The sequence below is a fragment of the Arthrobacter sp. NPDC056493 genome, from assembly GCF_042795115.1.
Taxonomy (GTDB): domain Bacteria; phylum Actinomycetota; class Actinomycetes; order Actinomycetales; family Micrococcaceae; genus Arthrobacter.
The window spans coordinates 1-57,671 of the sequence record NZ_JBHTSL010000025.1; the positions used below are offsets into that span (position 1 = coordinate 1).

Genomic DNA, 57,671 nt, shown 5'->3' on the forward strand with positions numbered 1-57,671 from the left:
CTGGGCAAACTCACGCCCATCGAATATGAAACAATCAACCGGACCGCGCTCACAGCGGCCTAAGACCCCGAGTCAACAAAAGCCGGGGCAGTCCCGAAGCACTCAACGAGGACACAGGGCGTTTCATGGACTGGCCATCCGTGCTGACGATCCCGCTGGCTGAGCTGGGTACCTACCAACGGTCGCAGTAAAGGATGCCGACGGGAGACGACATGGTCTCCCGTCGGCATCCGAGCCCATGGGCGATCCAGGGCACCTGCGCCACCTTCCCGCTCGGCAAGCTGGTTACGGCTAACCTACACCCCAAACTGACGGCCGGTCCGTGCCCGCCGGCAAGGGATGAGGCCGTCTTCAGCGAGAACGGACAAAGCTATTCCGGTGGCTACGCGCTGAGCGTCGTCCACGAAGGATGCTCCCTGCTTTCATGATGTTGGGGAAGCTGAGGGAAGGCCGTCTCCCAGAGGTCACGGCACCGGCCGGGCAGCCGCATCGAGGGCCACAGGGCAAGCAGCCGGTCGGCGTTACCGATCCCGCCCATCTCATCGACCGACCTCGAGTTCTGCAGCGTCAATTGGAACAGCGCGACGCAGCTTCCATCATCGCCCACGTCATAAACCCTGTCCGGTCCCCAGTCCAAGTGGATCGGCAGCTGCATAGTGCCCGACGCCGGCCCTTTCAGCTCCTCAAAGGCACCCGGGACCAGGTAGACGAGGGAATCAGCAATGGTGTGCCGGGCCCCCGGCCCGTACACATACTCCCGCAGGCCCGCACGCACCCGTTCGGAAACGGTCGTGCCCTCGCTGGCAGCCTTAGCCTGGGCCCGGTCCCACAAGTCATCCTCGATACGGATCGTATGCCTCGTTGTACCGGCTGACATGGCGCCTTCCCCTCAGTACCTTCCTGTTCCTTCCGCTCCCGACGTTACAGGTGTCATGACACCGTGGAAATGCTTTGCCAGCCAGAGTCGTCTGCCAGCGGCAACCGGGTTTTAGGCCCCCAAAATCCTGAACGCTTCGGCCTGCGGAGACGAAGCCCCACTTGGCATCCCTCATAGAGCCCTGACAGTCATGCAGTCAGCCGGAAGCCCTGCCATGAACAGTCGTGGAGGCAGAAACAGGCAAGGCCATCGCACAGATGGCTCCGCAACTTTTGAAGGTCATGCAGTTCCACCCCAGGCCGACCATGAATGAGCAGAACAGACCACCACAACCGAAAAGGAGGAGCGAGATGAACAACCAACATCGAGCAGAAAAGAAATTTTCCGCCGAACGTTCTCAGATCATGTTGGCCAACCCAACAACGTCCATGAACAGGTACCAAAGAGCAAACACTCCAGCACAAGAACCAGGCAAGGAGGCAACCGGCCACACCACCAGCCACCAATGAAAAAGGCCCCCGAAGGGGCCCTTCACAACACAACATGTGCACCAGTCAGAGGCTAAAGCCCCTGAACAGGGAAAACACGTGCCCAAGATGGGACTCGAACCAGCCTCTCCCGCTGTAAATCCGCCACTCCCCCGAAAACATCCCCAATCCGGCCCAGTCCGATACCGATACAACCGAATCCGAAGCCCAGGGTGTGGACACTGTCCACACCCTATTTTTGAGCCTTTGGGCTCCACCCGACCCGAGTGTGACGGACTTTTTGAGCATTGGAAATCGCGCTCCACCACGCAGCGCTGTAAAACCCACCGTAACGACGCTCCGGCGTCTCAGCCGGAGTCGGACGCGCGACATCGGCTGAGTTGAGATGTGAGGAGCAAGCCGAGGGCTGGGCTCAAAGAATGTCATAGGGCTGCAGCCTCCTTTAGACATCTCATAGCTGAGACAATTGACGAGGACATGACACCTTGCCGCACTACTTCAGCCGATCAACGAACTGACGAATAGCCTTCACAAGTCTTCGCGAATCGGCTGCAGAAACCACGGCCGTTGTGTGAAGCGTCTGATTTCGCCGATTTACAGCTTCTTCGATCGTTTGCTTCTCATCACGTGAGGCAAATAGCCCCTGCCGGTCGGCCTCTTTGAGCATTGATCGCAGCGGAGTAGGTCGCGGAGAGTCACGCGAATCGGCGGCAAACCGCTCGGACAAAGTCACTTCTAACAGAGAGACGGCGGAGATCAGAGCAGCTCCGAATTCGCGATGGGATATCAAGCGCTCAGGATCCGCATTGTCCGGGCCACTTTTTAGCGACACGGATGAGATCCATTCTCGGAACTGTCGAACAAATTCGTCAGGATCGGCCTCAAATCGAGCCGGGCGCGTCAACACGAACCTGCTGCGCAATTCAAGTGGCACCGCCTGCAACTCTGACGTGACTAGCAGCACATTATTCTCGGACTTCTGAGCAGTGGCCAGCGCGACCTCATACTCGTTCGTTCGGTCTCCAATCTCTGCCACAACGTATGCCGCACGGCTAATTAATGTGTCGAGCTTGGCTGAGATCGTTCCGGGCGGGCTGAAAACATCGCGCGCGGTGACAGGGACTAAGCCGCTTGCCTCAACTTCCGGGAAAATAAAGTCCCTATACCAGCCAATAAGTGTGGCCGGAATCGCAAAATAGCACATACGGCTTGACTCCTGAGGCACACGGAAGTCGGCGGTGACTCGGTCGTCTGTACTGACACTTCTTTCAGGCAATTGGTCGCGCCAGTATTGGGCTAGTTCGGTGAAGAACTTCTCCAGCACATCCCCAATGCTGAGTCCGCTGCCGACAGGAAGGTTTATGACCTTCACCCCACGACGTTCATACCTGTGAATCATGTGGTTAGGAGCACCGACCTGGATTGTCCACAGAGGACGATACATCCGCCCGAGCCTCCGCTTGATCAACCCGAGTAGTTGTCGCGAATCGGGATCATCCAAGCTGTATCCGACCAGCACTCCTGTGCGTTCCACGAGCATCGCGGTAACACTCGTCGCGAGCAGCGGGAACGCTTGAAGGAACTGATCGTAGTCATCCTCGGTGATAACCATACTGGCGGGGTGGTTAACGTCACCGTGAAACTTGACCAGCCGCGGCCCAGCATACCTGTTGGGCGTCGAGAGCTGCGTCTCGTCCACAACAGGAAGGCATCCTTTGCCAATCTGTTCGTAGGCCCGTTCAAGGAGGAAGTCAAAGTTAGTTGTAATGACGTTGGTGAATCCGACCCGCGCGAATGCGAGATGCGCAGCGCCCGGCTTGGCGTCATGGGCTCTGATCAGTCCTGCAGTCCTATCTACCAGGGCGACACGTCCGAAAGCATGTTCAAAGGCAGAGATAACCTCGAGAGTCCCGCTCGTTGAGTCCGTTCCATCAACGTCGCGGCCCAAGGCGGTTCCCAGCTCTGGCCAGGAAACGGGCGCGTCTCCTCTTTCGATAGTCGCGTTGCGCGAGAATCCTGCCCCAACTATGGGCAACCAGGATCCCTCGACAAGTTCATCGAGGAGGTGCCGGGGGACGCGATCTATAAGTGAAGCCATAAAAACCCTGTTAGCTTTACTCCACCGTTCATTTATCCTCGTTCCTAACGACTGTAAGACCACGTCTAAACATTGCGTGTCAACGATTGATCATAACGGCGAGTTCCGTGGACATCGTTCATCCTCAATTCTCAATCGGTGGGCTAGTGAAAACTTTGACCCCGATGTGCGAACTTTAGACTCCCAAGGTGGAGCTTGCAGAGTGTTCGCGGGCGGGCAGCGCATTGTGGAGTCGGGACCGCTATGAGTGCCGCTTACTGACCTCGAATACATGCTTCTTCGCGTTCTCCTCGAACTTGCTGACGACGCCGGCCTCCTTTAGGCGAGCCAGGATGGCTCCGACACCCTCGAAGACGTCGATTTCGGGGCGCTCCCACCCAGGAGTAGTCAACTTGCTGTAAGGCTTCCCCAGAGCGTTCAGCGCACTCTGCAAGAGACTGAGGTCGATCGTGGCGGCCTGAGCACCAAGCAGCTTGAGTATCGGTTCAGTGCTTGGCCAGCCTCCCTTGGTTGCTAAGGTGACGATGGCATCAGGGGTCGGCCGTCGACCTTCAGCAGCGGCCCAGATGGCGAGAGCGGTCGCTCCCTTCTGACCAAGCTTTGGAGCAAAGGCTTCGAGCCTTGTGAGTAGGACGTCCCTTACAGCGCTGGGCACCTGCTCCGAGGCGATCCAGAACAGTTCCTTCGTGCTTAGCGGCAGCTCCGTCATGTAACTCGGGAAATTGTGAGAGACCGCGATCAGCTGCTTTTTGATCCCCCACTCATCATCTTCCAAACTTGCATAGGCGTCGGCATCGTCCCGAATCAAGCCCTTCTGAACGAGCGCGGGCAAGACGGTATGTGCGTCTGTGTGGAGGCTTGCCGCAGAGATGGACTCCGGCTCAAGCTCTAGCTCGTCAACGAGCTGGAGCGTGACTTCGTCGCCGAGCGCCGCGGCGTTCAAAAGGTTCAGTGCCAGTGGTCCGAGCGGTGTGGTGTCATCTGCCGTCACTGAGATGGATCCAGCCGTCCTGAGCCAACTAGCCAAGTCGGCGTCGACGTCATGCTCGGCGATGTAGGTCACGACGTTGAATGCAGTTAGGGCGAGACGGTGCGCGCCGGCGATAGCGGGCCAGAAAGGCGCCTCGAGCTGGTCAAGATCGCTTAGCATGCAGTCAGAACTAGCTCCACGCGCCACCTCTTCAAGAGCGTCAACGTCTGCTACGGCAACGTCCGAGAGCACGTCTACGAATCGATTAGGGTCCGCAACCGTTGGGACGCTCGTGGCCTGGTCGAGCGCGCTAAGGTAGTCCCGCAGGTGAGCAAGAATATGCCCGTAGACATCCGACTCCCGAGCGTTCTTGAGGCAGTCCAGCGAGAGCTGGGCCTCGTCTCCGAGGACCGCCACCAAATTTGCCAGGGTGACCGGGTAAACACTTCGCTTTGAAAGTTCAGTGCGTAGCGGTTCAGCAACCCGGTTCAGGTCGCCGATGCTAAGCCCCATGCCCTGAATAGTCTCCGCTATCGCGACCGCCTTTTCAGCGCTCTGGGGTGCGCTGACTGTCGGAAGGTCAGGGAGGGCCGTGGCGAGCGCGCTGCGCTGCTCAGCGCTTATCGGATAGGTCAACTCTGGCGAGACACCTCTCAAGGCGGCGTCGAGCAACTCCTGATTGTGGGCTTCCGGGTCCTGCGCGATAAGGAAGTCGAAGATGTCTGGCCATGTACCGCTCAGGCGCTCGATGAACGTTAAAGCGCCGGTGCCAGAAGTGAGGTAGGCATCGATGAAGTCGCGGTCGTTGGCGGCGTTGGTAGCGAGCCGCCGGATCGGTTCATCGAGCTTGCTTGGGTCTTCCGCCATGAGGTAGTCGAAGACCTCGATGTTGTATACACTCTGCCCACCGAGCAGGCGCTGCGCTTCGGCCTTGAGCACCGCTTTGATGTCTTCGGTGTTGACCTCGTCACCGGCGCCGAAGTGGTATTCGATGTCCATCACGTCTGGTTGAACGGCCTTGATAATGAAGTTCATTGCAGAGGCGCTAATCGCCTGGCCCGGGAACTGAGTGATGTAGAGCGTGAAGTTTTCGTCAATAAGCCCGGCCCGCAGCAGCTCCAACACGAGCTCAGCCCCGCCGAACAGTTCCTCCGCTACATCAGCCATCGAGCGGTCGGCTCTTCCATACGAAAAAAGCCTTCGAGAATCCGCAATTGCGTCAGTCATCGAAGCGTGCTGTGCAACCCGGTGATCACTAACCGCCTGCCTGATCTCGTTGTTGATTTTCTCCGTGGCCTCGTCAGTCCACCCGTCCTGCGACAGCGGGTAGCCCATGAGAGTCTGAACCTTGTCGAACGAAACCGTTTCCCCTGAATACCCCGCCCGGTAGTAGACCCCCAGATTTCCCCGGTCATGAAGATATGCCCGCCAGAAGCCCGCCGTTAAGATGTCGCTCCACGAGTAGGTGGTCCCAGCCGCAACCACCTGGGCATTGTCTGTGCTTACGTTTTGCCCATGTCGGGCCAGCAGGACATTCTGCAGCCTCGTCCCGAGTGTCGCACTACGTAATTCGACAGCATCTAACCGGCGCAACCGAGTTCTCGCACCGCGCTCAGCATTCCGGGCTGCGGCTGTCTGCTGCGCAACCCACTCGCGGTATGCATGGTAGAGCGTGTCGAGGAGGCTCGTGCCGTCGCGGATTTTCTCGTAGTCGGCGAGATAGATGTTCTTATAAACAATCGAAGCAAACAGTCTTTCGGCAGTCAGTTCTTTGAGCCCACCGTCGGTCAGAATGCGACGCCGGAACACCTCGTACTCGTTACAGATGTTCTTGATGAGGCGCATGTCTGTGAGAAAAGAGCCCACAATATCTACTACTGCATTGTTGGGTCGCTGCTCCGGGACGATCCCTGCCAGCTCTCGGCGGATCAAATCCCGTGACGTTCGATGGGAGATGAACGGCACCATCGGCACGACCAGATCAAAAAACTTGGTGCGGTTGGTGGACATCAATCTCCGCGTCTCACCCTGGTCAGCCAGTGTAGCGTCTCCATTGTCTTCTCGTTCGTCTTCGCCGTCACCGGCCTCGACGTCGAGCTGTTCAAACACGCTGTCCCGGATAGCGTAAACAAACCGGATCGGCGCCGTGCCAGTCTGCTCCGCGTTGTTAAGCAGCATGTTGAGCTCGCGAAGGGTCTCGAAGATGTGCGGATCCTTGAAACGGTCGAGATCCTCAAAGATCACGACCGCCGTCTTAGACGTCTGAAAGAAGTAGACGATCTCATCGAGGTATTCGTCGAAGTAGGACGAGGACGAGTCAGAGAGCGTCACCTTGGTCGGTCCGGCGGTCAGCTCAGTGACTCGAATGCGTTGCTGGAAAAGTCGTTGGACCCACAGCGCGGCCCCCACGGTGAGCACGAAAACGATAAACAAGCTCAGCCACTGGATCGTACCTGCAAGGTTGCTCCACAAGGTACTGTTGAGCCAGGCCCAAGCCTCCGATGGCAAGGCATCCCTGACCTTATCCGGAACCTTGGCGAGCAGAGCGAAACCGGTTGCCGCCGCACCGACTCCGACGGCGCCTTGCATGGCGCGGCCGACACGAAACGTGTCGAGTCGGCTGTAGCGGGAAGCTGGCATAGCAGACGGACTTCGCCTGTATAGGAGCTGTTTGACGATCTCTTTCTGGATTAAGTTCGTCTTATCGAGCGGTTTGTCGCCATCCTTCCGAACACGGCCGTCGCCGATGCCCAGACTCGGAATCGACAGGTTGATGACGTTTACGTCATCAACCTCAAGCACCCGTTGCGTTTCCTCGAGCACGCTGCTCTTGCCGCTGCCGTAGTGACCTGTAAGTGCGATGTTGCGCGGCGCTTCCCGGCCTGACTTGGTAAGTTCCGCCGTCAAGATTTCGACATAGTCGCGGTGCTGGTCGGGGACATAGACCGGCCGCAGGGATCGAAGTTTTGCCGCGGCCTTAGTCATCCGGGTGCCCCGAGGCTAGCTGCGCACCGGCGAATGCACTGCCATACTTGCGCAAATCTTCCGGGACTAAGCCCCTGGAAGGTGCAGCAGTCTTTCGCAGTTCCTTTTGACCTGTGGCGGTCGCCATCGAGCATCCCTGTTCTCAGGCGACGGACCAAAGGGCTGCGCCAGCTTAGTACCTACAATGCCTTCCTATGCTCCTGCATTTTCCTGCACATTGCCGCTGCGACACGGTCTCTCCCCGGCAGCCAGGGTTGGGTAGGCACCGACCAGCCTGCAGGGATGGCACAGCTTGGATGGCGAGCCCATTTTTGCACGTCATCTCGTACAGAAAGGACGCTGTCGCGCGGGTAGAGCTAAGGAGTCGACGGACGCGGTCCCCGAATTTCCACTCAACCGCTTGCGGCAGGCCCTTCCCGGGGAATCATGTCACGATGCCCGCCTGGGTTGATTCGTGGAATCATTTGGCGATGCCCTTAATGAACAGCGAACACCGGGACGCGCCATCGTGCATTGCTCGGAGCCGGGACGGTCCGACACGGTAAACCCGGCCGCTGAAAGGCCAGTATTGGCAGTCGAACCCTATAGATTTGACGGGGCCTTCTTCAGCATCGGGCTTGATATAAAAAGGGGACAGGACTGTGCGTATACACGACGTTCGGATCGAAAACTTCCGAGGCATCAAACTTCTCGAGTGGCGGCCCCAAGTGGGCATCACGGCTCTGATCGGTCCAGGTGACTCTGGCAAGACGACCATTCTGGACGCCTTGGGCCTGCTTTTTTCGCCCCGCTGGAGCCACTCATTCACGGACAACGACTTTCATAAGCCCGAAAACGAAGTGGACGGCTTCCTGATCCGGGCCACGATCGCTGAACCACCTGCTGAGCTACTCGGCCTCGACGCATTCATGCCCTATATTCGTGGGGTGGATCCGGTCACCGGCGGCATCGTCGATGAACCGGACACCGAGAAACCGGCACTGACTATCGAACTCCGGGTTGATCGTTTTCTTGAACCCGTTTGGCAGGTGGTCGCCGATCGGCAAGAGAGCCCCGGAGTCCTGCGGGCTTCGCACAGGGCCGCTTTTGGCGTGGTCAGAGTTACAAGCCACAACGTCGCAGATCTCAGGTGGTCGCGAAATTCGGCTCTGCTGCGCCTCACTGACAGTGCCGTTCAGCGGCCCACGGGCCAGGCCCTCATCGAAGCGTCACGAGCCGCAAAGCGCGCTACTGCCAGCGCTTTCCACGAACTAAGCGGCGTCACATCCAAGGTACAGTCACAGGCTCAGCTGCTACGCGGCTTACCGGCAGACGCGACACTGGTCGCCGCCCTGAATGCAGACTCTTTGCAGCTCAACGAGGGGGCCGTATCCCTTCACAGTGGCGAAGTACCTTTGGAGCGCCACGGGCTGGGATCGCGCCGACTGACCGGAGTGGCGGTTCAGTTGACAGGCGCGGAAAACGCACGTGTCCTCCTTGTGGACGAACTGGAGGCTGGTCTGGAGCCCTTCAGAATTCGGCACCTTCTTCGCGCACTTGAGGCCCGGGTGACAGACACATCTGTTCTCAGCCAAGTCTTCGTCACCACTCACTCGCCTGTGGTCCTTCGCGAACTCAATTACTCGAATTTGAGTGTCATTCGAAGCGATCCGGCAACCCAAACCCGTGCCATTGTTCCAGGTCCGACTTTCCAAGGCGCTCTGAGGAAGAACGCCGAATCTTTCCTTGCGCCCAATGTTCTGATCTGCGAGGGCGTCACTGAGGCCGGGTTTGCGCGGGGGGTTTATGCACATGCTGAAGAAAGCAACCCGCAACTAATTACGGCAGTGGCCACCGCGGATGCTGGAGGAGAAGGAAACTTGGTGGCTTACGCGAAGGCATTTGCAGACCTTGGATACCGCACCGCAGTTTTTTGTGACAACGATACGAAGACCGACCTATCTGGTCTTCCCCTGTCAACAAGGCTGATCCGGTGTGATGAATCGAAATGTACGGAACAACAGGTAATCGCGTCCCTTTCCAAGGAAGGGTTGCGCAGGGTTCTTGAGCACGGCCTGGCAAACTCAGCACAACAGGCGATGACGGATGCTCTCGCAGCCCGGGGGTGTGACAGATCAGTCACAGAGAGCATCCTTTCCGGCGGGGTGGTTTCCGAGGAATCCACGGCCATAGCCGGGCAAGCCCTCTGGCACCTCGCCAAGAAGGAAGGGACGAAGTGGTTCAAGTCCACAACCGGTGGCGAGGTTCTGGCAGCCATTGCGCTTTCAGATGACCAAGCCACACGGGAACCATCGCCGGCGGCCCGAGTGGTGCGCGAGCTCCTTGCCTGGGGCACAGGTGTCTGAAACTCTTGACCTCGCCACTCTCGGAACGGGCGCTGTCGTTGCTCCCGCCGGCCATGGAAAGACCTACTCAATCGCCCGCACCGTCGCAAGCCACCCCGACCTCCGAATTCTGGTCCTGACACACACGAATGCCGCCGTCGCAGCACTGAAACGTCACATCGGAAGCCAAGGCGGTGGACGCGTCCGCATCGACACAATAGCGGCATTCTGCCTAAAGCTCGTAAGGTCCTTCCCAGGACGAGCAGAATGGCATGAGAGCGAACAACTTGACCTTTCAAGTCTCCAGCCAGCCGCATTAAGGGCGCTGAGTTGCGCCACCATTCTTGAAGTAGTGGCCATGGGGTTTGATCTACTTATCGTCGATGAGTACCAGGACTGCAGTGCCGACCAGGCCCGTGCTGTTGATCTCTTGTCTGATGTCATGCCGACCATTGTGCTCGGCGATCCCTTGCAAGCAATCTTCGACTTCGGCTCTGCCCCTGCTGATCCATGGAGTGGATCCTCGAACGCGCTGCCCCATCTTGGTACCCTGAGCGTTCCGCACCGCTGGAAGCGAACAAATCCAAGCCTTGGTGAATGGATTTTGCACGCCCGTCAGGAATTGCTCGCCGGACGACGACCCAGTTCAACCGGGCCGCACCCGGTTGAACTGGAATCGCTGGACCGTGATGCAGCCCAGGGAGGCCTGTCAAGGCTCATACCCCGAAATGGAACGACGGCCATAATCTCGCCCGACCCTTCCAATCCCAACGCCCTTTCCAGTATTGCTCGTTCGTACAAGGGCAGGGTCAGAGTGGCCGAAAAATCGGACCTCGCCGAGGTCAGGGTGATCGCCCGCACTCTTGACCAAACCTCAGATCGTGCTGCAGTACTTGTCGCACTCATAGGTTTTGCTTCGAAAATACGGACAAAAGTAGCCAGTTCCGTCGTGCAGACCCTAAGTAAGAATCTCAAGGCAAAGGGTGCTGCCAGCACATCGAAGCATCCCGTAGTTCTGGCCGCAAGAAAGTACCTTACCGACGGAAGCACCGATGCCCTCCTCGAGTACTTTCGTCACCTTACAAGTGCGCCAGACGGCCACACATACAGGCCACAGCTCCATCAACTCTGGATCAGGATCCTGTCAATGAGTCTGGCTGACTCTGGACCGTCCTTTGAAGAGCACGCCATTGCATTGATAGAGCGCAGTAACCACCGCACGTCATGGGAACCCTTCGGGACCGTCGTAGGTACAACGCTAAGGCTGAAGGGGCTCGAGTTCGACAACGTCATCATCCTCGACCCACACACGATTAGAGCCAGAAACCATCTCTACGTTGCCCTGAGCCGGCCCACAAAAAGACTGATCATAGCCAGAACACAGTAGGCTCGGGGATCTAAGAGGTAATCGATCTACGTGCGCCCGACGTTTGTCTGACTCTATGGACGAGGGATCCTCTTCTTTAGATGCAGGCCACCGCAGGGGATGACTGCAGAAGCAAGGTCCTGGCTGTGCTGACTTCCGTCAACAGGGTGTCGCGAAGCTGAAGCCTCGAAAGAAGCCGCGCGCCGCGAACCACCGGTTCGTTTACCCCGCCCCCAATTGCCTTTGGCAACTGGATGCAACCGAGTACGTCCTCACCGCCTGGAGTCAGGACGCGGACAGCCGATTGGTGGCGACAAGGCTTTCGGCCGCGCTGACGATGGCTTCCTCAGCGGGGCGGGGCTCCCAGCCGAGCATACTGCGGGCCTTGGCGTTAGAGGTTCGCCGTGCGAAGCCAAGGTCCGCTGCGACGGGGCGGAACTGTGCGGAGAAGACAGCAGCTGCCCGCACTATGAAGTCAGGGATCGTCCTCGTCGGGACGCGGTTTGCTGATGCGCCAAGACGCGCCCTGAGTAAGGCGCCGATATCTTTCGTGGCGATGGCCGTGCCATTGGAGAGAAGGAAGCGCTGACCGGCTGCTGTCGGGGTGGTCATGGCCAGGAAGTGCCCAACAGCGACGTCGCGGACGTCCACGATCGGGACAAACATCCGCGGGTAGCCGGGCATTGCCCCGGTGAGCATCATTTGCAAAAGGTGGTTGGCGCCCGAAATATCAGTTCCCAGAACGTGCCCCATCACCGCGACAGGGAGGACAGTGGTCAGTTCAGGCGCTTCCGGTTCAGAGGCCACAAAGTCCCATGCGGCCTGTTCGGCGAGGGTTTTGCTCTTGGCATAGGCGTCGACGCCTGGACCGTCGAGCCGGCTCCAGTCTGCCTCGGTGAACACATGGTCACTCCGCGGGTATCCCCAGGCAACGGCATGGAACGCGGACGTCAGGACAACCCGTTTGACTCCAGCATTGGTCGCGGCGCGGAGCACCCGGCGCGTACCCTCACGCGCTGGCTCAACTACTTCGTCTTCATTCGCGACATTCCCCGGCACAACAGGGGACGCCACATGAAGCACGTAATCGACTCCGTCCATGGCCTCTGGCCACCGGTCATCCCCCGTAAGGTCAGCCTCGGTGAAGCTCAGGTTCCCGCCGTTGACCATTCCCGCGTCCGTGAGGACGGAACGGATGGCCGCCTCACGGCTGAGGGACCGCACTGTTGTTCTAACCTTGTAGCCCTCCTCAAGGAGCTTGAGGAGGCAATGGCCCGCAATGAAACCGGAACCGCCCGTAACCAGAACCCGTTCATGGCCCATGAACTGCCGCTCCTGTCGCTCGTCGTTTATTTCGCGAAGCATATGCCGCACGGCAGCGCGCAGCCACCCGGGAATGACGAATGGTCCACTTCGGCCATAGCCGGCAACAACATGCCGGGTCTGGTGCTGCAGCGGGCTTAAGCGTGCAGCGTGTTCCCGTCCGCTGTGTCTGGCCCGTCGGTCAAGGCAGTGCCATGTATTCAGACCCGGCAATCACCTCCACGACGTGCACGTGACAGCAGCCGCCAGCTTGACGGGATCCCCATTATCGGCACCTAAAGTACGGGAGCGGACGAAGCTGCGAGAACTCCCGTTTAATGACGAATCAAGCGTTTCCTCACGTCAAGTCGCCCTTTGCTGGCAAGGCAACGTCGTCGACGACATCCACGTAGGCCCGGGAGTGTCTTCGCTTTCTGTCAGAAGAACGGAGAGTGCATCTGACCAGGAGGGAGTCCTTGGTGCTCGGAAGAGGCGGCATGCAACTACCGACCATGCGGCCGCACATGTCGCCGGCGAGGCGGCCAGGCAATGCCTCCGGTTCACGAACACCCCGCGTGTGCCGGGTAAGTGGGACGAGTAGAAAAGGGTTACTAGTCCCCTGTGCCCGTTGCCATTCCGGAAACAGGTTTCGCAATCAGCGCGTGAGCTGACGGACTCTAAGAGATGCTCATCGTAGTTGTGATGCTGGCTTGTCCGACGACGGAGTATGGAAGTATCCGCAGGCAAAACGCAGCCTGTCGGCAAGAGCGCGCGCTTAAGGACTAAGCCGATCGCCTTGGAAGGAAGCAGGAGACATTCTGTCGATCCGGAAGTAGCTGGTACAGGCCAGAGAGGACTCGGCCGCAGGGAATATGAGATGAAGGCGTCAGCCGTGCGCGAGGAGTTCGAGGCCGACGACCGCCGCGCCCAGCACACATTCGGCCCCTAAAGCAATCAACCTCTGCCACCAGGCCATTTTTACCCGGCGAACCGCGAGGTAACCGATAAGGACCAGCGACACGACCAGTGCGAGAGTCGAGGCGCGCAATGCAGTTTCAATACTCCATCTGCCCAAGGCGGCCACAGCAATAAAGATCAGCGGAAAAACGATCGCTCCAAACGCGCCAAAGCTGACACGTGCCATATGCGACAGTTCAGACCGGGTCGGGGTCTTAGCGTGCACGGCGAGGTGGGAGACAAGATCAGCCACGAATACCGCCAGCAGCGTGCCGACGACCGTGATAGCCAGCGTTGTGGCCGCTGCCCCTGGCGCGAGTGCTTCTGAGTGGGAGGCCAAGGCAAGAACGACAGCCAAACCGGTGAAGGTGACATAGACGCGTTCTTTGAGAGCCTCGGCGCGACGGCTGACGCCTGGTTGAGCTGTGGCATTCACTCCTGGGACCTCCTGTGGCTAGTCGACTTGCAGTGCCCGCAGGCCGCTAATGGTGGTGCGAACGAGGAATTCGAGCTGCCTATCGTCGTAGGTGCTAAACCCGGACGAGTCCAGATGGCGCAATACACTGAGTTCTCCGCTTCCGGAAGCGTCCAGCACCCGGTGGAGTTCGGGCTGCTGGGGGTGGCCGTCGGGGTCGCTGTTGAGGATGACATCGCGGGCGAACCCCATTGCGAGGTTGGTCATCATCGACAAAGCGCGCCCGGCGTCCTCCTCGCGGAAGCCCGCGTCGATCATCCTCTTGAGCACAACCTCGGCCGGCTCGACCATGCCGAAGTCCGTTTCGCCCGCAAGCCGAAAGTACACCGCAACCGAACCGGAGGCAATGAGGCTATTCGCTACTGACGTCGCGAAGGCCACCAGCGCTTCGTCCCAGGTCGCGGTCGGGGCAATCTTCGTGCGCTGGAAGCGGGTCTTGAATGCGTCGACCGCCAGCAAGGAGAGCAGTTGCTCGCGGTCTGCGACGTGGTAAGTGATCGCCTTTCGATCGACACCGAGTTCGGTTGCCACCGCTTGCATGGTCAACGAGGTCGGCCCGATCGCACGGGCCGCGGCGACGATGCGGTCCCGGGTGATTCCTGCGCTGTTACCGGGCCTACGCCGCAGCGGCCCCTGCTCGACTGACATTGCACCTCCGCTTGCTCTTGACATCCTTCCTCAACGTAGCATAGATTTCCCGAAAGGGAATTTAATTCCCGTTCAGGAAATCACTTCAACGCAGAAGGACCCGCCATGGCAAAGACGCATGACATCCCGATCATTCCCCCGACGCCGCCCATCGTGGGCGAGGCCGCCGCGGTACCCGACCAACTCGCTCCAGGCGACGGTCCCACGACGATGCAGCGACGACTGTGGTTCCTGCTCCCGCTGGCGTTGCTGAGCGTCTCGATCATTTGGGGTGGCGTACTCCAGGCCCTTCTTGCCCGGCAGGTGAACGGCTTCGTTCCCGACGCGTCCGCGCAGGCAGCAGTCCTCGGTCTCGTTCTCACGGTCGGCGCGATCTCCTCGGTCGTCTTCACCCCGATCGTCGGCCTGCTGTCCGACCGCACGCGCACCCGGTTCCTCGGCCGCCGCAACATCTGGATCCTCGGTGGCGCGATCGTGAGCGCGTTGACGCTGCTCGCAACCGCCTTCGCGCCCAACACGATCATCCTCACGATCGCATGGGCACTCGCCCTGATCCCGCTGAACGGCTACCAGGCCGCTGCTTCCGCGGTGGTACCGGAGCGGGTGCCCGTGCGGATCCGCGCCCGCCTGACAGCTGTGAACGGAATGGCAGCACTGGTGGGTGTCGGCGTCGGCGCGGTCATCGGCAACCTGGTCGGTGTGGGTGCGGCCTACATCATCTTCGCCGTGCAACTCGTCGTGGTTGGCGCCCTGTTCGCGTTCTTCACCCGGGACTTCACACCTCCGGCGATCGTGAATGGCGTCAAGGCAGAGCGGACCAGGCTGCCCGGATTCCGGTCAGCGCCGGACTTCTGGTGGGTGTTCATCGGCCGCTTCCTCGCCTTTCTGGGCTACGGTCTCGCCACCGGACTCGCACTGTATGCGCTGCGTGACTGGTTCAAGGTAGGCGACGGGACCATCGACGCAGCAACGGCGCTCAATGGAACGGTGATCGTACCAATCAGCACCCTGTTCCTGATCGTCTCCGCGATCACGGGCGGAATCCTGGCCGACAAGTTCCACCGGATGAAGCCGTTCGTTATCGGTTCCTCGCTGCTTTTCATTCCGGCCGCGCTGGTCCTGATGCTCGTCCCGAACGGGACGGGAGCAGTCATCGGCATGTGTCTTCTCGGTTTCGGCTTCGGCTCCTACGTGTCGGTAGACGGTGCGCTCGTGACCCTGGTGATCCCCAAGCTCGAGGACGCCGGGCGCGACCTCGGAATTCTAAACATCGCCAATGCCGGGCCGCAGGTCATCGCGCCGGTCATCGCCGGAAGCATCGTCGCCTTCGCGGGCTTCGGCTGGCTGTACGCGCTGGTAATCGCCGTCAGCATCGCAGCATCCATCGCTGTGATGTTCGTCAAGTCCGTCCGCTAAGACAGAGAGTTCCAAATGCTGCGCACCTCCTTCAACGACGGCTGGACCGTCGACGCCGAGCACGACGCGGGCGCTTCGCCCGTCGGTCCGGTCACCCTTCCATACGACGCGATGCTGCATGAGCCCCGCACCGCCGACACCCCCGCAGGCATGGGCACCGGGTTCCATCCCGGAGGGCGCTACCGCTACACCAAAAGGTTCCAGGCGCCGGAACAATGGCGCGACCGCTCCGTCCTGGCCGAATTCGAGGGTGTCTATCACCGTTCCGAGGTGTACCTGAACGGGGAGCTCATCGGGGGGCGCCGGTCCGGATACGCCGTCTTCCACGTCCCCCTCACCGCGCAGTTGCGGTTCGGTGAAGAGAACACGCTCGAGGTGGTTGCCGACACTACGGATCAACCGAACTCCCGCTGGTACTCGGGCAGCGGGATCTACCGGCCCGTGAATGTGCTGGTCGGTGGCCTCGTGCACGTCCCTCCCTTCGGGGCGCGATTCGCCACTACCCGGGTGGATACGGACGGTACCGCTACTCTTGTCGCCACCGTCGACCTCGTCAACGATGACTCAACCGAGCAGGAGGTGCGGGTAGAAGTGAGTATCTCCGCACCGGGCGGCAGCGAACTGGCCGGCGGCGCTGAAACCGTCACGCTCTCGCCAGGAGCCCGGACGTCCGTTCGGCTTCCGATATCCGTCGGGAACGCTGAACTTTGGTCGCCTGATTCCCCTCAGCTCTACGACGCGGGCGTTCGCATCACCGATGGCGCGGACCTGCTCGATGCGGTGGAGACACAGACCGGGTTGCGGACGATCACCGTCGACTCCACTCATGGGTTCCGCATCAATGGCACTCCGTACAAGCTGCGCGGCGCGTGCATCCACCACGACAATGGCGTGATCGGAGCCGTGGAGCTGGATGCGGCGGCCGACCGTCGTGTGCGCATCCTGAAGGCCGCGGGGTACAACGCGATCCGCTCCTCACACAACCCGACCTCCCCGGCGATCCTGCGCGCCTGCGACCGGCACGGGCTGATGGTCATGGACGAACTCAGCGACGCTTGGTACTTCCCGAAACTCAGCTACGACTACGGGCTCGACTTCGAAACGGAATGGGAAAGGGATCTTGAGGCCATGATTGCCCGCGGGTTCAACCACCCCTCGGTGGTGATGTGGTCGATCGGCAACGAGATCGCTGAAACCAGCCAGCCCAAAGGCATCGCCCTGGGACACCGGATCGCAGGACGTACTCGGGAACTGGACCCCACCCGGCCGGTCACCAACGGTATCAACCTGCTGCTGAACACGGTCGCCCCCGACGACGCGAAGAAGGCCGAATCCGTTGCCAAAGCCCGCGAGAACGGGCACAACGCCAGCAAGAACATGATCACCATCCTGAACTTCGCGATGAGCGCCCTGGAGAAGGTGATGCCGCTGATCGTGGCGGGTAAGCGAACCGACACCCGCACGAAGGACGCGTTTGCTGCCCTCGATGTCGCTGGCTACAACTACGGCACCGGCCGCTACCGCAAAGACCACCAGACTCACCCGGACCGGGTCATCGTGGGGAGCGAGACGGTTCCTCCACAGCTCTTCAAGAACTGGGCCCTGGTGGAAGAGCTGCCCTGGGTGATCGGCGACTTCCAGTGGACGGGGTGGGACTACATCGGCGAGGCCGGCATCTCGGTCATCCGATACGGCGAACCCCGCAGGCTCTTCCTGCCGTACCCGGCACTCCTTGCCGGCACACCGGTCGTCGACATCACCGGCCACCTGCAGACCCAGGCACACCTGAACCAGATCATCTGGGGGCTCCGCGCCGGTCCGGTCATCGCGGTTCAGCCCGTCAACCATGCCGGCCAGAAGCAGAGCAAGACCGGGTGGCGCTCGACCAACTCCATCGCTTCATGGAGTTGGGAAGGGTACGAAGGCAAGAATGCAGTCATCGAAGTGTACGCGAACGCGCACCGCATCGACCTGAACCTGAACGGCCGGACGATCGGATCACGGATCATGACCGTCAAAGACCAATACCTCGCCACGTTCAAGGTCCCGTACGAACCGGGAGAGCTGACGGCGATCACCTACGACCGGTCCGGTCGGGAAATCGCCAGAGACACCCTCCGCAGCGCCGGGACGAGCCTGCGTATCCAGCTATCCCCTGAGGCGGACACCGTCACATCTGGCGGAGAAGATCTGCTCTTCGTTCCCATCGCGTTCACCGATGAAGACGGGATCGTGCGGCCGCTCGCTGATCGCGAAGTCGCGGTTGACGTCGACGGCGACGGGGAACTGCTCGGCAGCGGCAGCGGCAACCCCATCACCGCGGACGAGTTCAGCCGTGGACAATTCACCACCTTTTACGGGCGGGGACTGGCAGTAATCCGCCCCACCGCCGCCAGTGGAACCATCACCGTCACCGTGACCGCCACGGGATGCAGACCGGCATCGGTAACGGTACCTGTCACGAACGGAAACCCGACGCGCACCGAAAACAGCCGCCCGGCACGGGCGTCACGGACATCTAAGAAGGAGCCCATCCATGGCTAACGCGACCCACCAGCCCATTCGATTCCCGTATCAGGACCCGGCACTGTCCACTGACCAACGGGTTGAGGACTTGCTGAGCCGGATGGAACTGGCCGACAAAGCCGGTCTGATGTTCCAGCCCCTGGCCAGCATGGGAGACTTCGACGCGCCTGGCGCGTTCGGATCCCCCTCGACGCGCACCCTGTTCGACAAGCGGATCAATCACTTCAACATCCTGCAGGCACCTACTGCCCGCGCCCTCGCCCAGTGGGTCAACGCCGTTCAGGAGCACGTGCGTGCCCAGCCGCTGGGGATCCCGGTGACGGTGTCCACGGACCCGCGGCACTCGTTCGGCAACAACCCGGGCACCGCGATCATGGCTGGCCCGTTCTCGCAGTGGCCCGAGATGCTTGGCTTCGGCGCGCTCGATGACCCCGAGCTCGTTGAGCGGTTCGCCGATACGGTTCGCCGGGAATACCTGGCCGTGGGAATTCGGCTGGCGCTGCACCCGCAGATCGATCTCGCGACCGACCCGCGGTGGGCACGAGCCAGTGCCACCTTCGGACAAGATGCTGAAATCACCGGCCGCCTCGGCGCGGCCTACGTGAAGGGTCTCCAGGGAGCGACGCTCGGCGCCTCGTCGGTGTCGGCGATGGCCAAGCACTTCCCGGGCGGTGGCCCGCAGAAGGACGGCGAAGACCCGCACTTCGCCTATGGCCGCGAACAGGTCTACCCGGGTGGAAAGTTCGACCTGCACCTGCAGCCCTTCCGTGACGTGATTGCAGCCGGCGTCTCGCAAATGATGCCGTACTACGGCATGCCGATCGGAATCGGCTACGAGGAGGTCGGGTTTTCGTTCAACAAAGAGATCGTCACCACGCTTCTGCGCGAGACCCTCGGATTCGACGGCATTGTCTGCACCGACTGGGGCATCCTGTCCGGCACATTCTGGGGCGTCGAACACCTCACCTATGAGGAGCGGATGCTCAAGGCGCTGGATGCCGGGATCGACCAGTTCGGCGGCGAGTTCGCCCCGGACGTGCTGATGGGCCTCGTCCGCGACGGGTCGATCGCCGAGGCTCGACTCGACCTCTCGGTGCGACGCCTGCTGCGCGAGAAGTTCACTCTGGGCCTGTTCGATGACCCCTTCGTCGACGCCGACGCCGCGGCCAGCCTGATCGGCACCACGGAGGCTCGGGAAGAGGGCCTCGCCGCTCAGTCTGCCGCGACCACGCTGCTCCTAAACCCCGACGGAGCCGCGCACTTGCCGCTGGCGAAGAAGATCAAGGTCTATACCGAGGGCATGAACGTCGAGGCGTTCGCCGGCCGCGCCGACATCGTCGCAACCCCGGCCGAAGCCGATGTCGCGGTGCTCCGTCTTGTCGCACCGTGGGAGAAGCGCGGCGCACCCGGCACGGTCGAATTCTTCATGCATGCCGGACACCTGGACTTCAACGATGCGCAGGTCGCGCACTTCCGCGACATCGCCGCACAGGTCCCAACCGTGATCGACGTGTACCTGGACCGGCCTGCGATCCTCACCCCGTTGAAGGACCTCGGGGCCTCGTTGATCGTCAACTACGGCGCTACCGATGAAGCGTTCGCCCGGGTGTTGTTCGGCGAACTGGAACCGAAAGGGCGGCTGCCGTTCCAGCTTCCGTCCTCGATGGCGGAGGTCGTGAAGAACCGGCCCGACGTACCCGGCGACACCGCGAACCCGGCGTTCGAGTTCGGAGAAGGGCTCCGCTACCAGAACTGGACCGCGTCACCGCCTCCCACCGACCACGACCGCGCGGCCACAACAGTTCAGCGAACCAGCCGGTTCGATTTCACGATTGCCACCCTCGCGGACGTGATGGACGACCCTCAGGCCGGGCCGATCCTCGCCGAGACGATTCCCGGCCTGGACCAGATGCCGATGCTCGACATGGTTCGGAACATGGCATTCACCAATGTCCTCGACATGGCCGCCGACAACCTTGGCGCCGACGCGATCGATGACCTGAAAGGGCGGCTTGCCGCCGTCTGATTCACTGCGGTGACGTCCGAGCGGATCAGCTTCGCCCGGACGTCACCCCTTCCCCCACGTCGTCCATGGTGTTCACGCCGACGCGGAGTGGTACCGCTCCCAGCGCAGAACGTGCAAGCCCCACTGAACAGATGAGACCCTTCCCATGAGCAGAACCCGTCCAGCCAACTCCTCCGCAGCTTCGGCGACGTTCGTGGACCGCCGCGTCGACGGACGTGACGGCGCCATTGCAATCCGTGATTACCTCCCCGCCTCGGTGGATTCCTCTGCCAGGCCCTTTCTCTGGGTGCACGGTGGCGGGTTCCAAAGTGGCGGTCTTGATCAGCCCGAATCGCACGCTACCGCCCTCGCCCTGGCGGCAAAGGGGCGGTGGGTCCGCACTCTCGATTACCGGCTCGCCCCGCGCACATGGCCGTGGTCGAAAGTCGACTTGACCGTGCACCAGGGCCGATACCCCGCGGCCCTGCACGACGTTGTCGACACGGCGCTCGACCTGACCAGGGACGCCGGTGCCATCACTATTGGCGGAGCCAGCGCCGGCGCGTGTCTGGCCGCGGGCGCGGTTCTCTATCTTCGTGACCGTCAGGAACAACTCCCGCTCGGCGCTGTGCTGGCGTATGGCACCTATCACGCCGAACTCCCCGCCAGCCCCCCGCTCGAGCTGGAACTCCACGGGATAGGACGACTGTTCTTTAAGTCGAAGATGGTCCGGGCCATGAACCTCAACTACGTCGGCGACTCTGAGCTCCTCCTCCCTGGCTACGCGTTTCCGGGTGGTGCGGACGTGACCGGATTCCCACCGACGCTGGTCGTCGATGCGATGAACGACCGGCTGCGCGCTTCCGGTCAAGCCTTCGCCGCCGAACTTTCCGACGCCGGAGTGGACACCTCACACCACGTCCTCCCCCGGTCGATGCATGCGTTCCTGAGCTCGCCCCGGTCCGGCCATTTCGCCGCGGCCATCACGATGATCAGTGACTGGCTCGTCGACACCGACTCCCGTAAGCCCGGCCACCCCGCCTGACCGCCCCGTCCCCTCACCGCTCGCTCGGAAAGGAACTCCGTGAACTTCCCCCATTACAAGGACACACCGGACGACACCATCGTGAACGAATTCATCCCGCCCCGCGTCCACATCTTCATCAACGATGCGCGAAACAGAGACGACGAGCTCAGCGACGCCGTCAACCGGCTCATACCACTGGCTCTGGAAACCCGGCATGGCATTTTAGTCACCCAACATAGCCCATCGGTCTACACACTCGAAGTACACCCCCCGACGCCCTTGGGGATGATTCGCGAGAAATGCCTCGAAGGGGCTGAAGAACTCACCGCATCTGTCACGGGTTCAGCCGACTGCGTCCTAGATACGCAAACCCGGGCAAGGCAGCGGTAACAGGCCCTCCAACCCGCAACCGCGCGACGACACCCGCCGGACGGACCATTCAAAACTACTTTTAGGAGAAATGCATGACTCAGACAACTGTCATCACCGGTGGAACCGGAGGAATGGGGCTCGCTACGGCTCGGATTCTTGGCCGGGACCATCGCATCGTCATCGCCGACCTCGATCAAGGCCGCATCGACCAGGCGGTGAGCGATCTGACCGGCCTCGGCATCGACGCCGTCGGCTTCGTCTGTGACATCACCGATGGATCCGCCGCAAACCGGCTCTTCGAGAACGCCGAAGAGGGAGGCCATCACGTCCGCGCGGTCGTGCACACCGCTGGTATCAGCCCGCAGATGGGAACCCCCGACCGGATCGCGCGCATCAACGGCACCGGCACGGTCAACATCGCTCAAGCATTCCTGAAGCGCGCGTCGGAGGGCGACGCACTCGTGAACGTCGCCTCGACCGCCGGCCACGGACTACCCAAAATACTTATCCCGTTCCGAAGCTTCCGGCTCGCACAAACCGACCCCGCATCGTTCGAACGCGTCATCGTCAAACGCGCCCGTGTCTTCGGCAAGAAGCTGCACGCCGGCATCACCTATGGCCTGAGCAAGGCGTTCGTGATCTGGTACACCCGCTCACTCGCGGGCGCGTTCGGCAGCAAGGGTGCCCGCGTCGTCTCGGTGTCCCCAGGAAGCTTCGACACCGCAATGGGAAAACTTGAGAAAGACCACGGCGCTTCCGAATTCCTGAAAGTCTCGGCGATCAAGCGCTTCGGACATCCCGAAGAGATCGCCGCGGTCCTCGCCTTCTGTGCGAGTGAAGCGCCTGGTTACCTTACCGGCACGGACATCCTCGTCGACGGCGGCACACAGGCCGGGCAGGAGTTCAGAACGAAGCACTGAAACCCTGCACGCTGAATGTCCGATGCGTGACCAGGACAGCAGGATAAACGGTTTCCCTTGACAAGCAGCTAAGCCCCTCATGTTCGTGAAGACGGCACACAACTTCGCCGGTTCGCCCGAAGCAGTGCACGACCCGCTTCGCCGGAGGCAAAGACCTGTCCTGATTCCGGCGAACCCTGCTCCAAAACGCCGACCACGCCACCATACGAACGTCAGGAGAACAATTCGACCAGGGGCTCCTGGCTGTAGGCGTCCCCGTCGACTGGTTCACTGTCCAGGGATTGACTTACGGCTTCCTCAACGAACCCCTACTTTCTGCCTTCACTACAGGCCTTCAACGCAGAACTCACTGGTTAGCCGCAAACGTCGTGAGGTCGGCGGCCGGGCTCGGTCAGGTCATTTCAGCCCTCTTGGGCCAACCGCTATCGCCTTGCCAGGCCCCAGACATGAAAGGGCCGCCGGCTTCCTCCGGCCGGTCCCTGATCTCCACACGTCGCCGGCCGACCTGGAGGACCTCCTGGCAATTGATCCGTGGGGTTTCCGCCGGTCCCGGCCCGTGCGAAGGCATCCGGCGGGTGGTTGAAGGCATCATTTACCGGGATGCAGCATCGGTTAGACCCTACCCGCACGTAGCCTTCCATCTCAGATCGTACGTTGGTGCCGCGGCGGTTTCGGGCAACACCAGGACCGAACCGAGGGCCTGCCCCTTTGCGATGGGGCAGGCCCTCCACCATTGAATCCGGAAGCAACCGTCCCCGGTGCCTGGCCGAAAAAACGAAGACCACCAACTCCTGGCCAGCGCTTCCACGTCCATATACCGGGGGCCACGTATCCTCGCATTCCCGCATTCCCGCATAGGACCAGTCTCAACCAAACCCACCAGCCCGGCCGATGCACCAACCACGCAAAGCCGCCTTGGGCACTGCGGCGTTGTCCGCTTCCCGGAGCAAGGACACCTACCCGACAGCAAGATACCGGCGCGTCGCCGCCCGCCGCGGACCGATGAAAGCCCTCGTCGCGGTCGAACACTCCATCCTCACCGCGGCCTGGCACCTGCTCGCCGAAGGCGAATGCCACGCCGACCCAGGCGCTGATCCCTTCACACGACTGGACCCAATCAAGGCCAAAAACGACGCCATCAAGTAACTCAACAGTCTCGGTTTCGACGTCACCAGCACCCCGGTCACCGCAGCCTGACTCACCACACTTTCGCATTAGGTCCGTGAGAGCGGAGTCAGCCTCTTGACCTTCCCTGCCGTGGAAGGTCAAGAGGCTGACTGGGCATAACCATATCCGAGGCACTGATTGCGAGGAGTTCGGGACCTCGCTGCGACGTCGGAGGATCTCATGCCTGATCAACAGCCACGTTTGATCCCGCCGTCGGCGGCGGCCACCAGGGTAAACGCTCCCCTGACGATCGGCGGTTCCACGCCGGCGGCACATGCGTGAAGTCAGGCGTTCAAACCCGTGCCGGGATCCTCAGGACCTTGACTGCTGGACGCCGCGCCCACCCGTCCGGGCGACCTACCTCACGGGGAGGCTCATGGTTGCGTAGTTGAGGCCTGGTGCCGTTGCAGTCATTGTCAGGCTGCCCGTTGATTTCGAAGGGCGAAGAACCGCGAGAGCCTGGCCGTGCCAAGTGTGTCGGCGGGGGCGCTTGAAGCTGTCAACGTTGCGCGGGTTTCCGTTTCCGACGCCGATCAGGTTGCCAGCACCGCTGACGTAGAAGGATATTTTAGTAACAGCGTCGGGTACACGCCGGCCCTCCTTGTCAATGACCTCGACGAGCACGTGAGCGAGGTCGTCACGGCCCGTTGTGAGGTTCTGGACATCCGAAGTGAGACGAAGTCCTGCCGGTGCTCCGGTGGTGGTTAGTGTTTTGCGTGCGATTTCCAGCCCGTTTCGGCTGGCGATTGCGGTCAGCTGGCCGGGGGCGTAGGGGACGCTGAAGTTAGTCATTTGCTTGTCTGAGTCCTGCACTGTGTTACTTGCGATCAGCAGGCCATTGAGAAGCAGCTGCACCGTGTCGCCGCTGGTGTAAACCTGCACGTTCAATGGCAGCAGTTGCGCTTGGTCCCACGTCCAGCTTTCAAGAGCGTCGTACCAGGCGTAGTTCACGGCGACCTGCTGGGTGCCTGGCGGCGTCGGCCGCAGCACGACCATCTCGAGTGGGCTGTGACCGACGAATACTTCCCGATAGAGGTTCTGGGGCTTGCGCTGACCGATCAGGTCAATGTCGCCGCAGAAGCCTTGGAAGTAGGGGTACCCAACTGTCCCGACAAGGCCGCCGGCGGCCAGTGGCCCGGTGGTCGCTGTGGTGGCGCCGATGCCGCCTTCCCCGATGTAGTCCCATCCGGCCCACACCAGACTCCCGACGTACCAAGGGCTTGCCTGGGCGAGCTTTGCGTTGTCGTAGTTGCTGTTGAAGGGAACTTCGCTCTGGGTGATTGCTTTGTCCGGGTGCGCGGCGTGGTCTGTGGCCCCGGGGTTGCCGTGGAAGTCGAACACGTCAAGATAGGTCCATGGGTCTGGCCCGATTTTGAGGAGGTCAGCACCTCCGAGGGAGACGGGTCTGGTGACGTCCAGTGACCGTACGTGGTCCGCGAGACGGGGGCCGTAAGCATTCGGATCAGCCGCGATCTCGTTGCCGATCGACCAGATGATCACACTGGGGTGGTTGCGGTCCCGGCGGATAAATGTGGTGAGGTCACTTTGCCAGTGCGTCGGGAAGTACAGGTGGTAGTCGTTCGCTGCTTTTGCCGGAAGGTCCCATATATCGAAGGGCTCGTTCCAAACGAGCATGCCCAATTTGTCGCAGGTATCCAGGAAATGCGGTGAGAACGGGGTGTGAGCGGGACGGACAGCATTGAAACCGGCCGCTTTGAGAATCTCGAGCTTGCGTTCCTCTGAGCGGTCCAGGGAGATGGCCCCGAGAGGTCCGTGGTCGTGATGGACATTGCCGCCGTTGAGCTTGATTCTCTTGCCGTTCAGCAGGAATCCGTCCGTGCCGTTCCACACCATGGAGCGGATTCCGAACGTTGTCGTGTTCGAGTCGATCACCCTTCCGCCCATTAGCACCTCGGTGCGTGCAGTGTAAAGATTGGGCTGCTCCGGGTCCCACAGACGCGCACCGCTGATCCATTGACCGAACGAATATGTTGTCTGGTCACCCGCGACGATGGAGACACTGCCGGATGTTTGCGTTCCTACTACGTTGTTGCCGGGATCAAGCAGCGTGGTCCGCACCTGCGCATTTGCGGTCTGGCTGCCATCGTTCCTGACTTCCACAGCTGTGTGTATGAGGGAATTCCCCGCGACAACGGGCGTTGTTACCTGGACGCCGAATGTAGGGATGCATACATCGCTCGTGGCCGTCAGCCACGTGTGCCGGTAGATTCCCGACCCGGAATACCAGCGGCTGCTTTCGTTCGGGCTCTGGACCCTTACTGCCAGAACATTCTGGCCAGCGAAATCCAGATGATCGGTCAAATCGAAAATGGCCGGCAGGTAACCATGCGCATTGAAGCCCAGGCGAAAGCCATTGAGCCAGAAATCGGCCGTCTGGAAGACCCCGTCAAAACGCACCTCGACCCGGCGGTTGAGGGCGTCCTTCGGGACGGTGAAATGCTTGCGGTACCAGCCGACGCCGCCGACGGTGTAACCCTGTCCACGTCCACCCAGGGCCGCGGGTCCGTAGCCGCCAGGGAGGTCTGCGTTGGCGTCAAAGGGCCCAATGACGGGAGGAACCCCCTGGATTAGAGAAGGATCGTTGGGGACCATGTACGTCTGAGGGCTCGCAGTTGCCTCACCGTTCTCGGACGTTGCATAGGGTAGATCCTCAATTTGCCAGTCGTGCGGGACGTCGAGCACCCGCCAGTAACTGTCGTTGAAGCCGATGGACTCGGCGCCTGCGGGGTCATCACGCAGGAAGCGCCAGTCAGCATCAAAAGACGTCTGCGATCGGTTTCCTGCACTGGCCGCGGTCGCAGGGGCGGAGTCGAGGAGCACCATGCTGACACCTGCCGCCACGGCAGCGGTTGCCCCAATCCCTAGGACCTGACGCCTGCTGGGCGAGGCTGACGAGGGTGTAACTTCGGACTGCGCCATGATATTGCTCCCTTGCAAGTGGTCCGCTTCCTGATCCACGGGCTCGGTGCCCGCAGCAGAATTGTTAACGCTAACAATCCTGAAACAATTTGGCGCCGGACACAATAGCTGGAGCCAAGCTATGTGAAAAAGCTTTGCGAGATTGGCCCCAGATGGCTCTGAGCGCCTCATGTCAGGTCGGTTAGGAAAGCACGCCTGACGTCGCTTTGGCGGTGAAGGGCCGAATGTCGGCACAGCGTGCCGGTTCAGTGCTTTTCTGATCTCGTGCCCGGCGGGACCACCGGGCTTACGCCACGTTCATCGAGGTGCCGCAGTGGTCGTATGCAGGGTCCAACGCGCAAGAAGGCCGCTCCTTGCGTGCAGTTCCACAGCTGGTGGAGCTTCCAAAATGCTGGCGCGTACTGGAAGCCCGTGGGGCAGCACAGCGCGCCTTGGGGTGCCGGTGGCTCATCCCTGGTCGTGGCCACCGTTCGCCAGGAGGTGTTCCAGTCCCCACAGCAGAACGTCCATGTCGTAGTCGAACCGCCGGTCATCGTAGGACGAAAAGCCGACCGCTTCCAGGTGCCGCAGCGCTCCAAAGCTCGCTGAATCGACACCCTCAAGGGCCCTAACGAGTTCGGGCCCTTGAGGGTGTCCGCCCTCTCTGGCGTTCATGACCAGGTCTTTCGCGCAGCTCATCGCCACGCCGATTGCCAATGTCAGGGCTCTGGCGGCGTCACGTTCGCCGAATCCTGCCTCGATCATTTTCTCGAGCACGATTTCGGCGGGCCTGATCATGCCCTCACTCGCGGGTCCGCGAAGCTTGAAGTACGTGGCGAGGGAACCGGACTCGACCAACGCGTCCTTCGTGCTTGCTGCAATCGTCCGCAAGGCCTGCTTCCAGTCACTCCATGCAGGCAGCCCGGCGATTTCGAAGCGGGAGGAAAACGCATCCACGGCAAGGAGCTCCAACAGGCCGTCCCGATCGGTCACATGATAGGTCACCGCCTTGCGATCGACCCCGAGCTCATCCGCTACCGCCTGGATAGTAAGTGTCTCCGGGTCCAGGTAGCGGGCCGCAGCGACAATGCGCGTCGGGTTGATTCCCGCGTTCTTTCCCCGCGTGCGGCGCACGGTGGGAACCGTTCCTTCTGCGGTCATGACGGCTCCTTGAAGAGATCGGCGGCCGATCAACGACCATTCCCGACCGGGAATTAATTTCGGAAAAAAGCTTGACGCCTTCAAGCCTACGGGATACCGTTCCCGAAAGGGAATTAAATTCCCGAACAGGAATAGCGTAATTCCTTAGCTGAAAGTAGACGACGATGTCCTCGACCCCTCCAGAATCACTGGCCCACCCAAGCACCCTCTCCGAACCGACGGGGCCACTCGCCATCATTTCCCGCGTCGGTCAGGGCCGGCTCCGGCTCGCCCTCTTTATCGTTGGATTCGGAACGATCTTTGCGAACACCGCGCTGAACAACGTCCTGCTCGCCGCAAAACTGGCAATCCTCGCACCTGAACAGAAAGTCGCGCTCCTCGGGCTCGCGACCGCGATCGCCGGGCTCCTGTCCGGCATCTCAATCTTCGTCTGGGGCACCGTCTCCGACCGCGTCCGAAGCCGGTTCGGCAAGCGCAGCCCCTTGATCGTTCTGGGCGGCATCGGTGCTGCCGTCTTCATCGCCCTGGTCGGGTTCGCGCCGAACGTTGACCTGCTGATCGCCGCCTACGTCGGATACAACATCTTCCTCCCGGCCTTGTCGGCTGCCGTCCTCGCGGTGTTCCCTGACCGCGTTCCCCGGGAAAAGCGCGGTACGGCTTCTGCCTTCTACGGCGGGGCACAGGTACTCGCGGGCGCCGTCGCCGGCATTGTCGCGGCAAACTTCATCTCCGCCCCCGACCTGTTGCTCGTGACCACCTCGATCGGCATCCTCGTACCGGCCATCGCCTTCGTGCTGATCGCGCCTGACTTCTCCAACCGCCACGAGCCGATCGAAAAACTGACCGCCCGCGAGGTGCTCACCGCTTTCAAACTTCCGCAGGGAGCACCCGATTTCTACTGGGCCTTCACCGGACGGTTCGTGATCTTCCTTGGTGCCTCGATGATCGTGGCGTTCCAGCTGTACATCCTCACCGATCACTATCACCTGGCGAACGAGTCCGCCGGTCACATCATCGCAGTCGCGGGTATCGCAACACTGCTGACCATCGTCATCTCCACGGTCATCGCGGGTCCGCTCTCGGACAAGATCGGCCGGCGCAAGATGCCCATCTTCATCGCCTCACTCATCCTCACGGTCGCACCTGCCTCGCTCCTGCTCATCCCTTCCGGTGACGCCGTCATCGCATACGGCGCGCTGTATGGCCTTGGAACCGGAATGTTCCTCTCCGTCGATGCTGCACTGATGACCGAAGTCCTCCCGGACCAGCTCTCACGGGGAAAAGACCTGGGGTTCCTCAATCTTGCCAACTACGTTCCGAACGTTATCGGTCCGCTGGTGACATCACTGCTGGTCAGCACCGGGCTCGGCTACACACCCATTTTCGTGATCTCGATCGGGCTCACCCTCATCGGCGCCTTCAGCATCTTCAAGATCAAGGGCGTCCGATGAACGGCAGAGCAGCACTGAAGGGCCAACAGCTTCTCGGTCGGGCGCTGGGCCCGCTGATGCGGACCCCCATGCGGATGCGGCGCGACCAGCTCACACGGTTACCGCTGCCACCCGGCCGGGTACTGTTCCTCGGCGACAGCATCACCGAACAGGGGATGTGGCACGAGTGGTTCCCCTCAGTTCCGACGCTCAACCGGGGCGTCGGTGGCGACACCGTTCAGGGAGTCCGCCAGCGGCTCGACAGCGCTGTCAACCAGCCACGGCTCATCTCGCTCCTCATCGGAACCAACGACCTTGGTGGCCTGGGTACCATCAAACCACCGGCCCTCGCCGCGCAATTCTCTGATCTGGTCGTGGCACTCCGGGTCCTGGCACCAGAGTCAGTACTCGTGATCAACAGCGTCATGCCTCGAACCCCGCACTTCGCCCCGACCATCCGGGACCTCAACACCCGGTACCAGGACATCGCGATAAGGGAGGGTGCGCGTTTCCTCGACCTCTGGCCTGTTCTCGCTGGTCCGGATCGCGGGCTCAAGCCTGAGTTCACCGCGGACAACCTGCATCTCAACGGCGCCGGATACGGGGCCTGGACCAAGGCCCTCGCACCCGTCCTCGACGAGGTCCTGGCAGTACCCCCTGCGGGCCGCCCTTCGCCCGCAGTGGAATCTGCATCATGATCCGCTCAAGCTTCAACGACGTCCGCGGCGACGGCGGTCCGCCAGGTCACAGAGCGGGCGGGAGGTAACCCTCCCCCTTTGACGCGATGCACCAGGAGCAACGCGACGCCGCCGCGGCGGCGGCCGGCCATAGCACCGGCTACTTTTCCGGAGGCATCAACTCGCCCTGCGCAGTCGCCTGGGCCGCGCAGGGGGAGCCAATCTTGTGCGTCACCACCGCCATGGCCGACGAATTGGGGGGGCGGGATCCCCATCGGCCCCTTCGCCATCATCGGAGACGACTCCATCGGCCGGGGCATCGTCGAAACGCTCAGCGGACAGGGCTCACGGGCCGTTTGATGAAGAACCACGGCCCATTCACCGTCGGCAAGGACGAGCAAGATGCAGTCAAGGCAGCGGTAATGGGTTGGAGACGTCGCCCGATCAGTACTGTTCTCCGAGCAGCCGGGAAGCCCTCACACCACAGCCCCGGATACGGTCGACTTCCTCTTCAACAGTTACCAGAACGTCTACGGACAAGACCTGACCGGAGCGCTGAACTGAACGAACCACCAGAGCTACCCCGAGAGGGGGATGACGCACATGGCCGTTCCGCGGACCATTCGGCCGCGACTGCAGACGGGCACGGACCCATGCAAGCAGGGCGGATGCCCCGCCTGAAAGATGTCGCGGATGCCGCGGGAGTTTCCTATCAAACTGTCTCGCGCGTCATCAACAATCATCCGAGCGTCAGCGCGCCCACCCGCGAAAAAGTAAAGTCGACCATCGCCGCGATGGGATACCGTCGGAACACTGCCGCCCGCAGCCTGGTTACCCGCCGTTCCCAGACCATTGGCGTGCTGGCCAGTGAACTGTCCCAGTACGGTCCGGCCAGTACCGTGGCAGGCGTGGAGCGAGCAGCCAGGGATGCCGGCTACTTCGTCAGCATCGCCGCGTTGAGGGAGATCACCCGCGAAAGCCTTCTGGGTGCGGTGGGACACTTCATCGACCAAGGCGTTGACGGGATCATTCTGCTGGCACGGCAATCGGACAGCGTCGTCCTTGCCCTGCAGGAGATGACGTTGGCCGTTCCCGTCGTGGCGGCCGGTTCACCCGGTAACAGCACCGTCCAAGGGGCGGCAGTCGATCAGCGCCACGGAGCCCGGCTCGCCGTCGAACACCTCATTGAGCGCGGTCATCGGCTTATCGCCCATGTCTCCGGACCTCCCGGTTGGGCTGATAGCGATGAGCGTGCGACGGGGTGGCGTGAAGCCCTGCGCGCTGCTGGCCTCCAAGACCAGATAATCATTGAAGGAGACTGGAGCGCTGACAGTGGCTACAACATCGGGTTAAGTCTCGAACCGGAGGACATCACCGCACTGTTTGTGGGGAACGACCAAATGGCCCTGGGTGTCCTGCGCGCCTTCTCCGAAAGGAATATCCGCGTGCCCGAAGACATTTCAGTGGTTGGATTTGACGACCAACCCGAAGCCGGATATTTCATTCCGCCCCTGACCACCGTGCGGCAGGACTTCGGGGAACTGGGCCGCAGGTGCGTCGAGACGCTCTTGCGGCAGATGCAGGGGGTTGGCGTAGACCGCCCTTCCGTCGTCATCCCGAAGTTAGTCCAACGCGCCAGCACGGGCGCATATCCACATGACTGCAGCAAGAGCTCAATATGGTGATTGACGCGTCAATTGTCAGCGCTCACAATTGAGCTGGAAAATTGGCGCACCTGCCAAACTGTAAGGCCGTTTGAGTGGTACAGCCATCAGGCACCGGCCGAGACTTCGCCCCTTCCGGGTCTGAACATCCAACCAAACGTCAAATCACGACTAACCGGGCGGCCCATTGAACCGCTTCGATTCGGCCTACGCCGCTAAGCAATTTCGTGAACTGCCGAAGTCGACAGCTCCGGTGCCACGTGGGTCTTACTTCTTGCCGCGTCTGGCGGCGCCCCAGTCCGCATCAATGCCGCGGGAGGGAGACCCACGAGATTCGCCCTTGGCGATCCGGTACCGAGTGGGCGAATCGGTGAGGCTTGCCAGTCTAATTACGTAGGAGTCCGTTCCTGCCGTCGATAGTCGTAGTGTGGGGGACCCTGCGAGACGACCGTCGACGGCAGGGATAGATGAACACCCTGGCCCGGGACGCGGTGGTGCCCGCCTCCACGAGGCCGAAGAGGCTTCCGGGAAGGCCCAAGGCAAGGCCGACAACTAGCCTAAATGCCCCTTCCTGGGCGCCCGTTCCCGGTTAAAAATGGTGCCTTGGTCACCTGCCGACGCCGTTCCCCCTATGGTTCTTTGAGGCCGTCAACTAGCCGGGCCTTGGGGGTCACGTTCTGGGCCCTTCATTGTTTCTTTTCTGAGAATGCGGATGAGATTCTTTTTCCCGGTGACCCCCACGGGCGGCCGCATCGATGATCGAAGGTCCGTGCTGCGAGGAGATGAACGGGATCATGCTGGCCGAAACCCAGGATGAGGAACAAATCATTGCCAGGGTCGCCGCGATCGACATTGGCAAGGCTGAACTCGTGTGTTGTGTCCGGGTCCCTGCGCCAGGGAACCCGAAGAAGCGTTGGCAGGAGGTGTCGACGCATTCGACGATGAGCCGTTCGCTGGCGGAGCTCGCCAACCATCTGGTGGAGCTGCGCAGCGAACGGGTGGTGATGGAGGCGACCTCCGATTACTGGAGGCCGGTGTTCTACCTCCTGGAGGCGCACGGGCTCGAGCCGTGGCTGGTCAGCGCACGCGACGTGAAGCATCTGCCGCCCATCGTCGCCATCGGACGCTCCATCCTCGTCATCACCTGGCACCTGTTGCAGAACCCGGATGCCCTGTTCCGTGACCCCGGCGCCGACCACTTCAGCCGACACACCGACCCGGAAAGCAAAAGAAAGCGGCCACATCCGACAGCTCGAAGCACTCGGCTACACCGTGACCCCTCACACCAGCAGCGTGACACCCACCCACATCCATACACCGACCAACCGCCGGGCCACGACGGACACTCCAACGCGCAACGGCCGCGGCCACATCACCTCCATTGACCCGTCCGCCCTCGCGGGCGATCCGTGACGCAGTGGCGCGTCCGATACCAGACGCGGCTCCGGTGACGACGACGGTGCGCCCGGTGAAGCGATCGGTGGTGATTCGCTCGCGCCACTGGCCGTCGACATCGGCTTCTTCCGGTTTGATGCCGCCGTTGGCCCGAAGCACCAGATCGTCGACGAGTTCCTGGGGCAGCTGGCCCTGGCTCAGGGCGACGAGCTGCTGGAGCGGCAGCCCGAGAACCGGCTCGAGCGCGGTCTCGTCGAACGCACCGCCCTGTCCGAGAACCTGCCTGATCAGTTGACCACCCTCGGGGTGGTTGAGCCATTCGCGGATAGGCGACTGAGCGGTGAGGGGGCGATCGTTGCTTGCCATGATTGTGTTTCCTTTTGTGGGCTAGTCAGCCGTGATTTCAGTTGGAGCGAAATCTCCCGGAGAAAACCCGCTACTTCTCGCTTTGCGGCTATGCAACGCCAGGACAGGTGCACATAAACTCGCCGGGTTCGGCCGACACCGCGTCCAGCTCGAGGGCGGGATGACGAGACGGGCCTTGAGGCCCTCCATTATGCGGGCATTCTCGTCGTTTTGTGCGGTCCTGTGGTGGTCGCGTCAGCTCAGTGACACGAGAATCGCACGGCGTCCCGAACTTGTCGTGAATGTGGTTTGAACCCGTCCCTGAGACTTGAGTATCCCGACAAGATTCGACACTGTGGCCGGTGAGAGGTTTGTCCGTTCAGCCAACTTCCTTTGTGTGGCGGGGCCTTCGCTGCTGAGCCGCAGGATCAGCAGCTCCATGTTGTTTCGCCGTAAAGCTTGCTGCGAACCGGGTCCATAGGACGACTCAGATCTCAGGGTCTTGGGCATGAGGTCCGCTCTTTCTCCCTAGTCGGGTGGGTTGAGTCTCCGAGCTTCTTTGGGCTCGATAAAATCTTTGACCACTGTTTGCACAAGGTCAGCTCCTCGGTCTGATAGGTGTACGTGGTCGGTGAGCAGAGCCAGTCCTTGGCGGTCCGCTATGGAATGCCAGGACCTTCGAAAGAGGGTGTGTTGGAAAAACGCTCTTCCCATGGCCCGTTTTGTTCCGTCCCAATGAGCGGACGGTTGTTTTGAGCGGGAGTGCGACATGCTCGGCGCAGCGCTAGTACCGGCACGCAACGTTTCCGGCCGATGTGATGTGTGACGGTGTTGCAGTCCTCAGCGATTGCGTTGTAGCGGCTTCCGGGGACTTCACCTGGCAGCGGCAGCTCGATCAGGGCGATGCGGGCATTCGTTTCGCGCTGCACGGTCCGTGATGTCGGCGAACTCGCTCACGGCGCGGTCGATCCCCCTGGTCGAGGCCCGCCAGTACGATGCGATGGTCCGCGCCCAGGATGTGAGCGGTGGCGAGCCCATGCCGCCGGTGATCACGGCTGTCTTCGTCATGCGATTCTCCTTGACGTGTGTATCAGTTCTTCGGCTTCGATTGAGGTACCTGCCGGCGGGCAGCCGTCGGCCTCGACTCGGATGTCGATCTTCCCGGGACGGTGCGGGCGAATGATGGCCAGTGCTCGGCCGTCGAAGGTGGTGCACGTCGCCGCATCGAAGCGCTCCTGCGTCGAGGGTCGCCCGGTTCCCAGGCCGGCGAGGCTTCCGGCTCCCGTGACGGTGACGGTGATCGCGCGGTCGGCGTTGTTGACGGCTGTCCCGAGGTGGTCCCGGAGCGAGATCTCGACGTAGGCGAGATCGGTGTCGTCGGCACGGATCGTGTCCTTGTCGGCTCGCACGTCGATCGCGACGGGACCATCGACAGTTACCACGGTGGTCCGATTCTGCTCGACGCCGTCATGGTAGGCGATCGCGGTCAGCTCGCCGGCCCGGTAGTGAGTGTCGAAGCGTGCGATGAAGGCTTTTTCCGCACCGACGCGCTGCCGGGCGATGACCTCACCATTGAGGACGAGTTCCACCTCATCGCCGGAACTGTAGACGTCGACGACGACAGGTGAACCAGCCGGGACGGCCCATGTCCAGCTCGACACGGAGTCCGACCACGCCCAGCCGGAAGATGCGGTGGGGCGGCCATAGTTCTGCGGCCGGTGGACAGCGATGTATGGTGCGGCGGCGAGACCGAACACCGTCTCGCGGTAGTACGACATAGGACGGCGATGCCCGGTGATGTCGATGTCGCCGGCGAATGCCGCGAGATAGGGGTACGCCGCGCTCAGGCCACTGTTCTTGTAGCCAGGCTCATCCGTGTAGTCCACGCGGCCGATGCCGCTCTCGCCCAGATAGTCCCACCCGACCCAGGTGAAGTCGCCGATGAGGTGGTCGTGCTTCGTCACCAGCCGCCATAACTCGTCGATGTGACCGGGATTGGTCTCAGAGCCTACGAGCACTCGTTGGGGGAAGAGCTCAGCATCTTGCTCGTACCGCTGATCGCCGTAGTTGAGCCCGACGACGTCCACTTGCGCTGCAGCTTCTTCGATCGCGCCGGTGACGAGGTCCGAAACTACGAGCTGGGCGAGTCCGTCGCCCATACTGCCCATCGCGGTGTTGACGTCCTGCTGCTGCCCGGCGGCGGACATCATCGCTGCGATGGTGTCGAAGACCGAGACAGTCGGGTTGATGGCGTTGGTCACGAATCGAGTCGTGTCGAGGGTTCGCAGCTTCTCGACGAGTTTCCGTCCCCAGGTGCTTCCGATCGAGCTTCCGGTCTCGAAGATTTCGTTGCCGATCGAATAGCAGATCACGCTCGGGTGGTTGAAGTCCTTGCGCACCATCGCCTCGAGGTCGCGTTCCCACCACTCCGGGAATGAAAGTGAGCTGTCGAACCCTGTCTTGGCGACGGTCCAAACATCCGTGAGCTCGTCCATCACGAGGACGCCCAAGCGGTCACACGCATCGAGCATGGCTCTGCTCGTGGGGTTATGTGAACTGCGGATCGCGTTGAATCCGGATGCCTTCAGGATCTCGATGCGCCGCTCCTCCGCGCGAGCGATGGCGGCCGAGCCGAGAGGTCCGTTGTCGTGGTGGATGCACGCGCCGCGGAGCTTCACCTGCTCGCCGTTGATGCGGAGTCCGCCGACAGCGTCAACGCGCACCTCGCGGATGCCGAAGACTGTCCGGTCCTCATCGAGTTGGACGTCCCCGTCGCGAACTGCGGAGTGGTTTGCGTAAAGGTTGGGCAGGTCCGTGCTCCACAGCCGGGCTTGGTCGACGTTCAGTCTGAAACGCGCCACACCGGAGGTGTTCGGCAATAGGGTGATGGGTGAAGATCCGGCAGCGACCACAGCCCCGTCGGCATCCGTCACGGTGATGTCAACCCGGACTGTACGAGTGGCGCGAGTTTCGTTCGTCACCGGCACGGCGACGGCTAGTACGGCGCGAAGGCCTTCCACGTACTCGGTGCTGACCTGTACACCGTCGAGCGGAATATGAATGGGGTCGCTCACGGCGAGATGGGTGTCACGGTAGATGCCCGCGCCGGTGTACCAGCGTGAGTCCTGGTGGGATCGGCATTCCACAGCGATCGTGTTCGGTTGCCCGAAGCGTAGATAGGGATTCGCGTCGACGACGAACCCGGCGTAGCCGTTGGGGCGCTGCGCCGCGAGGTCGCCGTTGATGTAGACCATCGCGTCCCGATAGACACCTTCGAACTCAACGGCGACGACCTTTTCGCGGTGTTCCGCGGGTACATCGAAGACTTTCTCGTACCGGAAGTAGCCGCCGGGGAAGTAGCCTGTGTGCGAACCACCTGGGTGATCCGGGGAGCGTTCGAGGTCACGGACCGCGTCGTGTGGCAGCGTGACCGGCAGCGGCGTCACCGGCAGCGCATCGGCGCCGCCGGTGAAACTGTCGAACGGCGTCTTCTTCGGCGCGACAGTCCAGTTGTCATTGAAAGATCGGCGAATCATTGGCGTGCTTTCTGATCGTCCATCCATGTGACGAGCGCTTGCGTGCCGTCTGTGAAGTGGCGGGTTTTGGGCTTGTTGAGGAAACCATGGGTCGTGTTGGGAAGGACCTGCGTGGTCGTCTCGATGCCCGCGTCAATGAGCTCCTGGGCGAGTGCATCGCCGGAGGCTCGGAGTTTGTCCCGGTCAGCGTTCATGACGAGAGTCTGCGGCAATCCCCGCAGATCGCCTCCGCCGGGAAAGACGGCGTGATCGTCGAGGCTTTCCGGGGAACCGCCGTAGTTCATGTTCATCCGTTCCAGGGAGTCCTTACCCAGGAAGACGGCCATCGCGCGGTCGCTCATTCGAATCCTCGAGCGAAGCTCCCGGGTCACCGTTGCCGGTCGCCCATGGAATGTGCCGTAGATGAGAGCGAGTCCGCTCGGCGGGGGCCCGTCCCCGTCCCGCAGCCTGGTCGCGGCGGACAGGCTGAGCCCCGCGCCGGCGCTTGTTCCTCCCAGGAGAGGAGAACGTGTACTTGGCTGAGTGGAGGCGAGGTCCTTGTACGCGTCGAGGACATCGAACAACGGTTCGGGGTACCTGTTGGTGGACGGCTTCGGCCGGAAGGTGCCGCGGAAGTTGATCATGGGTACGAGACGGTAGTCGACGGCACGCACGTGCCGGCCGCTGTGCGCGATCGCACGGGCGACGGCGTCGGCTTCCGGCATATCGAGTCCGCCTCCCATGAATCCCCCGCCGTGCACCCATACGAGCGGGACGGTATGTCGCACTTCGTCCGGCGCATAGTCCCGCACGGGGATGTCATGGCCGGTGCGACCTGCGACGGTCGTGTCGGTCACGTGGATGCCATCGACGCTCACCGAGACGTCGCATCGGAGTATAGGGGCCGGGCTGCGTTGAAGTCGGCCGGACTGTGAGCATCGCAGATCAGCTGCCAATTCCCCCTTCGCCGCGACCAGGTCTTGGAGCTGGGGTCGCGTTCGCGTGTGGGACTGAGGTCGAGCGCGACCTCGACAACGGTCTCCGCGCCTGGGGCCAGGCGCACGCGGCGGAATCCGATCAGCTGCGGAACGCGGCTGGCGCCTGACGTCTCGACAGCATAGACCTGCGCGACGGAAGACCCGGCGCGGGCGCCCGTGTTGCGCACCCGAACAGTGGCGACGCCGTCGGCGTCGGACGCGTGATGCTCGATGAGTTCCATCTCGAACGTCGTGTACCCGAGCCCATAGCCGAAGGGGTATGCCGCCCTGTTGCCGTCGCGATCCAGCTTGCGCTGACCCCACCATGCGTCGTAGGTGATCTCGCTCGCTGAGGCGTCGAAGAACGGCAGGTGTGCGGCGTCCTTGGGAATAGCTAGCGGCAGCCGGCCTCCCGGCTCTTGGGCGCCGGTGAGCACATCCGCGATGGCGCGTCCTCCCTCCATGCCGGGATACCAGGCCATCAGGATCGCGGGGACGTCGTGGCGCCACTTCTCCATGATGATCGCGCTGCCGCCGATGATGACGGGAATGGTGCGGGGGTTCGTATCGACGACAGCTCTAATGAGCCGTTCGTCCCGCTCGTGCAGCGTCAGCGATGTGCGGTCGCCGCCCTTGCCGAACTGGCTTATTAGTCGGGCGACCTTCTTGAGCAGCCAACCGACGACGAGGGTGTTCATCGGCCATCCGAAGATCGGCGTGTCGCTGGGTTCCTCATTCTCCACCCGCTCACCCTCGTCGTCGAAGTTCATCCCGGCGACGACGATTGCGAGGTCGGCTGACGCGGCCGCCTCGCGGGCCCCTGCGAGGTCGGTTCCGTCGACGTGGGTGATCGATACAGTGGGAAGCGCCTCGCGCAGGCCGTCGAGGGGAGACGAGGACGAGGGCGGGTGCACCAGCGAGGAGCCGTGGTCGCCCATGTTGGCCTCCACGGCGAGGGCGCCGATCACCGCTAACCGGCGAATCGAGGGGTCCAGCGGCAGCAGCGCCGCGCCCTCGACTGGGTCGTTCTTCAGGAGCACAGCTCCTTGGGCCCCGGCTCTGCGGGCGAGGGCGCGGTGCGCAGGGCTCGCGAGTACCGCCTTCGGCGGTGCGATCTGATCGCGCGCGGCCGCGTGCCGTACGAGGGTCGACAGGATGCGGCGCACTGGGCGGTGGAGGGATTCCTTGCTCACGAGTCCCTGTGCGATCGCTTTCGGCAGCTCGCGGGCTCGGTGCATGCGCAGCGGCATCTCTATGTCGAGCCCCGCGTCCAAGCTTCGAACCGCGTCGTGGATGCCGGAAGCCCAGTCACTCGTGACGAAGCCCTCGAAGCCCCACTCGTCGCGGAGGATGTCGGTCAGCAGCACCTTGTTGTCGCCTGCCCACTCTCCGTTCACCGAGTTGTACGAGCTCATCACGGATTCGGCGCCCGCGTCGATGACGGTCTTGAAGTGCGGGAGGTAGACCTCGTGCAGCGCGTGCTCATCGGCAGTCACGTCGACTTTGAACCGTGCGTTCTCCATCGAGTTCAAGGCGTAGTGCTTCACACAGGCGATCACGTTGCGCTGCAGTCCACGCGTGAGAGCGGCGCCCATCTGACCGAGGAGTACTGGGTCGTCCCCGTAGGATTCCTGCGCGCGTCCCCACGCCGGGTGGCGTATGAGGTTGATGCACACCGCCCCGGAGTAGTTCGCGCCCTGTGCGCGACCCTCTAGTCCCATGGCAAGACCGATGGCTTCTTCCAGCTCCGGGTCCCAGGTCGCACCACGTGAGATCGTGACGGGGAACGCTGTGGATGCACCTGCCACGACCCCGCGCGGCCCGTCGACGAACTGCACGCCGGGAATACCGAGCCGTGGAATCGCACCAGCGGCGATCGGACCGGCCTTGATCTTGGCCGGAAGTGTGATGATGGCGCGTAGCGGCACGTCACCATCCAGCATCCACAGCAGTTCTTTGTTGGTCATCTGGGTGATGAGCCGCTCTGCGACATCCGCTGGCGTCAATGTTCCAGCGCGAACGGCGCGTACTCCGTCCTCAAAGCTGAAGTGCGCCTTCTTCTTACGATTCATGGATCAGCTCTCTTCTGGGCATCGGCATATCTCTTGCTCGTCGTCGTGCTACGCGTCCGCTGCCAGCGCTCGGCTGCTGAACCGGGTCTACGGCCGGGGTGTCCGCGTGCTGCGCGGCGCGGACGATCCAGTTGTCGTCGAACGACGTACGCAGCATGCTTGTGCCTTCTGATTCAGCGGAAGGACAGACGAACATCACGGCAAGGGATGCTACGACGGAGGCGTTGCCCGTAGGCAGGCTGACAGGGCTGTCGTGCGCTGCCGTGCCTTTTCGGATCCTTCTCCGTCGAAGTTATTTCCTGCTCGGGAATGTAATTCCTTTTCGGGAAATGTACGCTACCAGATCAGGGAAGTCAACCCATCGGCGTCGAGCTAAGGAGGAGCCTGGGAGAAGAGCTGGCGCGTCAGAGGTCCGCGGGCCCCGCATGCCCGGCCGAGGTCCAGCCGGGCAGGAGCGCATTGGCCCACACCTTGCCGCTTCGGCCTGCCATCCGAAGTGGTTTGGCGAACCACCCGCTTACCAACACCTGCAAGATACGTCCCGAGGTGGGTCACTACACGCTCGATTGAAGGCGGCCCGTGGGCTGGATGAAAGGGGCCGCGTGCAAGAGAGAACTGGTCGACGTTCATGTGGAGCCTGACCTTTCTTCTTTCGAAGTCTCGACGCAAAACCCATCCGCGTCGTAATGCGCGCCTTGAACATTGGGCTCCCAAGGGAATGGGAGGATGGAACATGATCACACGCAGGGGCTGCGAGCCTACGGCGGGGAACCTTGATTCTTCCCGATGGGAAATTACGGTATCGGTATGTGAAGGCGATGCTACGCTCCCTGGGAGAACGCGGAAGGGGCGCACATGACCTCAACGACAGATTCCGCCTCACCGCGGCGTGGGCGTGGGCGACCGCGTCGCATCGACCAGCAGATGATCGTAGAGGCAGCTCGCGGAATCCCTGTGGGCGAATTAACGATGCGTGCCGTCGCCGAACGCCTTGGGGTTAACCGTAAGGCCCTGAATTACCACGTCAGTGATCGTGATGGACTGCTCGACCTGCTTGCGGCGTACTCGCTCGCGGACGGAATGTCGGCGATCGAACTCAGCCTCAGCCGGGATTGGCGCGACCTTCTGCGCGACTTTGCTTCGCAGACTCGTACCGTCGTCGCCTCGCTTGGTGATCTTGCCGAGTACTCACGTGTGGATGCGAAGCTGGACGCAGCCGCGCTGAAGCCTGCCGAGGCGGTGCTCCGGTCCCTCCTCCGCGCCGGCTTCTCAACCCGCACCGCAGGACTAGTGCTCGCGAACATCGCGGAGTTGGCGTTCTCTGCCGGCCGCAACGACATCGATAGGGCGGACGCCAGCACTCATAAGACGACGGCCTCCATTCGGCAGATCCTGAAATCCACGCGCGAGCCGGGCTTTCCGGCCATGGAGGCCGTCCTGCTCGCCGACAACGGCCTCCTCGGCGAGGAGCAGTTTCAGTTCGACCTGCGCGTGGCCATCCTCGGCCTGGAGCAGATCCTCGCCAACGAGGCTTAGGCCCACTATCTGCCTCGCCGGACTCGCAGTGTGCGAGCCCGTTTGGCGCGATCTGATTCAAGACCGAATATTTCCCTTGCGCGTGTTTATTTCTTGATTTATATTTACCCGTGGGGAGTAAATATTTCCTTCGCATCGTAACGAAGCTCACACCGTCATCCAGATATCCGTCGGGGACGCCATCCCATAGCGGACCGCACACCACGAGAATCAGCGGCAGAGCGCCACAGGCCGATGACGAACGCCGAGGCAATTTTCGTCATCGAGTCCCGGCCGATCGACGTCGAAGTCACCGCGAGCTCCGATGACCTTCATACGCCTGCCGATTTTCAGAGGACAGGTCCCATAGGCGACCCGGCCCGGGTGGCGCACCTTACGCCCTGAAGTCGCAACCCTCACCAACTAACAAAGCCACGCTCAGCCCGAAGCACAGGAGTCAAAGATGACCGACCAAGTTCCGCTCACCACATCCGTGGCCGCCGTCCGAAAGCAGCCCAACCCTTGGTGGGTGGCGATCATCTGCAGCATGGCCGGCTTTATCGACACCGGCATCGCCGGGGCGTTCGCGGTGGTTCTCGTGATCTATCAAGGTGCGATCGGGCTGCTGCCCGAACAGATCGGGCTCCTCACTGGATTGTTCGGCTTCGGCATCGCATTCGGGGCCATCGTCGGTGGCCGTCTTGGAGACGTCCTCGGCCGTCGACGCGTGTTCACCGGAACCATGATCGTCATCATCGCCGGGGTGGCGGTACTGATGTTCTCGAGCGCGTTCCCCGTGCTGGTCGTGGGGGCGCTGCTCATGGGACTCGGAACCGGTGCGGATATTCCGGTCGCGCTCACGACGATGACGGAAGCGGCCCGCACCGACAAACAGCGAGGCCTGTTCATCGCCTTCAGTGGCGTATTCGTTGCCTTGGGTGGGATTAGCGCCGCGGTCATCGGAGGAATCGTAGGGAACATGGGGCTTGCCGGCGCGCAGATCCTGCTCGGCTATCTCGGCGTAATCACGCTCGTCGTGCTCATTCTTCGGCTGACAATTCCCGAGTCCGCCAGCTGGCTGTTGGCGAGGGAGGAGAGGCGTCGGGGAATCGACACAGTCCGAGCAGACCGTTCGTCAGTCAAGGACCTTCTCCGTGCACCATACCGAGTGCCATTCCTGGGCCTGCTGGCCTTCTATACGCTGGTCATGGCTTCCGCCGTCCCGATCGGCCAATACGGCACCTACCTTTTGGTCAACGTCGCAGGAGTGTCCATAGCGGACGCGTCGTTGACAGGTCTGTTCGCGATACCGATCGCGATCGTGGCCATCCTGTTGTCATTCCTGCAACTCGGCAACGCCAAGTTCCGGTTTCCGCTGTTCACGGTCGGCGCCGTTCTCCTGGTTGTTACGCCCTTCATCCCCGTGGTGTTCGGGTTCTCCTTCGTCACCTACCTGATCTTTTTCTTGCCTTCCGCGATCGGATCCGCGCTTGCGAGTGAAGGCATCATGAAGTTCTGGGCTGCTCGATCCTTCCCGGTGCTGCTTCGCAACACGGCTGTCGGCGTGATCTTGTCCGTAGGTCGTTTCGCTGTCGCAGGCTACGCAATCGTGGTGCCGACACTCGTCACGCTGGGGGTCAACGTTCTCCTGATCTCCATGTCCATTGTGGCGCTCGTCGGGCTATCGATCGCATGGACCGTCTTCCGCGCCCGCGACAAACACAGCGAGTTCGACACGGAGAAGGAGCTCGAAACCGATCCTAACCCTGCGAACACCGCGGCTGTCCTGGCTTCTGTTGACTCGGGTTCTTAACCCGTTGCGAATGCGGTCCGATTTGATCGTTCAATGGGAGGGGCGTGAGTCTTTCCAGCCGACTTTGCAGTCGCCGGCCGTGGTAGGTCCGCTTGATCCAAGGTGGTGATGCCAACGGGAGTTCCTTTCTGGTGAGCCACCGCTGACGATCCAAGACGTTCTTCTGCAGCAGAGAGAAGAACCATTCCATCGCTTTTCTGTCCGCATACGCGCCGACCTTGCCCGTTGGGCCTGTCAACCCGGGATGCTGGAGCAATTCAACCAAGCGGGCGACCGGAACAGGGACCTGCGACCGCAGGGAAGCACTGTGCCAGCCAGCTGCCAGCCCGCACCGCGTTCCCCCGCGCAGCCAAGCCAGGGAGGAATTCATCGTGAGACCATCGAGTACCCGCAGATCCTCCCGAAATAGAGGTCCTCGACGGCACAGGGGCAGTGCTGCCCTCGCTGGGTGGTGTGCTCGGTGATGTCCGTGAACCACGGCTCGTTCGGGGCAGCGGCGGTAAAGCCCCGCTTCAACAGGTCGTCGGGGATCGGTGGCCCCAGCATCCGGCTAAGCCTGCTTCTTGGAGAACACCGACCAGATGCCGTGGTCACTGTTTTTCGCCGGCCCCGGATTCCTTTCTCGGGCAGCTCGTCGGCGAGGAACCAGCGAGCCTCGATCGACAGCTGGAAGCCGAATATTCAGGGATCCGCTGATCCGGGGCCGTGGTCCAGACTCAGTTCCGAGGCTTTCAGCAGCTCGGCGCCGGGTCGCTCGGCTGCGAATTCATGGCCGCGAATGATGGCCTCCTGGCTGCGCAGGAAGGCGCGAGGATTCCTGCCTGTTGGGGTGTTGCTGCGATCTTCTGACGCGTGACGAGTTGCTCCACGGTGCCGTAGTCGGACATGACTGATCCGGTGAATCCCATTCGGCCGCGCAGTAAGTCTGAGAGTATCTGTCGGTTCGGCCCGCCGGCACCCCGTCGATGTCGGAGTAGAAGTTCATTACGCTGGCAAGCCCCGCCTCTTTGATCATCGCCTCGAAAGGGGTTGCGCATACATCGTAGAGATCCCGACCACTGGCGACGGAGGCCGCGGTGTTCAGGGCTCCTCCGGATACGCCGTAGCCAAGGAAGTGCTAAGCGGTAGCGATGACGCCATTGGTTAAGGTCGTCGCTTTGGATCCCGCGCACGTAGGCGATGCCCATCGAGGAGGTGAGGAGGACGTCTTCCCCATAGTTCTCGTGCACGCGCCCCCAACGGGCGTCGCGGGCAATGTCTACGACGGGTGAAAGTGCCTGCGCGAAGCCGACAGAACGCATCTGGCGGCGGATGGTGTCAGCCATCTCCTGCACGGCATCGGGATCCCACGTTGCTGCCAGGCCGATGGCGGTCGGGAAAGAGGTGTACTCGGGGGCGGTGAAGCCGTTGAGGGCCTCTGCGTGCAGCATTGCAGGGATGCCGAGGCGCGTGTGCTCCAGGAGGTATCGCTGAACGCCGTTGTTGATGTCGGCCAGTTGCTTGGGGAATGCTGCGCCGAGCGCTCCGGATGAGAGGTGGCCGATTCCCTCGGAGAGCCGTGCTGCCATTGTTTCCGGCGTTGGGATGGGGGTAGCCATGATTCCCACGACTGGCGGGATTTTTCCACGAGGGTCATCTGGCGCAGCAATTCGAGCGCGCGCTCGTGGGTGTCCAGGTTTGTCATGAAGATCCTTTCGGTTTGCTGTTAGACCTATGGCAGGATCGTGCGCTTGCGAGGGAGCGCGACCCGTCCGGCACAGTTGAGGCATCGTTTGAGGTTCTCGGTCGCCTCGGAGGGCGGTCGTGAAGCCCATTTTCCGGACCATGTCGAGCGTCGAAGCTGTTCGAGGCCCGGTACAAGTAGGGCGAAAGTCGGGCCTGCCGTCGCATCATCTGAGATCGTGATCTGAGATCATGCCGAGAGTCACTGTCCCGAAGTCGAACCTGCCATGGCAGATGACCTGGTTGCAGCACGCTCAGACTCGGTCGTTCTTGTTGGCGCGGTCGTCGTGGGCCGGAGGCCGTTGGCGTTTGTGAGGACACCAAGGGTGATGCTCACCGGCTCGCAGCCGTCGGCAATGGCTGTCAAGGTGAGTTCCCGGGTTGTGTCCGCTGCGGAGTACGGGCAGATCCCGTCGGTGAAAGGTGTCATGAGTTTCGGCGCCGAAGGCTTCAGTGGTGAACACTTTGCCCGCGCCGAAGCCGAGAGGGAATCCGGCGCTCTCGAGGCTGGCGTTCATGCAGACCTCGGAGCGGTGGTAGGCGCCCTCGAATTCGAGCAGCGCTACCTGATCGCGCGATTCTTCCGCTGCGCGGATGGTCTTCCAGTAGCAGTAGATGCCCCCGGTAGAGTGGCCGACTGTTGCAACACTTCACGCATTCTTGGGGCCGGCGTCCATGGCCAACAGTTTTTCGACCGCCGGCAATCTCAGAGCCACTCCGCAAGGTCGCCAAGGCATGGGAACAACTGCCAGGAGCTGCCCGCCACCGGCGCTGACGGATCAAGCCACTCCATCGCTGTTCACCTAAACCGGAAAATTGGATCAGCATGGACACTATCGCCTCGGCGGCCGCCGTCACGGCCGAAAGCGACGTCCTCCGCGCCGGGGGCGCCCTCTATGCCGGGCGGCTGCGTGGAACCGGCGCTCTCTGATCGCCTGCTGCGGGGCCGGGGTGTGAGCGACGCTCACGACACCGATCGCCGTAAATCGCCGCCGGGCGTTCGAGCCTGGCCCTGTGACGGAGGCCCCTCAGTTCGGAACGCCCGCGATCAAGGCGAGTCCATTCACGATCACGGCCAGGGCGAACGTGAACTGCCCGTGGCTATAGGTATCGATCTGGGCGTCCAGGATTCTCGTGAGGTTTGGGAAATCTTCGTCCGGAGACGAGTCAGCGGATTGAGCGAAGGCCGCGCGGACGACATCGCTGCGGGGATGGGTGGCGAGTGTCCGTGCCGTGACCACGTCCCTCGCATGCGCGATGCACAGGTTGGTGAGGATGACGGTGGCGCGGAGTGCCTGCTCGTCGGTGAAGCCGGCGGCGACCAGCGTGCCGACGAAGTGCTCCGTCCGCAGAACGAAGCCGGTCAGCGGTGCCCCGCGCAGACTCAGATGATCAATCAGTGGCCCGACGGCGACCGCGGCATCGACGACGGCTTCGGCGTAGTCCACGCAGGCGGACTTCCAGTCGGCAGATGCCGGCGCATCGGCATCGAAGTGTGCCGCGAAGGCGCGCCAAGCGAGCAGCCCCATCAGCGTCTCGCGATCGGCCACATGGTGGTTAAGCGCCTTGTGGTCAACTCCCAAACGCGCGGCGACCCGGCGCATGGTGATTTCCGAGGGGTCCAGTGCACTCGCCGCTTCGACGATCCGATCCACATCGAGCCCGGCGCGCTCGCCCTGCCTGCGCCCGCCTGATGCGTCCCTCCGTGCCGAACCTGCTGACTCCATTGGGACCTCCCCTCGATTCACAAGGCCGTGCTTGACGCCCCGACTTCTCGAGGGTAGCCTATCAACAATCTTATTCCCCATGGGGAATACCCGACGACAAAGGAGTTCGGCGATGACCACGTCCGCAACCGCCGCTTCCGAGATCCCGCGCACAGACTCGACCGTCATCGCGCGCACCGTGGCGACGGCACGGCGCGCTTTCGACTCGGGGCGGACGCAGCCGTTGTCTTGGCGCCGCGCGCAGCTCCGGGCGCTGATGCGGATGCTGTCGGAGTCGGCGGACGAGATTCACGTCGCGGTGGCCGCCGATCTCGGCAAGGCGCCGGTGGAGGCTCACCTGAGCGAGGTAGGAGCGATCGTTGCCGAAGCGAAATCCGCGATCAGGAACCTGCGGCGCTGGACCCGCGACCGGCCGGTGGGCGGCTCGCTCACCCGCATCGGACCCAGTCGCGCCACTATCCACCGGGAACCGCTCGGAACGGTGCTGATCATCGGGCCTTGGAACTATCCGCTTCACTTGCTGTTCATGCCGTTCATCGGGGCCGTCGCAGCGGGAAACTCGGTAGTACTAAAGCCGAGCGAGCTGGCCCCGCACTGCTCGGAGCTCGTTGCCCGGCTCGTGCCGCAGTACCTCGATCCGGAGGCCTTCCAGGTCGTCGAGGGCGGCGTCGCCGAGACGACGGATCTCCTGGCCGAGCGCTTCGATCACATCTTCTACACCGGGAACGGCGCAGTCGGGTCACTCGTCATGCAGGCCGCGGCGAAGACGCTGACCCCGGTGACTCTGGAACTCGGTGGCAAATCGCCCGTGTGGGTCGACAGCACCGTAGACATCGACGCGGCAGCGGCATCCATCGCGTGGGGCAAGTTCTCCAACGCGGGGCAGACCTGCGTCGCCCCGGACTACGTGCTGACGACCGTCGATGTCGCGCCCAAACTCGCTGCGGCGATCGCGGCCCGCATCACCGCTATGTACGGCACCGACCCCCGCACTTCGCCGGACTTCGGACGGATCATCAATTCCCGGCACACGGAACGTCTTGCGAAGCTGATCGACTCGGGCACCGTCGTCGCCGGAGGCCAGGTCGACATCTCCCAGCGCTATGTCGAACCCACGGTGCTCACCGACGTGTCCCTTGACTCGCCGGCGATGCAACAGGAGATCTTTGGCCCAATCCTGCCAATCGTCACAGTTGCAGGCCTGGACGAGGCGATCGCGGTGATCCGATCGAATGACAAGCCGCTCGCCCTCTACGCATTCACGACCAGCCGCGAGGCGCGGGAGAAGATCACGGCCCGCACTTCGTCGGGCGGGCTGATGTTCGGCGGCGTCATGGTGCACCTGGGCGTGCCCACACTGCCGTTCGGCGGCGTGGGCGGCAGCGGTATGGGCGCCTACCACGGCGAACACAGCCTCCAAACGTTCAGCCACGAACGCGCCATACTCCGCAAACTTCCCGGTCCAGACCTAACCCGATTCGCCTACCCGCCGTTCACGGCCAAGAAGGCGAAAATGCTCATCGGCTCCTGAGCCGCGTTACCTTCACATGCCAACAGAGGAAATCCTGCAATGACTGTCATCCAAGATACGAAGGCTGCCGACGTGGTGGTCACCAAAGAACGGCTGTTCGGCTCCGAGCAGCGCTGGCGACGATTTGGCGTGCCCACACCTGCGGGCGAGAGCCGCCGTGCGGACGGGGCCGTCGACTACGGTCTGTTCGGACCCGGATCGCTGGCCTGGGATATCATCCTGCATCCAGTGACGATCTTCCTCGAGACGGTCGCGCAGGGGCAGGTCCAGACCACCTACAAACCCGTCGATGCGGGCGTCCGCGACAAGGATCCGATGACCCGCAAGGGGCTGCAGGGTACCCTGACAATCATGGACGCGTTCGACCGCGCCCAGCGCAACTCCGGCATTCACGCCCCGATGTGGCTCGCTGACACGCCCAGTGCCGAGCGAATCGCGAAGCACCTGATCGCTATCCACGGCAAGGTCGTCAGTGACATCATCGATGTCGGCGAACCCGAACTGGGCGGATACGCGGCCAACGGCCCCCGCGACGCCATGTGGGCGGCGCTCACCGAGATGGAGTCGATGCTCTGGCTCTACGAGGGCCTGGCATTCCGCGACGGCAAGCGCCCTCACGCGGTGTCGCCTGCCCAGCGGGACGCGTACATCGCAGAGTTCGGAGCCTATGTGCGTCTCTTCCCGCATGCGGACGAGCCACCCACCTCACAGTCCCAGCTGGATGCGCTGCACGAAAAGTACGCCGATCTCTTCCGACACAGCGCGACCATGCACACAATGGTCGAGAGCGGGGAGGACTACCAGGCGTTCCTCATGCGCAATTTCAAGAAGAACTTCCACCGCTCGCAGGTGCGCGTGTTGATGCCGATGGGCGTGCTGTTCGGCCTGTTCGGCAAAGCCGTCACCGGATGCTTTCCCGACCATGTGCACCAGTCCATGGGTCTGACGCCCAAACAGAGTCGCGCTGCCCGCCGCGCCCGGAAGATGGCACTGCCGCTCGTCTGGATCTTCCAGCGCAGCTTCGCGCAGCGCTACTGGATGCGCCTCATGTGGGGCCCCGATGGTGTCAAGCTCATACAGCACGCCCGAAAGCTGCACGACGCCGCCAAACGCGAACGCGCCGCATCGGCTGCCTGACACCACACCGCTGCAATCCCCAAGGAGAAGATCCGAGGTATCGATCACCGTGGTCACCCGGGTTTCCACCGCCTTCAATCCGCTGCTCATCGACGGCTGCCGCGCGCTTTGGGTCACGCACTCAACCAAGGACGCACTGGTTGCTGCCGGCTGACCTGGGGCGGAGGCCTCCTTCCGTAAACTTAGGGCTGGAGGAGGCTTCCGTCGGTGTTGACCGGTCGACCCAAGTGTTGGACGCCGGGCAGCACCAGGGCGCGGTCTGCGATCCGGAATATCTTGAACGCTCGGGTCAAGGCGCTGCCCGTGGCACGGTGACGCGCCCGGTCCCGCCTCGGGACATCCCCCGGGGGCTACCGGCGGGCGGCATAGTCCCGGGTTTGCGGTCCCAGGGCAGCCACATCCTGGCGACGATGCCGCGCGCCAAGTTCAACTGCCGGGCTGCCGCGGCGACTGAGTCGGTGGGGGCAAGCGTCTCGGCGCGCGCCAAGGATTGGGCATGCGACTGCCAGGTTGGCGACCGCGGCCTACGACCGCACCCGGACGGGTGCGACCATGCGGTCGGGAACGCGGCCGCGGTGATCCGCCCCGCCGCGACCCGGCCTGGGAAAAAGATTCCAGAGGCTGGTCCATCTGTCGTCATCGAGGCATGTGGAGCGCTTGCCGGCCGGGCCTCCGATGGGGACCTGGCGACGGAAGTTGGCCGCAGCGGCGACACCGGCGATGACCCGCAGCCGCTTGGTTGTCACTCCCGCCCGGGACCCCTACGCCAACGAACCCAGCGCAAGGCTCCGGAGTCCGGTTCATGATCAGTCAAACGCCGTCGGTGACACTGCCCCGTACCGATTATCGCGAGGCACATTGAGCTAACGGCGGCTGTCGCCCGACGGCGACAACAAAAGGCCGAGGACTTCGCCCACGGGGCCGCTGAGTTCCTCCTCGGAAGCCGACGTCAGGGGTTCCACGCCCGTCGAGGATCGCAGCAGGACGATGCCGACTGCGGTAGCCAGTGCAATCTGGGCGCGCAGCACGAAGCGTTCACCGTCTGCGTCTGCGGGTTGCCAGCCGGCAGCTGCGGCCATCCGCTCGGCGAAGGATCGGATCAGGTTGCGGCGGATGGAGTCGGCCCGCTCATCCCCGGACGAACGCAGCATCAACAACAGTTGCAGCTGCAACGGGTCGTCTCTCGTTGGCGAGCCTGCCACATGGCTGATCATGTTCTTCAGAATCTCATCCACGGTCACCTCCGTGGCCTCGGGAGCACTGAGATGCTCGCCGGCACTCGCCAAGCAGGCCTCGAAGAGTCCCTCTTTGGATGTGAAGTACCGATTAATAAGCGCAACGTTGACACCGACATCGGTGGCTATGTCCCGCACTGTGGTGGCGCTGTAACCGTCGAAAGCAAAGCGGCGGCGTGCCGCTTGAAGCAACTGCTGCCGCGTGTTGCCGGCGTCGCGGGATCTCACGGCGCCGGGTTCGCCAGGTTCGCCAGGTTTGCGTCGGTCGTCAGCGACCGGCGTTGCGATGGTCATGGGCTCCCTTTCGTTCCGACATCACGATACACGCCGCCCCATGGCCATGTAAACGCGCATTGACTTATCGTGAACTTTCCCTACGATTGAATAAGTCATCATTTGTTTACAACGTTCGGAGAGTCATGTCACACACGATTGAGAAACCCGCGACGGGTCCGATACCCCAGGCTGCGGCGCATCGCCCCAACAGCGCGCTCATCACCTTTTATCTGGCGCTGGGCGGCCTGTCCTTCGCGGTTCTCCAGTCACTGGTGGCCCCGGCACTCTCTACGATCGGGCACGACCTTGGCGCCGCCACCGGGGATGTCAGCTGGATCCTCACGGCCTACCTGCTGTCCGCTTCGGTGCTGACGCCGATCTTTGCGCGCCTTGGAGATATGGTGGGCAAGCGCCGGATCCTCATCGTCGTGCTCTCCCTTCTGCTCGTCGGCACGCTGCTGGCGGCCCTCGCTCCGAACTTGGGGGTTCTGATCGTTGCCCGCGCCCTGCAGGGTGCGGCGGGCGCGGTCATGCCGCTGTCGATTGGCATCGTTCGTGACGAGCTTCCCGGCGGGAAGGTCAGCGTGACCATCGGACTGTTGTCCGCGATCTTTGGCATCGGCGCCGGCGTCGGCATTCTGGCAGCCGGGCCCATCGTCGAGAACCTGGACTGGCACTGGCTTTTCTGGCTGCCGCTTGTGCTCATCGTGGTTGCACTCCTCGGCACCATCTTCGGCATGCCCGAGTCCCCCATCCGGAAGCCGGGCCGCCTGGACCTGCTCGGCACCGCGGTCCTGACCGTGTCGCTCGTGTCGCTCCTTCTGGCCATCAGCGAGGGGCAAAACTGGGGCTGGGGCTCATTCAAGACCGTTAGCCTGCTCATCCTCGGCACTGCCTCGCTTGTAGCCTTTGTTCTTGCAGAGCTCCGCGTGAAGGAGCCGCTCATCGACATGCGACTGTTCAAGTTTCGCGGAGTATGGACCGCGCACGTCGTCGCCCTCGTCTTCGGCTTCGCCATGTTCGGCACCTTCGTCCTGGTCCCGACCCTCCTCCAACTGCCGACCGCCGTCGGCTACGGATTCGGCAAAACCGTCTCCGAAGCAGGCCTCTACCTGCTGCCCACCGTACTCATGATGGTCGTCCTGGGCCCGGTGGCCGGCATCATGATCCGCAAAGTCGGACCCAAGCCGCCCATGCTCATTGGCGCTCTCTCCGTCACAGCGGCCTTCATCCTCCCCGCGATCGCCCACGGCGAGATCTGGCAGATCGTACTTTCCGGACTGTTGACCGGTGCGGGCATCGGCCTGGCCCTCGCCGCAACGGCAAACGCCATCATCGAAAGCGTCCCTGCAACGCAAACCAGCGAGGCGATCAGCGCCAACACCATCGCCCGCACCATAGGAAGCAGCATCGGCACCGCCGTCATCGCCGCACTGATCTCATCGCACAGCACACCCCAAGGTTTGCCGATGAATGATGCCTTTACTATCGGGTTCTGGGCCTGCGCCGCCGTCGCCGTTCTCGCGATCATTGGCTCACTCGTTGCCCCGTCGATGCGCAAACGCCGCCAACAGGCCCTCGCGCTCGGCATCGACGATCCGTCCGTCATCGAAACCCAAGCACTCTAGCCCCGCGCGGTCGGGATGCAACGGCAGCCACGTACCGGCCGAAAGACCATGAGGACCGGCGCCCCGTTTGGAGCGCCGGTCCTTTCGCGGTCACCTGGATCACGGTGACTCTTGCACGTCACAGCTGGCGAACGAACTGGTTCGGCAGTTCTACAGTCGACGGATTGCTCTTGCCTGGGGCCTTCCCGGAGGATCCAGAGGACATGACCGGCTGCAGGGCCCGCCGGCCGGGCCAGGTGACCTTGGCGCCGATGCCGTCGAAGACGGTCGCCGGGGAGTCCCTCGAGGAAATCTGCTGTTGATTCTTCATGCGCGAAGAGGCCGTGCCCGAGAGACCCGACGATGGTTTCTGCGACCGCGGCGGCCGGCGGGCCTTTACGCAGGTCACCGGCCTTTTCGGCCTCGTGGAGGCGGACACCACGGCAGGGACGGACTCCGGCGTATTTAGCCCGGCAAGCCTCATCGATTCGCCCGCTCGGTACCGGATCGCCGGGGCCAATCCCGTGGGCGGTTGTGCCCGCCGCAGAGTCGACTGCGGCCGTCTGAGGCTGGGCAGCACTTTCGCGACATACGCGAAAACCGGCTTGTCACCGACCACCGCTTTCGCAGGACGCGCCCTGACCGTCATTGCTGCCGGCAGCGTGACGGTGACGTCGCTCTGCCCAGACTCGGCTGTAGCCGGCTTTCCGGCTTCCCACTCCCCTGCTGGTCATGGACAGCGTTAGCGTTGAGATTTCTGCCAACAAGATCGACGTCGGACACGACAGTCCCGTCTCAGTTAACTTGACAACGCCGACCTACGGTTTTGCCAGATTGAGTGAGACAGATTCCCCGAGATCCGTTGCGCTCAACAGCAGAGATTTTCGGGCCACACGTTGCCAAGTTAAGTGAGACAGGAGACCTGATCCGCAGGTTGCCAAGTCCACTGAGATTTTTGCCAACAAAACTGAGAACGGGCAACGACTGCCTTGAAACGCTTCTTTTCACGTTGCGCAGCTTGACGGATGGTCCATTGTCGGCGTTGGATCCGAACGCTCTTTGATGCGGAAGTCGGGCATCTCGTTGCGGTCTGCCTGCCGTGCCAGGAAACCCTGAATCCCGGCCTGTGACTTTGGCAGGGCGATGCGGGCCCTCTCTCGCCCCGCCCAGTGTCGTCCAGCTGGCGACTTCAAGATCGATCATGCAGGGCTGCGGAACAAGCCCCCAGTGGCGGCGATGTCCACGAGCCACTCAGTACTGTCCCTCGTGCTCTACGGCCGCTGCTGCTACCAATGTTGAAAGAAGTGGGGAACTTCGGCCCGACCTCGCAGTGGGCCATATTGCACTCGGCCTTGTAATCCACTTCACATGCGCATACGATTGCTTCACCGCGCATACGAATGCGCATACGAATGCCGATCGACTTGCCCGGCCGTGAAAATTTCTTGGAGGACATCATCGTGGATGTAACACGGACTACCCCTGCCGCCCCCGGTGTCGACGGGGAGCGCGAGCCTGCGGCCTATAGCCAAGTGGCGGCTGCCGAGCTCGCAGGCGTTTCGAAATTCTTTGGTCACACTGTCGCCGTCGCGGATGTGTCTTTCCAGTTGTTCCCCGGGGAGGTTCTTGCCCTCGTAGGGGAAAACGGGGCGGGAAAGAGTACATGCGTGAAGATGCTGGGTGGGGTATATCAGCCCGATGGCGGAACCGTCCGCGTCGCAGGCGAAAAAGTTCATTTTGCGACCGCGCTGGAGGCGCATAAGCACGGTGTGGCGGTGGTCCATCAGCACCCCGGGCTCTTCGCGGATCTGTCCATCGCGGAGAACGTCTTTGCCGGGCAGCCGCTTCGTTCCCGTGCCGGATTGCTGGATCACACGAGGATGAAGGCAGAGGCTCAAAGGGTCCTTGCCCAGCTCGGGCTCGACCGGCCCGTCACGATGCCCGTGGGATCCCTGCGCATCTCCGAGCAGCAGCTCGTGGAAATCGCCAGGGCCCTGGTCTCAGAGGCGAAGGTCCTGATCCTGGATGAGCCGACCGCCGCTCTTACCACAGCCGAGGTGGACCGCCTGTTCGAGGTGATTGACCGCCTCAAGGAGCAGGGCGTGGCGATGATGTTCGTCGGTCACAGACTGGAGGAGATCTTCAGGATTTCGGAACGTCTGACGGTGCTTCGCGACGGTGCCTTCGTTGATACCCGCCGGACATCGGACGTTACCGAAGAAGAAATCGTGAAACTCATGGTCGGCCGCGCCTTGGGCGACCTGTATGAACGGTCAGCTGCAGTCCTGGGAGACACCGTCCTGGAACTTCAGGGACTCACCTCCGATGGAAAGTTCAGGAACATTGATCTGAACGTGCGCGCGGGAGAAGTCGTGGGAATGGCCGGGCTGATCGGCAGCGGCCGCACCGAAGTGGCCCGCGCAGTATTCGGGATGGAACGACCGACATCCGGGAAGATCCTGCTCAACGGCGACGAACGGACCATCAAGTCCGCGGCGCACGCCATCTCCGAAGGAATCGCCTACGTCTCGGAGGACCGCCGCGGCCAAAGTATCGTTGAAGACTTCACCATCCTGGACAATGCGACGCTGCCCGTTGTCGGCAAGGCCACGCGGTGGGGCCTGATCAGTACCAAAGCCGAACTCGCCATGGTGCAGGGCCCGCTCGAGCGGATGAAATTGAAATTCGCGGGCTACGGCCAGCCAATCGGCAATCTTTCGGGGGGCAATCAGCAGAAGGTGGTCCTGGCCAAATGGCTTGCGACTCAGCCGAAACTGCTGATCCTGGATGAACCGACGCAGGGCATCGACGTGCAGGCCAAAGCCGAAGTCCACCGGATCATCCGTGAACTCTCAGCACAGGGGATCGCCATCTTGCTGATTTCTTCGGACATGCCCGAACTTCTCGGCGCGTGCGACCGCATCTACGTCATGAAACACGGCGACCTCGTCGCGGAGTTCGACCGCGAACACGCCAACCAGTACGACATCGGCCTCGCAGCCACCGGTCTGCACGCTCCCTCACGAAGCACCCCGAAACCCGCAGAAGAACCCACCTCCGCCACGGAACCGCAGCAGTTCCGGCCACCCCGGCAACAGCCCGGGGTTGCGACGAGGGGCCGCACCCTCTCCTGGATCCGGCAGGCGCTGGGACGCCGGGAACTTGGACTGCTTCTGGCGCTGGCCGCCGTAGTCGCCCCATTAAGCCTGCTCAACACCAACTTTTACTCGGGCGATAACCTGCACGACTTGGCCGACTACTCGGCCATGCTCGGCATCGTCGGGATCGGCCAAATGCTGGTAATCCTGACCCGGAACATCGACCTTTCCGTCGCCTCCACCCTGGGCCTTGCTGCCTACGCCTCCGCCGCAACCATGAGGACGGCACCGGACGCTCCTCTCATTCTGGGCATCGGTGTCGCCCTCGCGGTCGGGCTGCTCTGCGGTCTCATCAACGGGTCAGTCATCGCCTACGGCGGAGTTCCCTCCATCGTCGTGACCCTGGGAACACTTGCGCTGTACCGGGGCGTGCTGAGCATCATCTCCTCAGGAGACCGGGTCAAACCCGAACAGGTCCCGGCGGACTGGCTCACCATGACCAAAGAGCCCTTCCTCGGCATCTCACCCGTGCAACTAAGTGCCATCTTGATCTTCGCACTGGCCGGATTCATTCTCTGGTGGACCGCCAAGGGCCGCGAAACATACTTCGCCGGGTCCAACCCCGCCGGCGCGGAACTGATCGGCATCCCCGCCAAGCGCCGAACCCTAACTGCGTTCACCATCTCAGGACTCCTCGCCGGTGCCGTCGGTGCGATGTGGGCGTCCTACTATCCCTTCGTGGACGGACAGGTCGCCTTCGGACTCGAGACCGCTGTCATCGCCGGCGTCGTCGTCGGCGGAGTCGCCCTCAGGGGCGGGTCGGGCACCGTCGTCGGTGTCCTGATCGGCACCGTTGGGCTCCTGGCGATCAGGAAGGTCCTGACCATCGCCGGCGTACCCGATCAATACCTCCAGGCAGTCTACGGAGCCGCCATTATTGCCGCGGTCTCCGTGGACGTCATACTCCACAGCCGCCGGAACAAGGCGAAAGGACACTGAACATGTCGACAACAACCACCGCCAGGTGGCCGCAGCGTCTCCAGTCCCGGCTTCTGTCCTGGGAAGGGCTCCTAGGGGCCTTCGCCATCGCCATGATCATCATTGCAGCCATCACCACCCCAGGGTTCGCAGACGGTTATAACCTGGGCTCATCCGTTGCCCGCATGGCCGCGAAAGCCCTGATGGTTTTGCCGCTGGTGTTCCTTATCATCGCCCGCGAAATCGACATCTCCGTCGCCAGCACCGCCGGCCTGGCAGGCATCGCCTTCGGCCTGACCGTCCAGTCCGGTGGATCCACGATGGCCGCCGGAGCCGTGGCACTGGCAGTAGGACTCGCCTGCGGCGCCCTCAACGGCTTCTTCGTCGCTGTGCTCCGCCTGCCCTCCCTGGTGGTCACCCTGGGCACCCTGGCCCTGTTCCGCGGGCTGTGCTACGTGCTCGTCGGAGGCACACCCATCAGCAACATGCCCCCGGAAATCATCTCGCTGGGCAACGACTCGGTCCTCGGCACCTACATCCCGGCAGCCATTGTCCCGTTCCTGCTCCTGGCGCCGGTCTTCTATATTGTGCTGCACAAGACACCGTTCGGGCGGCGCGTTTTCGCCATCGGCGGCAACCCCGACACGGCGTCGTACTCCGGCGTCAGGAAATCCCGGATCATCTTCCAGCTGTTCGTCACCTCCGGGCTTGTCGCGGCCCTCGCCGGCATCATCCACGTCGGCATCACCTCCTCGGCAGCACCGGACGGCGCCATCGGCTACGAGCTGGACGTGGTGACCGTCGTGTTCCTGGGCGGCGTCAGCTTCCTGGGCGGCAAAGGAAAAATGAATGGCGTGCTCTGGGCACTGGTTGTCGTCATCGCCATCCGCAGCATGCTCCAGCTGCAGAACTTCGGCGCCTACGGCCAGGCAGCCGTCGTCGGACTCGTCCTCA

Annotated in this window: 37 protein-coding genes and 3 pseudogenes (1 of these 40 running past the window's edge); 22 read left to right on the plus strand and 18 right to left on the minus strand. The window is 62.3% G+C overall.

Going from position 1 to position 57,671, the window contains the following annotated elements; genetic code table 11:
- Positions 1 to 382: 382 nt before the first annotated feature.
- Positions 383 to 877: a hypothetical protein gene (locus tag ACFQ50_RS11925; RefSeq protein WP_377995749.1), complete on the minus strand. Its 495-nt coding sequence runs from the start codon at positions 875 to 877 to the stop codon at positions 383 to 385.
- Positions 878 to 1,101: 224 nt separating this feature from the next.
- On the opposite strand from ACFQ50_RS11925, the gene ACFQ50_RS11930 reads away from it, so the two are divergent.
- On the plus strand, positions 1,102 to 1,386 hold the full coding sequence (locus ACFQ50_RS11930; RefSeq protein ID WP_377995750.1) for a hypothetical protein: 285 nt from the start codon (positions 1,102 to 1,104) through the stop codon (positions 1,384 to 1,386).
- A gap of 472 nt (positions 1,387 to 1,858) precedes the next feature.
- Here ACFQ50_RS11930 and ACFQ50_RS11935 read toward each other — a convergent pair whose 3' ends face one another.
- Entirely contained in the window at positions 1,859 to 3,463 is a 1,605-nt protein-coding gene (locus tag ACFQ50_RS11935) for an SIR2 family protein (protein WP_377995751.1), read from the minus strand.
- A gap of 241 nt (positions 3,464 to 3,704) precedes the next feature.
- Complete coding sequence (locus ACFQ50_RS11940; RefSeq protein WP_377995752.1) at positions 3,705 to 7,418, minus strand: hypothetical protein; 3,714 nt, start codon at positions 7,416 to 7,418, stop codon at positions 3,705 to 3,707.
- A gap of 641 nt (positions 7,419 to 8,059) precedes the next feature.
- On the opposite strand from ACFQ50_RS11940, the gene ACFQ50_RS11945 reads away from it, so the two are divergent.
- Together ACFQ50_RS11945 and ACFQ50_RS11950 are read left to right on the plus strand one after the other, a co-directional pair.
- Positions 8,060 to 9,763, plus strand: coding sequence for an ATP-dependent endonuclease (locus tag ACFQ50_RS11945; RefSeq protein ID WP_377995753.1), 1,704 nt, complete (start codon positions 8,060 to 8,062; stop codon positions 9,761 to 9,763).
- Complete coding sequence (locus ACFQ50_RS11950; protein ID WP_377995754.1) at positions 9,756 to 11,129, plus strand: UvrD-helicase domain-containing protein; 1,374 nt, start codon at positions 9,756 to 9,758, stop codon at positions 11,127 to 11,129. The genes ACFQ50_RS11945 and ACFQ50_RS11950 overlap by 8 nt, the downstream gene beginning before the upstream one ends.
- A gap of 264 nt (positions 11,130 to 11,393) precedes the next feature.
- Here the strand turns inward: ACFQ50_RS11950 and ACFQ50_RS11955 are convergent, their stop codons facing one another.
- The 3 genes from ACFQ50_RS11955 to ACFQ50_RS11965 all read right to left on the minus strand — a co-directional run bounded on the left by ACFQ50_RS11955 (position 11,394) and on the right by ACFQ50_RS11965 (position 14,490).
- The gene (locus tag ACFQ50_RS11955; RefSeq protein WP_377995755.1) at positions 11,394 to 12,473 is read right to left on the minus strand and encodes an SDR family oxidoreductase; all 1,080 of its coding nucleotides are present in this window, start codon (positions 12,471 to 12,473) and stop codon (positions 11,394 to 11,396) included.
- Between the two features lie 823 nt (positions 12,474 to 13,296).
- Positions 13,297 to 13,803, minus strand: coding sequence for a hypothetical protein (locus tag ACFQ50_RS11960; RefSeq protein ID WP_377995756.1), 507 nt, complete (start codon positions 13,801 to 13,803; stop codon positions 13,297 to 13,299).
- An 18-nt stretch (positions 13,804 to 13,821) separates the two neighbouring features.
- On the minus strand, positions 13,822 to 14,490 hold the full coding sequence (locus tag ACFQ50_RS11965) for a TetR/AcrR family transcriptional regulator (protein WP_377995757.1): 669 nt from the start codon (positions 14,488 to 14,490) through the stop codon (positions 13,822 to 13,824).
- A gap of 105 nt (positions 14,491 to 14,595) precedes the next feature.
- On the opposite strand from ACFQ50_RS11965, the gene ACFQ50_RS11970 reads away from it, so the two are divergent.
- The 7 genes and pseudogenes from ACFQ50_RS11970 to ACFQ50_RS12000 all read left to right on the plus strand — a co-directional run.
- On the plus strand, positions 14,596 to 15,906 hold the full coding sequence (locus tag ACFQ50_RS11970) for an MFS transporter (protein ID WP_377995758.1): 1,311 nt from the start codon (positions 14,596 to 14,598) through the stop codon (positions 15,904 to 15,906).
- A 15-nt stretch (positions 15,907 to 15,921) separates the two neighbouring features.
- A complete protein-coding gene (locus tag ACFQ50_RS11975; protein WP_377995759.1) occupies positions 15,922 to 18,450 on the plus strand; it encodes a glycoside hydrolase family 2 TIM barrel-domain containing protein in 2,529 nt (842 codons plus the stop codon).
- Positions 18,443 to 20,458, plus strand: coding sequence for a glycoside hydrolase family 3 protein (locus ACFQ50_RS11980; RefSeq protein WP_377995760.1), 2,016 nt, complete (start codon positions 18,443 to 18,445; stop codon positions 20,456 to 20,458). Before ACFQ50_RS11975 ends, ACFQ50_RS11980 begins: the two co-directional genes overlap by 8 nt.
- 145 nt (positions 20,459 to 20,603) lie before the next feature.
- Positions 20,604 to 21,482 carry an alpha/beta hydrolase gene (locus ACFQ50_RS11985; protein WP_377995761.1) on the plus strand — a complete coding sequence of 293 codons (879 nt, stop codon included), beginning with the start codon at positions 20,604 to 20,606 and terminating at the stop codon, positions 21,480 to 21,482.
- Between the two features lie 39 nt (positions 21,483 to 21,521).
- Positions 21,522 to 21,854 (plus strand): hypothetical protein, encoded by a 333-nt coding sequence (locus ACFQ50_RS11990; RefSeq protein ID WP_377995762.1) that lies wholly within the window; start codon positions 21,522 to 21,524, stop codon positions 21,852 to 21,854.
- Positions 21,855 to 21,928: 74 nt separating this feature from the next.
- Positions 21,929 to 22,756, plus strand: coding sequence for an SDR family NAD(P)-dependent oxidoreductase (locus ACFQ50_RS11995; RefSeq protein WP_377995763.1), 828 nt, complete (start codon positions 21,929 to 21,931; stop codon positions 22,754 to 22,756).
- Positions 22,757 to 23,641: 885 nt separating this feature from the next.
- Positions 23,642 to 23,902, plus strand: a pseudogene (locus ACFQ50_RS12000) (IS110 family transposase); the annotation flags it as partial.
- A gap of 378 nt (positions 23,903 to 24,280) precedes the next feature.
- Here ACFQ50_RS12000 and ACFQ50_RS12005 read toward each other — a convergent pair.
- Positions 24,281 to 26,767, minus strand: coding sequence for a glycoside hydrolase family 2 TIM barrel-domain containing protein (locus tag ACFQ50_RS12005; protein ID WP_377995764.1), 2,487 nt, complete (start codon positions 26,765 to 26,767; stop codon positions 24,281 to 24,283).
- Between the two features lie 543 nt (positions 26,768 to 27,310).
- Positions 27,311 to 28,003, minus strand: a complete 693-nt coding sequence (locus tag ACFQ50_RS12010) for a TetR/AcrR family transcriptional regulator C-terminal domain-containing protein (protein ID WP_377995765.1) — start codon at positions 28,001 to 28,003, stop codon at positions 27,311 to 27,313.
- Between the two features lie 164 nt (positions 28,004 to 28,167).
- Here ACFQ50_RS12010 and ACFQ50_RS12015 point away from each other — a divergent pair, with 164 nt between their 5' ends.
- The 5 genes and pseudogenes from ACFQ50_RS12015 to ACFQ50_RS12035 all read left to right on the plus strand — a co-directional run bounded on the left by ACFQ50_RS12015 (position 28,168) and on the right by ACFQ50_RS12035 (position 33,159).
- Positions 28,168 to 29,454: an MFS transporter gene (locus tag ACFQ50_RS12015; protein WP_377995766.1), complete on the plus strand. Its 1,287-nt coding sequence runs from the start codon at positions 28,168 to 28,170 to the stop codon at positions 29,452 to 29,454.
- Positions 29,451 to 30,131: a GDSL-type esterase/lipase family protein gene (locus tag ACFQ50_RS12020; protein WP_377995767.1), complete on the plus strand. Its 681-nt coding sequence runs from the start codon at positions 29,451 to 29,453 to the stop codon at positions 30,129 to 30,131. The genes ACFQ50_RS12015 and ACFQ50_RS12020 overlap by 4 nt, the downstream gene beginning before the upstream one ends.
- Positions 30,132 to 30,352: 221 nt before the next feature.
- Positions 30,353 to 30,472 (plus strand): annotated as a pseudogene (locus ACFQ50_RS12025) (hypothetical protein); the annotation flags it as partial.
- A gap of 306 nt (positions 30,473 to 30,778) precedes the next feature.
- Positions 30,779 to 31,795: a LacI family DNA-binding transcriptional regulator gene (locus ACFQ50_RS12030; RefSeq protein ID WP_377995792.1), complete on the plus strand. Its 1,017-nt coding sequence runs from the start codon at positions 30,779 to 30,781 to the stop codon at positions 31,793 to 31,795.
- Between the two features lie 773 nt (positions 31,796 to 32,568).
- Entirely contained in the window at positions 32,569 to 33,159 is a 591-nt protein-coding gene (locus tag ACFQ50_RS12035; protein WP_377995768.1) for a hypothetical protein, read from the plus strand.
- Positions 33,160 to 33,769: 610 nt separating this feature from the next.
- Here the strand turns inward: ACFQ50_RS12035 and ACFQ50_RS12040 are convergent.
- From ACFQ50_RS12040 to ACFQ50_RS12060, 5 genes are all read right to left on the minus strand, one after another.
- Positions 33,770 to 34,024 (minus strand): winged helix-turn-helix transcriptional regulator, encoded by a 255-nt coding sequence (locus tag ACFQ50_RS12040; RefSeq protein WP_377995769.1) that lies wholly within the window; start codon positions 34,022 to 34,024, stop codon positions 33,770 to 33,772.
- A 363-nt stretch (positions 34,025 to 34,387) separates the two neighbouring features.
- Positions 34,388 to 34,582: a hypothetical protein gene (locus ACFQ50_RS12045; protein WP_377995770.1), complete on the minus strand. Its 195-nt coding sequence runs from the start codon at positions 34,580 to 34,582 to the stop codon at positions 34,388 to 34,390.
- Complete coding sequence (locus tag ACFQ50_RS12050) at positions 34,579 to 37,050, minus strand: glycoside hydrolase family 2 TIM barrel-domain containing protein (protein ID WP_377995771.1); 2,472 nt, start codon at positions 37,048 to 37,050, stop codon at positions 34,579 to 34,581. Before ACFQ50_RS12050 ends, ACFQ50_RS12045 begins: the two co-directional genes overlap by 4 nt.
- Positions 37,047 to 37,886: an alpha/beta hydrolase fold domain-containing protein gene (locus tag ACFQ50_RS12055; protein WP_377995772.1), complete on the minus strand. Its 840-nt coding sequence runs from the start codon at positions 37,884 to 37,886 to the stop codon at positions 37,047 to 37,049. The genes ACFQ50_RS12050 and ACFQ50_RS12055 overlap by 4 nt, the downstream gene beginning before the upstream one ends.
- Before the next feature lie 17 nt (positions 37,887 to 37,903).
- Positions 37,904 to 40,078 carry a glycoside hydrolase family 3 C-terminal domain-containing protein gene (locus tag ACFQ50_RS12060; protein ID WP_377995773.1) on the minus strand — a complete coding sequence of 725 codons (2,175 nt, stop codon included), beginning with the start codon at positions 40,076 to 40,078 and terminating at the stop codon, positions 37,904 to 37,906.
- A gap of 954 nt (positions 40,079 to 41,032) precedes the next feature.
- Here ACFQ50_RS12060 and ACFQ50_RS12065 point away from each other — a divergent pair.
- Positions 41,033 to 41,614, plus strand: a complete 582-nt coding sequence (locus ACFQ50_RS12065; RefSeq protein WP_377995774.1) for a TetR/AcrR family transcriptional regulator C-terminal domain-containing protein — start codon at positions 41,033 to 41,035, stop codon at positions 41,612 to 41,614.
- Positions 41,615 to 42,056: 442 nt separating this feature from the next.
- Positions 42,057 to 43,406, plus strand: coding sequence for a nitrate/nitrite transporter (locus ACFQ50_RS12070; protein WP_377995775.1), 1,350 nt, complete (start codon positions 42,057 to 42,059; stop codon positions 43,404 to 43,406).
- Here the strand turns inward: ACFQ50_RS12070 and ACFQ50_RS12075 are convergent.
- From ACFQ50_RS12075 to ACFQ50_RS12085, 3 genes and pseudogenes are all read right to left on the minus strand, one after another.
- Positions 43,403 to 44,051 (minus strand): annotated as a pseudogene (locus tag ACFQ50_RS12075) (IS3 family transposase); the annotation flags it as partial. The gene ACFQ50_RS12070 and the pseudogene ACFQ50_RS12075 overlap by 4 nt on opposite strands.
- 86 nt (positions 44,052 to 44,137) lie before the next feature.
- Positions 44,138 to 45,004, minus strand: coding sequence for a glycoside hydrolase family 3 N-terminal domain-containing protein (locus tag ACFQ50_RS12080; protein ID WP_377995776.1), 867 nt, complete (start codon positions 45,002 to 45,004; stop codon positions 44,138 to 44,140).
- A 1,152-nt stretch (positions 45,005 to 46,156) separates the two neighbouring features.
- Positions 46,157 to 46,855 carry a TetR/AcrR family transcriptional regulator C-terminal domain-containing protein gene (locus ACFQ50_RS12085; protein ID WP_377995777.1) on the minus strand — a complete coding sequence of 233 codons (699 nt, stop codon included), beginning with the start codon at positions 46,853 to 46,855 and terminating at the stop codon, positions 46,157 to 46,159.
- A gap of 112 nt (positions 46,856 to 46,967) precedes the next feature.
- Between ACFQ50_RS12085 and ACFQ50_RS12090 the strand changes: the two genes are divergently transcribed.
- Both ACFQ50_RS12090 and ACFQ50_RS12095 read left to right on the plus strand, forming a co-directional pair.
- Complete coding sequence (locus tag ACFQ50_RS12090; protein ID WP_377995778.1) at positions 46,968 to 48,386, plus strand: aldehyde dehydrogenase family protein; 1,419 nt, start codon at positions 46,968 to 46,970, stop codon at positions 48,384 to 48,386.
- A gap of 39 nt (positions 48,387 to 48,425) precedes the next feature.
- On the plus strand, positions 48,426 to 49,523 hold the full coding sequence (locus tag ACFQ50_RS12095) for an oxygenase MpaB family protein (protein WP_377995779.1): 1,098 nt from the start codon (positions 48,426 to 48,428) through the stop codon (positions 49,521 to 49,523).
- An 863-nt stretch (positions 49,524 to 50,386) separates the two neighbouring features.
- Here the strand turns inward: ACFQ50_RS12095 and ACFQ50_RS12100 are convergent.
- Entirely contained in the window at positions 50,387 to 51,052 is a 666-nt protein-coding gene (locus ACFQ50_RS12100; protein ID WP_377995780.1) for a TetR/AcrR family transcriptional regulator, read from the minus strand.
- Positions 51,053 to 51,177: 125 nt separating this feature from the next.
- Here ACFQ50_RS12100 and ACFQ50_RS12105 point away from each other — a divergent pair, with 125 nt between their 5' ends.
- Positions 51,178 to 52,662 (plus strand): MFS transporter, encoded by a 1,485-nt coding sequence (locus ACFQ50_RS12105; protein WP_377995781.1) that lies wholly within the window; start codon positions 51,178 to 51,180, stop codon positions 52,660 to 52,662.
- Positions 52,663 to 52,780: 118 nt separating this feature from the next.
- Here ACFQ50_RS12105 and ACFQ50_RS12110 read toward each other — a convergent pair whose 3' ends face one another.
- Positions 52,781 to 52,972 carry a hypothetical protein gene (locus ACFQ50_RS12110; protein ID WP_377995782.1) on the minus strand — a complete coding sequence of 64 codons (192 nt, stop codon included), beginning with the start codon at positions 52,970 to 52,972 and terminating at the stop codon, positions 52,781 to 52,783.
- 1,081 nt (positions 52,973 to 54,053) lie between these two features.
- Here ACFQ50_RS12110 and ACFQ50_RS12115 point away from each other — a divergent pair.
- Entirely contained in the window at positions 54,054 to 56,738 is a 2,685-nt protein-coding gene (locus tag ACFQ50_RS12115; RefSeq protein ID WP_377995783.1) for an ATP-binding cassette domain-containing protein, read from the plus strand.
- Positions 56,739 to 56,740: 2 nt separating this feature from the next.
- Positions 56,741 to 57,671: the 5' portion of an ABC transporter permease gene (locus tag ACFQ50_RS12120; RefSeq protein ID WP_377995784.1), read on the plus strand. The gene runs 128 nt beyond the window's last position; only the first 931 of its 1,059 coding nucleotides appear in the window; its start codon is at positions 56,741 to 56,743; the stop codon falls past the right edge of the window.

Excerpts from the sequence above, each read along its gene's own strand:
- ACFQ50_RS12005 (WP_377995764.1), bottom strand. The coding sequence starts at position 26,767 with ATGGTGCTCCTCGACTCCGCCCCTGCGACCGCGGCCAGTGCAGGAAAC.
- ACFQ50_RS11925 (WP_377995749.1), bottom strand. The coding sequence starts at position 877 with ATGTCAGCCGGTACAACGAGGCATACGATCCGTATCGAGGATGACTTG.
- ACFQ50_RS11970 (WP_377995758.1), top strand. The coding sequence starts at position 14,596 with ATGGCAAAGACGCATGACATCCCGATCATTCCCCCGACGCCGCCCATC.
- ACFQ50_RS12015 (WP_377995766.1), top strand. The coding sequence starts at position 28,168 with ATGTCCTCGACCCCTCCAGAATCACTGGCCCACCCAAGCACCCTCTCC.
- ACFQ50_RS12035 (WP_377995768.1), top strand. The coding sequence starts at position 32,569 with ATGCTGGCCGAAACCCAGGATGAGGAACAAATCATTGCCAGGGTCGCC.
- ACFQ50_RS11935 (WP_377995751.1), bottom strand. The coding sequence starts at position 3,463 with ATGGCTTCACTTATAGATCGCGTCCCCCGGCACCTCCTCGATGAACTT.
- ACFQ50_RS12030 (WP_377995792.1), top strand. The coding sequence starts at position 30,779 with ATGCCCCGCCTGAAAGATGTCGCGGATGCCGCGGGAGTTTCCTATCAA.
- ACFQ50_RS12090 (WP_377995778.1), top strand. The coding sequence starts at position 46,968 with ATGACCACGTCCGCAACCGCCGCTTCCGAGATCCCGCGCACAGACTCG.
- ACFQ50_RS11980 (WP_377995760.1), top strand. The coding sequence starts at position 18,443 with ATGGCTAACGCGACCCACCAGCCCATTCGATTCCCGTATCAGGACCCG.
- ACFQ50_RS11955 (WP_377995755.1), bottom strand. The coding sequence starts at position 12,473 with ATGCTTCGCGAAATAAACGACGAGCGACAGGAGCGGCAGTTCATGGGC.
- ACFQ50_RS11940 (WP_377995752.1), bottom strand. The coding sequence starts at position 7,418 with ATGACTAAGGCCGCGGCAAAACTTCGATCCCTGCGGCCGGTCTATGTC.
- ACFQ50_RS11985 (WP_377995761.1), top strand. The coding sequence starts at position 20,604 with ATGAGCAGAACCCGTCCAGCCAACTCCTCCGCAGCTTCGGCGACGTTC.
- ACFQ50_RS12085 (WP_377995777.1), bottom strand. The coding sequence starts at position 46,855 with ATGGAGTCAGCAGGTTCGGCACGGAGGGACGCATCAGGCGGGCGCAGG.
- ACFQ50_RS11975 (WP_377995759.1), top strand. The coding sequence starts at position 15,922 with ATGCTGCGCACCTCCTTCAACGACGGCTGGACCGTCGACGCCGAGCAC.
- ACFQ50_RS12020 (WP_377995767.1), top strand. The coding sequence starts at position 29,451 with ATGAACGGCAGAGCAGCACTGAAGGGCCAACAGCTTCTCGGTCGGGCG.
- ACFQ50_RS12070 (WP_377995775.1), top strand. The coding sequence starts at position 42,057 with ATGACCGACCAAGTTCCGCTCACCACATCCGTGGCCGCCGTCCGAAAG.
- ACFQ50_RS11965 (WP_377995757.1), bottom strand. The coding sequence starts at position 14,490 with ATGTCAGTCGAGCAGGGGCCGCTGCGGCGTAGGCCCGGTAACAGCGCA.
- ACFQ50_RS12115 (WP_377995783.1), top strand. The coding sequence starts at position 54,054 with ATGCCGATCGACTTGCCCGGCCGTGAAAATTTCTTGGAGGACATCATC.
- ACFQ50_RS12100 (WP_377995780.1), bottom strand. The coding sequence starts at position 51,052 with ATGACCATCGCAACGCCGGTCGCTGACGACCGACGCAAACCTGGCGAA.
- ACFQ50_RS12045 (WP_377995770.1), bottom strand. The coding sequence starts at position 34,582 with ATGACGAAGACAGCCGTGATCACCGGCGGCATGGGCTCGCCACCGCTC.
- ACFQ50_RS12050 (WP_377995771.1), bottom strand. The coding sequence starts at position 37,050 with ATGATTCGCCGATCTTTCAATGACAACTGGACTGTCGCGCCGAAGAAG.
- ACFQ50_RS12060 (WP_377995773.1), bottom strand. The coding sequence starts at position 40,078 with ATGAATCGTAAGAAGAAGGCGCACTTCAGCTTTGAGGACGGAGTACGC.
- ACFQ50_RS12105 (WP_377995781.1), top strand. The coding sequence starts at position 51,178 with ATGTCACACACGATTGAGAAACCCGCGACGGGTCCGATACCCCAGGCT.
- ACFQ50_RS11995 (WP_377995763.1), top strand. The coding sequence starts at position 21,929 with ATGACTCAGACAACTGTCATCACCGGTGGAACCGGAGGAATGGGGCTC.
- ACFQ50_RS12095 (WP_377995779.1), top strand. The coding sequence starts at position 48,426 with ATGACTGTCATCCAAGATACGAAGGCTGCCGACGTGGTGGTCACCAAA.
- ACFQ50_RS12010 (WP_377995765.1), bottom strand. The coding sequence starts at position 28,003 with ATGACCGCAGAAGGAACGGTTCCCACCGTGCGCCGCACGCGGGGAAAG.
- ACFQ50_RS12040 (WP_377995769.1), bottom strand. The coding sequence starts at position 34,024 with ATGCCCAAGACCCTGAGATCTGAGTCGTCCTATGGACCCGGTTCGCAG.
- ACFQ50_RS12110 (WP_377995782.1), bottom strand. The coding sequence starts at position 52,972 with ATGAAGAATCAACAGCAGATTTCCTCGAGGGACTCCCCGGCGACCGTC.
- ACFQ50_RS12080 (WP_377995776.1), bottom strand. The coding sequence starts at position 45,004 with ATGGCTACCCCCATCCCAACGCCGGAAACAATGGCAGCACGGCTCTCC.